Origin of the sequence: Polynucleobacter sp. AP-Nino-20-G2 (assembly GCF_018688235.1) — a bacterium.
Taxonomy (GTDB): domain Bacteria; phylum Pseudomonadota; class Gammaproteobacteria; order Burkholderiales; family Burkholderiaceae; genus Polynucleobacter.
This window is the reverse complement of sequence record NZ_CP061313.1, coordinates 112545-170215: the sequence shown is the minus strand read 5'-3', so window position 1 is coordinate 170215 and position 57671 is coordinate 112545. Positions and strand designations below refer to the sequence as shown.

Here is a 57671-nt window from a genome sequence, read left to right as displayed (position 1 = left end):
GGTTCAACACTAGGCTTCTCATCTGCCAGTCGTTGCCAAGATAGCTCTTGCCCCTCGCAGCCCCGAGGATTTCCAGTCCAGCTTCTAATAATGCTGACATGCAAACGCACATAAGCATGTGGATAGTCATACTCTAGAACTAGCAACTCTTCGCTAGATTCAATGTCGATTCCAAGCTCTTCCTGAAGCTCGCGCTTGAGTGCTGCAAATACAGACTCACCTTTTTCAATCTTTCCGCCTGGGACTTCCCAGTACCCAGCATATGGCTTGCCTACGGGTCGCTGGCCCAAAAGATAGCGACCCTGTGAGTCCAATAAGATTCCAGCCGCCACCTCGGTAACGGCGCGATTTATCTCGGCCATAAAATTTAAGCTGATGCGGGATGAGAGCCAGCCCAATGCTTAGCAAATTGCCAAGCCACTCGACCAGAACGTGATCCACGCTCCAAGGCCCAGATCAATGCCTCCGCACGTGCAGCTTCTATTTGGGGATTACTTAAACCAAAGTGTTGCAGCCAATGGGAAACAATTGCCAAGTATTCATCTTGCTTGGGGGGATAGAAAGAAAGCCACAAACCAAAGCGCTCCGATAGAGAAATTTTTTCCTCCACTACTTCACCGGGATGCAACTCACCATCATCGCCATGAGAATAGCCTTCGTTATCTTTCATGTACTCAGGCAATAGGTGCCGGCGATTTGAGGTTGCATAGATCAGAATGTTATCGACCTGAGCGGATACAGAGCCATCTAAGGCAGACTTCATCGCCTTATAACCAGACTCACCATCCTCAAAAGATAGGTCGTCGCAAAAAATAATAAAGCGCTCTGGTCTATCGGCCAGTAACTCCGTAATGTCCGCCAAATCCGCTAAGTGCTCTTTTTCAACTTCAACCAAACGCAAGCCTTGGCTAGCAAACTCATGCAAGCTTGCCTTAATGAGAGAGGACTTTCCAGTTCCACGCGCACCCGTCAATAGAATATTATTGGCAGGCTTTTTTTGAATAAAGTTTCTTGTATTGTCACGAATTGCATCCCTCTGACGATCAATATTTTGTAGATCTTCAAAAGTAATATCTGCCACATGCTTGACCGGTTGCAAGAATCCAATGCTACCGAAAATACTATCCCGACGACGCCATCTAAATGCAGTGGAGGATGTCCACTGCTCTTCAGTCAACTGTTTAGGTAAAAATGTCTCGAGATGACTTAGGAGTCGATCTAGTTTTTCATTCATCAAAAAATTTCCTAGGAACGGTAATCAGCATTAATAGAGACATAGTCATGTGATAGATCACATGTCCACATAGTTTGCTGCGCCGATCCGCGACCCAAATCAATCTTCACAGTAATTTCGGCAGCCTGCATTACTCTCTGACCATCGGCCTCTTGATAGCTGGGATTACGTCCACCATCCTTAGCAACCCAAACATCACCGAGCCACATTTGCACTTTATTAACATCTAAGTCAGCAATACCAGCATAGCCAATAGCCGCAAGAATGCGGCCTAAGTTAGGATCACTGGCGAAGAATGCTGTTTTAACCAATGGTGAATGTGCGATTGCCTCAGCCACTAAACGACATTCGGCTTCCGTCTTGCCACCCTGCACATCTATTGTGATCAATTTAGTAGCGCCCTCTCCATCCCTCACAATCATCTGCGCAAGCTTGCGAGCCAGCGCAATCAAAGCAGTCTTCACTACGCTATAGCTAGGATCCTCAGTAGACTGAATTTGCACAGAAGATTGACCTGTCGCCATAATGATGAACGAATCATTCGTTGAAGTATCGCCATCAATCGTAATCGCATTAAAAGATTGATCAGCAATTTCCTGGGTCAATTTTCCCAATAGGCCCGGCGCGAATCCAGCATCAGTGGCAATAAATCCCAACATGGTTGCCATATTAGGGTGAATCATTCCAGCACCCTTACAAATCCCGGTAATCGCGATCTGACCAGCGGGAGTATCAACTGAAGTTGACGTAGCCTTTGGTTGCGTATCGGTAGTCATAATCGCTTCAGCAGCGTCAAACCAATGATCCTCACCTAAATTAGCAACAGCCTTTGGGAGTGCGCTAATGATTTTCTCAATTGGAAGCGGCTCGAGAATCACTCCAGTTGAAAAAGGAAGAATTTGCTCCGGATTGAGATTTAATTCTTTAGCAAGAGTGGCGCAAGTTGCCAAAGCATCTTTCATGCCCCGCTCGCCAGTGCCTGCATTCGCATTACCGGTATTCACAACCAAAGCGCGAATCTCGCCTTTAGCGCCATCTTGCGCCAAATGCTCTCGGCACACTTGAACTGGGGCGGCACAGAAACGATTCAGGGTAAAAACACCAGCAACCTGAGATCCAGGCACCAAGGTCATCACCAATAGGTCTTTGCGATCAGCCTTTTTAATTCCGGCTTCGGCAATACCCATCTGAAATCCCTTAATGGGCTTAAGTTGGTCTTTTTGGGGGAGGGGTAAGTTCACTGTCATGATTTGACAATTGTAGATGAGGCTTAAAAAGCAAGCGCACCAATAAAATGGCGCGCTTGCTGTAAAACGAGAGAGGAAACCTTACGCCTTGATTGGCAATTCCCGAATTCTCTTGCCAGTAGCCGCAGCAATTGCGTTCACCAGCGCCGGAGCAACCAAGGGCACGCCCACCTCGCCCAAACCGCCTGGCTTCTCCTGGCTAGGCACTAAGTGCACATCAACAATCGGCACCTGATTTTGACGGAGGCTTGGATAGTTATTGAAGTTGCTTTGCTGCACTCGACCATTTTGAATGGTAATTTCATTGCTCAGAGCAGCCCCTAGACCATAAAGCACGCCACCAGTCAGCTGGGCCCTAGCTTGATCAGGATGAACAGTAATACCGCAATCTGAAACAAAAGTAATCTTCTTTACCTTGGCTCCAGCAGAGGCCCCATCCAATTCCACAACGCAAGCGGAATAAGTGTCATAACACTCCATCTGCGCAACGCCGAACTTTTTGCTACCAGCCTGATAGCCCGATTTTGCAACAGCCAGCTTTAAAACTGCCTGTGCTCTAGGCTGCTTTTTGAGAGCGGCCAACCTGAAAGCAACCGGATCCTTGCCCGCGGCCTTAGCCAACTCATCCATAAAACTCTCAACAGCAAATGCATTCAAAGCATTACTCACTGAACGCCAGTATCCAACCCTGATACCAACATCCTCAATAACATTGGCAACCTCCAAATTAGGAATGTCATATGTCAAATTATTCGAACCTTCTGTCATAAAGGGATCAAAACCATCTTTAACAAACCCTGGGAAAGCTCGAGCGGTGACGGACTGGGAAACCATTTTGGCCTTCATAGCATCAAGCTGCCCACTTCCACTCAGAGTTGCCTCCATCTGATGTACGCTCATTGGGCGATAGAAGTCATGGGTGATATCGTCCTCTTTGGTCCAGAGCATCTTCACCGGCATACCTGCTGCTCGTGAAATCTCTGCTGCCTGACGAATAAAGTCTAATTCCAGCTTCCGCCCAAACCCACCACCTAAAAAGGTGGTTTCAATGGTGACATTTTCTGGACTCACTCCAGCAGCTGCAGCCGAAACCGCCTGCGCTCCCTGCTGAAACTGAATCGGTCCAATAATTCTGCATTTGCCATTAGAAACATCCGCGGAACAATTGACCGGCTCCATCGTGGAATGTGCGAGATACGGTAAAAAGTACTGCGCACTAATTACCTTGCCGCCTGCAATCGCACCAGCAGGATCTCCCACCGTTTTAATGATGGCGCCCTTTTTACTTAAGCCCGCCTCTAATTGCTTACGGACTTCAATGTTATTGATATTAGCGCCAGGTCCTTCATTCCAAGTGATTTTGAGAGCATCTCTACCCTTACGCGCCGCATAAAAGTCTTTTGCCAAAACAGCCACGCCGTCGGATATCTGCACCACCTTAATCACGCCGGCTACTTTCAAAGCGGCAGAGTCATCTACCGATGTTGGCACGCCACCAATAACAGGGCACTGAGCCAAAGAAGCAATTGCCATTCCGGGAATCTTTACGTCAATACCAAAGACAGCTTTACCGGCAATCTTGGCAGGTGTATCTAGGCGACGCATTTTTTCTTTACCAATCACCATGAAGTTTGCCGGCGACTTTAGCGCTGGCTTTTCTGGCAAAGGTAATTTGGCTGCATCCGCAGCAAGTTCACCATAAGTGGCAGACTTTCCACTAGCGTGTGTCACCTTACCATTCATGGCAACACATTGATCCACGGAAACATTCCAACGATTCGCTGCCGCCTGAACCAATACTGCTCGAGTAGCCGCACCCGCAATACGTAACTTATCGAAGCCCTCTCGAACGGAAGTAGAACCGCCCGTAATTTGACCACCTAATAAAGCGTTGATATATACCGGCGCAACTCCCGCCATCTCTACCTTAATCATGGATAAAGGTAGATTTAACTCCTCCGCCAATAGTGCTGGCATCGAAGTATAGGTATCTTGGCCCATCTCTGATCGAGCGCAAATTAAGGTAATTTGATTGTCGGGAGTAATACGAATCCAGGCATTCGCCAATGCTGGCTCGCCCTTTGCAGGAACTGCAGCCTCTCCCATTACTGGAAGATGCATGCCAACCACAAATGCGCCTGCAACCACTGAGCTCTTTTGAATAAACTGACGGCGGCTAATATTTTTTACGGAGTTATTTTTCATATTCATGCTCCTCAAGCCAACTTCTCGGAGGCGCGCTTCACAGCCTTCTCAATTCGTGAATAAGTTCCACAGCGGCAGATATTTCCGCTCATGGCGTTTTTAATCTCTTCAGAATTTGGCTGTTTCTTTCTCGCCAATAAATCCGCTGCTGACATCATTTGACCGGTCTGGCAATAACCACACTGCGGCACGTCAAACTCCAACCAAGCATCGTGTAATGCATGGCCCATTTTTTCAGGCAAGCCTTCTAAGGTGGTGACTTTTTTTCCTGCTGCCGCGGAGACTGGGGTTGAACAAGAACGAATGGCACTCCCCTCAAGATGCACGGTGCACGCACCACAAAGTGCAGCGCCACATCCATACTTTGGGCTGGTCACATCCAAGTGGTCACGCAATACCCACAAAATCGGGGTTTCTGGATCCCCTTCAAAATTAACAGCTTTGCCATTGAGATTAAAAGAAATTGCCATATCACCTCCTTAAATGTGGTTTTAACAAATGATGACAGATCTTCCATCATCACGCATAACTACCCACTAGGGATTTCACCAAGAAATAAAAAAGGCCCGGATCAATCCAGGCCTTCTCAAGTAAATACAGTGAAATTAGCGTTAACTTAATGCGCCACAACAGTTTTTGTATTTCTTACCGCTGCCACAGGTACAAGGATCATTGCGACCAACCTTAGGACCAGAGCGTGCTGGTGCCGGAACAATCTCAATGGCAGCACCACGATCACCGGTGGAACCAGCAACCTCAAGATCAGCATCTGCATGTTGATACTGCACATCGGAGAGCTTGGCCAAATCCTCATTCATAGACTCAGAAGCCTCATCCAATTCACTAGCACTGCGAATCTGCACAGTCATGATGCTCTTAACAACATCATTCTTAATGACATTGAGCAATTCACCATACAGCTCGAATGCTTCGCGACGATATTCTTGCTTTGGATCTTTTTGAGCGTAGCCCCGCAAATGAATACCTTGGCGCAGATGATCTAATGCCGCCAAATGTTCACGCCAATGAGTATCCACGCTATAGAGAAGAACAGAGCGCTCAAAGCCAGCAAAAGACGCGCGTCCAGACAGCTCTACCTTAGCGTCATAAGCTTTATTTGCAGCTTCCAAGACATGCTCAACGATCTGAGCATCATCCATGGATGCGGAGTTCTCCACCCAAGTTCTCAGATCAACAGTCAAACCCCAGTCATTTGCTAAAACATTCTCCAGCCCAGCCAAGTCCCATTGCTCTTCCATGGACTCCAAAGGAACATACAAAGCGCAGATGCTGCGTAAAACGTCTTCACGCAAATTGGCAATCAACTCACCAATATCATCACTTTCTAGAACTTCATTTCTCAAGCGGTATGTTTCTTTGCGCTGATCATTAGCAACGTCGTCATACTCGAGAAGCTGCTTACGAATATCAAAGTTACGACCTTCGACCTTACGCTGAGCAGACTCGATTGAACGAGTCACCATGCCTGCCTCAATAGGCTCACCATCAGGCATCTTGAGTCGATCCATGACTGCACGCAAGCGATCTCCAGCGAAGATACGGAGAAGCGAGTCATCCAAGGAAAGATAAAAACGAGAGGAACCAAAGTCGCCTTGACGACCAGCGCGACCACGCAACTGATTATCAATACGACGACTTTCATGGCGCTCAGTGCCAATAATATGCAAACCGCCTGCTGCTAATACTTGTTCATGCAAGCTATGCCACTCATCTTGCAAGGTCTTAATCTTCTCAGCTTTTTCAGTATCTGATAAGTTTGGATCGGCCTGAATTAATGATGATTGCTTACCTACATTTCCACCCAACACGATATCGGTTCCACGACCAGCCATGTTGGTGGCAATTGTGATCATTTTGGGCCTACCAGCTTGAGCAATGATTTCCGCTTCACGGGCATGCTGCTTAGCATTCAGCACTTGATGCGGCAATTGACGCTGATCTAATAAGTTGGCAATTAACTCTGAGTTTTCAATCGAAGTAGTTCCAACCAATACTGGCTGTCCACGTTTATAGCAATCTTCAATATCTTTAATGACCGCATCGTAACGTTCGCGAGAAGTCTTGTAGATTTGATCTTGGCGATCTTTTCTCTGGCTAATACGATTAGGTGGAATCACCACCGTTTCAAGGTTATAAATTTCCTTGAACTCATAGGCTTCAGTATCCGCAGTACCAGTCATACCAGCCAACTTACCGTACATACGGAAGTAGTTCTGGAAAGTAATCGTGGCTAGTGTCTGATTCTCATTTTGAATCGGCACGCCCTCTTTTGCCTCAACTGCCTGATGCAAACCATCCGACCAGCGACGACCCTGCATTAATCGTCCAGTGAACTCGTCGACAATGATGACTTCTTTGTTCTGAACAACATAATGCTGATCACGGTGATACAAGGAGTGCGCACGCAGAGCAGCGTACACATGGTGCATCAATGTAATATTTTGCGGAGCGTATAAGGAGTCGCCATCATTTAAGGCACCCAATTCCACCAAGACTGACTCAGCCTTATCATGGCCTTGCTCTGTCAAATACACCTGTTGCGATTTTTCATCTACCCAATAATCGCCTGGCTTTTCAACGCCGGTACCATCCGCTTTTTCTTCGCCAATTTGGCGCTCTAAATAAGATGGCAATGCATTGATTTTTAAATAGAGATCGGTATGGTCTTCAGCTTGGCCAGAAATAATTAATGGGGTGCGAGCCTCATCAATCAGAATAGAGTCAACTTCGTCAACGATGGCATAAGCAAGGCCACGCTGAACGCGCTGACCCAAATCTTGAACCATGTTGTCGCGCAAGTAATCAAAACCAAATTCGTTATTCGTACCGTAGGTGATATCTGCGGCATATGCCTCTTGCTTGGTGGTGTGATCCATCTGCGAAAGATTCACACCCACCTTCATGCCAAGGAAGTTATATAGGGTAGACATCCACTCAGCATCTCGCTGAGCCAAGTAATCGTTCACAGTAACAACGTGAACGCCCTTACCATTCAAGGCATTTAAATAAACGGGTAGTGTTGCGGTAAGAGTCTTACCCTCGCCCGTACCCATTTCAGCAATCTTGCCTTGATGCAAGGCCAAACCACCTAAAATTTGCGCATCAAAATGACGCATCTTCATTACACGGGAACTAGCTTCGCGAACTACTGCAAATGCTTCCGGAGCAATATCATCAAGGGGCTCACCTGCAGCCAGACGTGACTTGAACTCAGCAGTTTTTGCCTGAAGTGCGGCATCATCCAAAGCTTGCAGGCCAGGCTCAAAAGCGCTAACTTTGGCAACCACTTTGCGATACTGTTTTAAGAGGCGGTCGTTACGACTGCCGACCAGGGTTTTAAGAAGACCGATTACCATGGGATATTGAAGTAAATTAAGTCCTTGAGTTTATCACCCGCACCCCTAATTCATATGAACTTCGCCCCCAAACCCTCCCGCAAGAATGCAGCCCATGATTGGCTGGACTACCTTCGGGATTCGGAGGGTCTGGGAGGAATTTTGGCGAAAACTGAGGACCTCGCTAAGCTCAAAATAGCCCTTAAAACTGCCTTGGCCGAGCTGAATTTAGGCAATCTAACTCCGAAAATTGAGATTGGTTGGCGCACTGGCGGCCAAAATGAGCTCTTTTTGCTAGTGGGCGGGGCTAGTATTGCTACTCGCTTGCAACAAGTTTTACCCAGCTTAATCAATGAGTTAGCAAAAAATGGGGTGATTTGCTCTGCAATTAAGGTACGCCTAAAACCAGCGCCCCCAGCCTGGGAAATGAAGCCTCGCACCGGCCAACAGGCCCTTGAAAAACCCAAGGGTTTTAATGCCGTAGCACGTGCATCATGGGAAGGGTTATTGGAAAAATTAGCGCCTGATTCAGATTTGAGGAAAGCTGTTGAACGCCTTCTTCAAAATAAATCCAAATAAACGCAGAATTTAGAAAAAGAGGGGCTGACTCTCTTTGGAATACGCCTCAGGCGCCTTATTTTCAGGAAAGCCACTGATCTCGTAAGAGCTTGGGTCTTCCAGTAGCTTGCGCAATAAAGCGTTATTGAGGGCATGGCCTGATTTCTCGGCAATATAGGCCCCAACAATAGGATGCCCTACCAGATAGAGGTCTCCAATGGCATCCAAGATCTTGTGCCGTACAAACTCATCCTCATAACGCAGCTCCTCATTATTGAGGATGCGGTGCTCATCTAGCACGATAGCATTATCTAAACTTCCACCACGCGCCAAACCCATTTCGCGTAAGGCCTCAACTTCATGGGCGAAACCAAAAGTGCGGGCACGACCAATCTCACTTCGGTAAGCGTGCTCGGCAAAATCCACCACAAAACGTTGGCCAGTCTTATCAACCGCCGGATGTTTAAAGTCAATCGTAAAGTCCAGCTTAAATCCAAAGAATGGCTCGAGGCGCGCTAGCTTATCGCCCTCTCTCACTTCAATCGGTTTTTTGATTACGACAAATTGTCTTGGCGCATCTTGTTCGGCAATACCAGCTGACTCCATCAAAAATAAGAACGATGCAGCGCTCCCGTCCATGATGGGAACTTCCTCACCGTCTAACTCAATCAGCAGATTATCTAAGCCAAGCCCTGCGCAAGCGGAGAGCAAATGCTCAACTGTGGATACACGCACGCCATCCTTTTGGATGACAGACGCAAGACGGGTATCGCATACCGCTAGAGCAGTAGCAGGCACAACAGACTGCTCCGGAGTATCGACACGAACAAATAAAATTCCTGAATTCACGGGCGCAGGCTTAATCGACAGCGTTACCTTGCGCCCTGAGTGCAAGCCAATCCCCACGGTCTTGATCGGGGTGGCAATTGTGCGTTGCTTCATCATTTTTATCGGAATTCAGGAATGGTTTCTTAGAGCTTTTTCAATACTGAAGCCGCATCACTTACCTCAAACTTGCCAGGAGCTTCACGGTCTAAAGTCTTCACTACGCCATCTTCAACAATCATGGCATAGCGGTCTGAGCGAACGCCCAATCCACGAGCAGTAAGGTCCAACTCAAGGCCTAACTTTTTTGTGAATTCAGCACTGCCATCACCCATCATGCGAATTTTCTTACCCACTTTTTGATCGCGACCCCATGCACCCATCACAAACGGATCGTTTACAGAAACACACCAAATTTCGTCAACACCTTTTGCTTTAAGCGCGTCATAGTGCTCAACATATCCAGGCACATGCTTTGCGGAGCAAGTTGGCGTAAAAGCACCAGGCAATCCAAAAATAACAATCTTTTTGCCGGCTGTAAGCTTCTCTACTTCAAATGCATTTGGCCCTAAAGAGCAGCCTTCACTCGCTTCATCAAAAAATTCATAAAGCGTAGCGTTTGGTAATTTTTGTCCAACAGTAATCATGACATCTCCAATAAGTAATTGTTAGTAAGCATGCCAACGCAAGCGCGGGATTCGTCGTCCGGAGGGGCGCCGCGCTGGCATTTCGCAATAACCTATTGTATTAAGCAGTCAATTAATCTGCTTGTTTACGTAAAAAGGCTGGAATTTCATAGTAATCAGCCCCTTTGTCCAACATGGACTTAGCTTGAGGAGAGCTATCAGCACCTAAAGTAGGCGCTGGTGTAGCTTCACGCGAACTACGGAATACACGTGGCAAATCGTATTGACTGTAATCAACGCCACTAGCAGCTGGTTGGGCAGCCATTGCAGGCGCATTACCAGAACCAGTTAACGCTAAGCCCGCGCTAGTACTTAAAGCTGAATCCAAGCCAACTTTACTCATTGCAGCTGATGCGCTTGCAGGAGCAAAACTATTTAAATCAGCCATTGTTGGCATTGCATCATGCGTACCAGTTGCCTGTCTCCAAACAACTTCTGGCTGATGGCTTTGACGGGCTTGTGGATTATTCAAACCAGTAGCAACCACAGTAACGCGCAATGCATCACCTAAGCTCTCGTCATACACAGTACCAAAGATCACCGTTGCATCATCCGCAGCATAGCCACGAATAGCAGCCATTACTTCGCGAGTTTCAGACAATTTCAGTGAGCGACTAGCAGTGATATTTACCAATACGCCACGTGCACCGGAAAGGTCAACGCCTTCGAGTAGTGGTGAAGCAACTGCAGCTTCAGCAGCTAAACGTGCGCGATCCATTCCAGAAACAGTTGCAGTTCCCATCATCGCTTTACCTTGCTCGCCCATTACGGTCTTCACGTCCTCAAAGTCGACGTTAATCAAACCTTGTACGTTAATGATTTCAGCGATACCAGAAACAGCGTTGTGCAACACATCATCTGCGCAAGCAAATGCCTTATCGAACTCAGCGTCTTCACCCATCACTTCAAAGAGCTTCTCATTGAGAACAACAATCAATGAGTCCACATAAGATTCAAGCTCTGAAGCGCCATTTTCCGCAACCTTAAGGCGTTTCACACCCTCAAAGTCAAATGGCTTACTAATTACGCCAACCGTCAAGATGCCCATCTCTTTGGCAACTTGCGCCACGATTGGAGCAGCACCAGTACCCGTACCACCGCCCATACCGGCAGTAATAAATACCATGTGTGCGCCTTGCAATGTGTCAGCGATACGAGCGCGCGCTTCTTCAGCGGAGGCCGCACCGATTTCTGGTTTAGCGCCGGCACCAAGTCCGCTAGAGCCTAGTTGCAAATTCACAGATGCCTCAGAACGCTGTAAAGCGCCAGCATCGGTGTTCATGCAAATAAACTCTACGCCACTTACACCGCGACGAATCATGTGCTGAACAGCATTGCCGCCAGCGCCACCGACTCCAACCACTTTAATAATGGTTTTACCGGCTGTTTCTTGATCTAACATTTCAAATTCCATATACCCTCCTAGGTAATAAACGTACTACATTGACGACGACGAAAAACTTAAAAATTTCCTGCGAACCATTCCTTCATGCGCGAGATAACACTCTGTAGCGCGCCTGATTGAGATACTCGACGACCACGCAACAACTGCGCCTGGCCCTCCATTAATAAACCGATGCTGGTAGCGAATCGTGGACTGCGAAGCACTTCATGTAAGTGACCACGATATTCAGGGGTACCAATCCGTGCTGGACGCAAGAACACCTGTTCAGCCAGCTCTACCATCCCTGGCATCAAGGCAGTACCACCGGTCAGCACGATTCCAGAAGAAACCATATCTTCATAACCAGAGTCACGCACAACACCCCTAACCAGCGTAAATAACTCTTCAACACGTGGCTCAATTACCGCAGCCAAGGCTTGCTTAGACATTGGACGTGGCTCACGATCGCCAACGCCTGGCACATCAATCATAGTTGTTGGATCTGCCATATCTTGGCGAGCGATACCATATTGAATCTTGAGATCTTCCGCATCGATAGTTGGCGTACGCAATGCCATGGCGATGTCATTAGTAATTTGATCGCCTGCGATTGGAATTACCGCAGTGTGACGAATTGAGCCTTGGCAATAAATTGCAATATCAGTAGTACCGCCGCCAATATCTACCAGCACTACACCTAACTCTTTTTCATCTTCAGTGAGCACGGCCAAGCTAGACGCGAGTGGCTGCAAAATTAAATCATTGACCTCAAGACCGCAGCGGCGTACACACTTCACAATATTTTGCGCAGCACTCACAGCGCCAGTCACGATATGCACTTTTACCTCAAGGCGCAAACCACTCATACCAATTGGCTCACGCACATCTTCTTGCCCATCAATAATGAATTCTTGAACGAGAATGTGAAGAATCTGTTGGTCTGTTGGAATATTGATTGCTTTGGCCGTCTCTAGCACACGCTCAACATCTCCGGCACTTACCTCTTTATCTCGAATAGCCACCATACCGCTAGAGTTAAAGCTAACAATGTGGTTTCCAGCGATTCCGGTAAACACTTGAACGATTTGGCGATCAGCCATTACCTCGGCCTCTTCCAATGCTTTCTGAATAGACTGAACCGTTGCCTCAATATTGACAACTACCCCCTTCTTCAGACCCTTAGAAGCAGTTTGACCTACGCCAACAACATTAAATTGACCATCGGGCGCTAACTCAGCGACCAAGGCAACCACCTTGGAGGTGCCAATATCCAAGCCCACCAATAAATCGCGGTTGTCTTTACTCATTCTCATTCCTCATTGCTTCTGCTCGCTTTTCTTGCCATCTACATCATTCTTTTTTAAGTTTGCAGCAGCTAGATGCACTGCAAATCCATTGGCGTACCGCAAATCAATCGCGTCCACACGATTAGCCCACTTCTCTTGAACTTGAGGCCAATACTTAAAGAGGCGCGCCACACGATCCTCGGTTAATGTTTTATCTGAGCTCTCTTCATCACGCCCAAATTCAACACGCATGCCATTTGACAGTTTGACGTGCCAGGCATAACGCTCCGATAAGGTCAAACTTTTTACTTCCGAATTCCATGGCTTGAACCATGCATTTGCTTTTTCATATAGACGCATCACTTCTTTGCTCGAATCTTCTGGGCCATAAAACTCAATCAAACTAATGCCATCACCCACATCCGATACGTGACCTGAAAACAACTCTCCGTGCGTATTCATCAATGTGTGGCTATCTACATTGCCCCATGTACCAAAAGGCTTTTGCTCTTCAATGCTCACGACTAAGCCATTGGGCCAAACTCTTCGGACATTTGCATGACGAACCCAAGGCATGGACTCAAATCCACGCTTGACATCTTCCAATCTCACGCTAAAAAAGTTTCCTTGCACGGTTTCCAGCACCTGCTGTTTCACAACAGGCTTGTTAACATGCTTTAGAGTCTGTCCCGCTACCGGCTCTATAACCACTTGGCGCAATGAAAAAACAGGGCGCTGACTTAACCAAACCAAGATACCAATGCACACCATTACCGCAAAACAGCGCATCAAGAAACGGCTGAGCTTTTGCATACGCCCTGGATGATTCCAGATCGGAGATACCAGCGAAGCAAATACTTCACCAAAGCCGTTTAGGAAAGCGCTGATGCGACTCATGCTTGAGCGACTCCTTTGTCGTGAAGCGTTTGACTAATGACCCACAACACCAACTCGGCATATTCAACACCAGCAGCTTTCGCAGCCATTGGTACCAAAGAATGTGAGGTCATTCCGGGAGAGGTATTCATCTCTAATAGATAGGGCTTACCAGTCTTCTGGTCTAGCATCACATCAGCACGACCCCACGTCTTGCATCCGAGCACGCGATAAGCGGCCAGCGCCAATTCTTGAACGGCAAGATTGACCTCAGGAGCTAATCCAGTCGGACAGAGGTACTGCGTCTCATCAGAGAAGTACTTATTATGAAAGTCGTAATTTGCTTGTGGTGGAATAATTTTGATGACTGGCAAAGCTTCAGCATCATTGCCAAAGCCAACCAATGGGCAAGTAAGCTCATCCCCAATAATGCAAGTCTCCGCGATGACTTTCTTGTCCATTGCTGCGGCCAGCTGATATGCGGCCGGCAACTCTTCAACCGACTTCACTTTAGTCAAGCCTAAAGATGAACCCTCATGCGCAGGCTTCACAATCAATGGCAAACCAAGATGCGCAACCACGGCACTCCAGTCACTGTCAGCTTTTAACTCCTCAAACTCTGGAGTGGATAAACCGCTACTTAACCAAATTCGCTTGGTTGCTATTTTGTCGATTGCCAAAGCTGAGGCCAAAACACCACTACCGGTATAAGGTAAGCCCAACAACTCCAATAACCCCTGGATAGTGCCATCCTCACCAAAACGGCCGTGCAAGGAAATGAAGACCCGATCAAATTTTTCTTTAGCTAACTCAGTTGGGCAGCGCAAGCCTGGATCAAATGCGTGAGCATCAACCCCTTTAGAGAGAAGAGCCTCAAGCACACCGCCACCGGACATCAAAGAAATCTCACGCTCACCAGAACGGCCGCCCAGCAATACACCAACCTTACCTAAAGATTGCACATTGAGATTTGCGAGATCGCGCTTCACTCGCTCACCCCAAGAGATTAATTTGTCATTAGGCTTAGACATGCTTTGCCTCCGCCAATACATGGGGCAATCCGGAAATGGAGCCGGCGCCCATCGTGATTAAGACATCGCCATCACGCAATAAACCACTTAATTGCTCTGGCATTTCACCAACTGTTGGGGCAAACACTACGCAAGCGCTATCTAAAGAGCCTTTTAATTGCTTATCAGCCGTAATAGCTGATTTCATCAAGCTTTGACCATCCGCCCCAGGAATTTTCGCTTCGCCAGCTGGGTAAACCTCAGTCAAAACTAGTGCATCAAAGTTCTTAAGCACCTGTACAAACTCCCCAAAACAATCGCGCGTTCTTGTGTAACGATGGGGTTGGAAGGCCAACACTAAACGACGGTCTGGGTAAGCACCGCGGGCAGCCGCCAATGTCGCAGCCATCTCCACCGGGTGGTGCCCATAATCATCAATCAATGTAAAAGTTCCACCACTAGCTAGCGCAATCTCACCATATTTTTGAAAGCGACGACCCACGCCACTAAATTGGGACAAGGCTTTCATAATCGCGTCATCGCCAACGCCCAGTTCAGTGGCAATAGCAATTGCCGCCAAGGCATTGCGCACATTGTGCAAGCCAGGTAAATTCAGTTGTACCTCTAGTTGGCCGGGCTTATTGCCATGCCTACGAACTGTTTTACGATCAACGGTAAAGTGCATACGAGTACCAACGGCGCGGACATTGCTTGCGCGAATATCGGCATCCTCAGATAAACCATAGCGCAGGACTGGCTGGGAAACGAATGGAAGAATATCTCGTACATTCGCATCATCTACGCAAAGCACAGCAACACCATAAAACGGCATACGCTGAATAAACTGTACAAAAGCCTGCTTCAAGCGCGCCATATCATGCTGATAAGTATCCATATGATCAGCATCGATATTGGTAACCACTTCCATTGCCGGGAAAAGTTGCAGGAAAGAGGCATCAGACTCATCTGCCTCCACCACAATGAAGTCACCTTGGCCTAAGCGAGCATTTGCTCCAGCGGAATTTAACTTTCCACCAATCACAAACGTTGGATCTAAGCCGCCTTCGGCCAACACAGAGGCAACCAAACTAGTAGTAGTTGTTTTGCCATGGGTGCCAGCAATCGCAATGCCCTGTTTAAGACGCATGAGCTCACCCAGCATCACGGCACGTTGAATCACCGGAACCTTTGCCGCACGCGCCGCCAAAACTTCTGGATTATTACCAGCAACTGCGGTCGAAATCACTACAGCCTCTGCTGTGCCAATATTTTGAGGATCGTGCCCAATATGAATAACCGCACCCAGCTCTCGAAGGCGTTTAGTTGCAGCACCCTCAGCAAGATCAGACCCGGATACCTGGTATCCCAAGTTCAGTAGCACCTCAGCAATGCCACTCATACCAGCACCACCAATGCCTACAAAATGAATTTGCTGAACAATGTGTTTCATATTCCCACTCCTGCGCAGTCTGCGCATACTTCCGCGACACGCTGAGTCGCATGTGGCTTTGCTAGGGCATGCGCACGCTCAGCCATCGCTTGTAGATCATGGCGATTAAAGTTTTGAATCATAGAAGCAAGATCCTGAGCATTCAGATCTTGCTGTGGCAACAAAATGGCCGCATCCGCATCTGATAAAAATTTTGCATTTGCAGTTTGATGATCATCGATCGCATAAGGAAATGGAATCAAGCAAGATGCAACGCCACATGCGGCAATTTCAGAGATGGTCATTGCACCCGAGCGACAAATCACTAAATCTGCCTGAGCATATGCAGCAGGCATGTCATCTATAAATGGGCGAATATCCGCCTCTACTCCCAGCTCTGTATATCGGTGCTCCAAATCAGCGAGATGTTTATCTCCAGCCTGATGAATCACCTGTGGGCGAACCGCTTTATCCATCAACGCTAAAGCAGCAGGAATGATCTCGTTTAGTGCAGCGGCACCCAAGCTTCCACCCACTACCAAGATCGATAACTTACCTTGACGTTTTTGATAGCGTACTGAAGGCGCTTCTAAGCTATCGAATTCAGCACGAATAGGATTGCCTACCCACTCAGCACGAGTCATAGTATTCGGGAAGCCAGTCAAAGTTCGCATAGCGATTTTTGTCAAAGCAAGATTCGCGCTACCAGCCACAGAATTTGCCTCATGCAACACCAAGGGCCTCTTCAATAACTTCGCCATTAAGCCACCAGGGAAGGTAATGTATCCACCCATACCCAAAACCACGCTTGGCTTTAAGCGACGCATAATTTTCCAACTCTGAAAACTTGCTCTAGCGAGATTGAAAGGCAACATCAATTTAGTTTTGAAGCCCTTTCCGCGGAGACCGCCGAAATCAACTGCTTCAAATGGAAAATCGCAGGCTTTTACCAAGCGATATTCCATGCCATTCTGATTGCCAAGCCATGACACGTTCCAGCCGCAGATGCGCAGATATTCAGCGACAGCTAAGCCCGGGAAAATATGTCCCCCGGTGCCACCAGCCATTACCAAAATGGAGGGTTTAGTCACAGCTTTCCTCCACGCATCAAAATTCGATTTTCATAATCAATGCGCAGTAGCATCGCTACCGCAACAGCGTTCATCAAAATTCCAGAGCCACCATAACTTACCAATGGCAGTGTCAGACCCTTAGTAGGAAGAAGGCCTAAGTTGACACCCATATTGATGAATGCCTGCCAGCCAATCCAAATCGCCACACCTTTAGCGGCAAGACCAGCAAAACTGCGATCCAGTTGTAATGCGGTACGGCCAATTAAGAATGCGCGACGTACGATCCAATAAAACAAGAAGATCATCACCACTACACCCACAAACCCAAGCTCTTCACCAATCACTGCCATGATGAAATCGGTATGGGCTTCGGGTAGATAGTGGAGTTTCTCAACACTTCCACCCAATCCCAATCCAAACCATTCGCCACGGCCAAATGCCATTAAAGAATGGGTTAACTGATATCCCTTATTTGCCGCGTTATCAACCTGCCATGGATCCATAAAAGCCAACATCCTTCCGCGACGGAAAGGAGATAGCGCAATCATGGTTGCGCCACTGAGTAGACCCACTAGAATCAACCCGCCAAATAACTTAGCGTTAATGCCGCCAAGAAATAAAATCCCAAAAGCGATCAGAGCAACTACAACGAAGGCACCCATATCTGGCTCAGCCATCAGTAGACCACCCACCAAAGCTACGGCGATACCCATCGGTAACATGCCCTTCACAAATGAATGCAAATACTCTTGGCGTTGAACCGTATAGCTAGCCGCAAAGATAACGGCAGCAAATTTCATCAACTCAGATGGCTGGAAGTTCATCAACCCCAATGGAATCCAACGTTTCGCTCCATTAACACCCTTACCAACACCAGGAATTAATACAGCGATTAACAGTAGGACTGTGAAACCAAAAATCACTGGTGAGTAGCGATCCCAAACTTTAGTAGGGATCTTGAATGCCCATATACCCACACCGATTGCAATCGCCAAAGAAATAAGATGGCGAATTAAAAAGAAGTTGCTACTGTAATTTGCGTATTTCGGACCATCGGCCAAAGTAATAGAGGCGGAATAGACCATCACTAAACCAATGAGCGCTAATGACAGGACCGCCCACACTAAAAGCTGGTCGTAATCCATCATGCGCGAACGGGTCTGCTCAACACCAGATACGGCATCACGCAATCCGCTGCGGAAATTATCAATACCGCCTCTAGAAAAATTCCAAAAGCGTCCTAAGCCTAGGCGATTTTCAGGAAAGAATTTTTCTTTCAGACTCATGCATGAACTCCTTCGAATTGCATTCCCAATTCTTGAACTTCAGACACAAATGCTTCAGCGCGTGCAATATAGCTACTAAATTGATCGAGACTTGCACAGGCAGGAGACAACAGGACGATGTCGCCAGATTGCGCCTGTTTTGCAGCCTCATGAACTGCATTACTCAAAGTCTCGCTCATCACACAAGGAATGGAGTCGCCCAATGTCTCAGCAATGATTGCAGCATCTTTTCCAATGAGAAAAGCGCCCTTTACAAATCGCAAAGCAGGCTCACGCAAAGGACTAAAGTCCTGACCTTTACCCTCACCGCCAGCAATTAACCAAATACGCTTACCGGATTCATTGGCACTTAAACCATTTAATGCCGCTACTGTTGCGCCCACATTAGTGCCCTTGCTGTCATCCACATACTCCACGTCGGCAACGATAGCGACACTTTGTACACGATGCGGCTCGCCGTGATAATCACGCAAGCCATGCAATAGCAAATTGAGCGGTAAACCAGCAGCTCTTGCCAACGCAAGTGCTGCTAATGCATTTAAGGCATTATGTCTGCCACGAATACGTAAAGCATCAGCCGGAATAAGGCGCTTTAATCGCAGTGGCTCATCTTCAACTACCGCAGCTTTACGACGACGCTTCGGTTGGGGCTCTACATCCTCATCGACCTCGGCCCATACTAGCCAATCAATCCCGCCAGCACGTAAATCATGCTCAATACCAAAAGCACCCTGCTCATCTGGTCGGCCAGCACCAAAAGTTACGATGGATCTATTGGCTTTTTGCTCATCAGACAGCAAGCCCATTACTTCGGGATCATCGCGATTAAGGACACAAAGAGCATCTGCACCAAAAATATTTGCCTTTGCTCTTACATAAGCCTGCATATCACCATGCCAATCTAAATGGTCTTGTGTGATATTTAAAACTGTAGCTGCTGTTGGATTAAAGGTGCTGGTATAGACCAACTGAAAGCTTGAAAGTTCTAGAACCCAAATCTCGGGCATATCTGAGATTTGATCTGCCGCATCCAAGCAGCTCATCAATTTATCCAAAGCAGCAGGGCTGATATTGCCAGCCACGGCAACTCGTTTACCGGCACGCTCACATAACTGACCAGTCAACGCAGTAGTGGTGGTTTTGCCGTTGGTACCGGTCACAGCCAATACTGCCGGTTGATATTGCGAGTTATCCGCTTGTGCCATCCGACCCAAAGCGGCAATCGCTCTAGCAAAAAATTCCATCTCGCCCCAGATATCAATCTCTGATTCTTGCACCTTAGTCAAGAAAGATTGGACGGGCTCTTGCAAAGGCGATAAGCCTGGACTAATGCCAAGGACATCTATGTCCTGAAGATCAAATTCATCGAGCGAGCCAAAGTGCGCATTTTGTAATCCAGCAAACTCCAACTCACCTAACCACGCTTTTTGATGCTCATTCAGCTGTTCGCGATCTCGTGTATCAACCAAACTCACCTTGGCGCCATTACGCAAGCACCACTTTGCCATTGCGAAACCAGACTCACCTAATCCCAAAACTAAGAAACGTTGAGGTGACTGATAAGCCTCATCTCCGATGAGAGCTGGATTGGCGAAAGTGAGATCTAAGTTATGCATATTCTTTGGCTTACCTTAATTTCAGGCTGGAGAGGCCAATGAGAACTAATAAAATGGTGATGATCCAGAAGCGAACAACAACTTGCGTTTCACGCCAGCCGCCCAATTCAAAATGATGATGAAGTGGCGCCATCCTAAAAATGCGACGCCCTTCTCCAAAACGCCTCTTGGTAAATTTGAACCAGAAAACTTGCAACATGACTGAGAAAGTTTCTGCCACGAAAATACCGCCCATCACAAAGAGGACGATTTCTTGGCGGACAATGACTGCAATCGTTCCAAGGGCCCCACCTAATGCGAGCGCGCCAACATCACCCATAAATACTTGAGCGGGATGTGTGTTGTACCAAAGGAATGCCAAGCCGGCACCCCCCATTGCTCCACAGAAAATCATGAGCTCACCAGCGCCAGGAATGTAAGGGAATAGTAGATATTTTGCGTAAATCGCATTACCCATCACATAAGCAAATGCGCCTAATGCTGCCCCAACCAAAATAACGGGCATGATCACTAAACCGTCTAAGCCATCCGTGAGATTCACCGCATTACTGCTACCAACGATCACCAAGTAACTCAAGATAATGAAGCCCATCACTCCAAGCGGATAACTAATTTCCTTCATAAAGGGAATCAGCAAATTTGACTTAGCCGGCAAATCTAAGGCAAAGCCACTCTTGAGCCAGTCAAAGAACAATTGCAATACCTTAAGATTGTTTACTTCTGAGACTGAGAATGCCAAATAGATAGCGGCAAATAATCCAATCAAGGTTTGCCAAAAGAACTTTTCTCTCGAGGCCATTCCCTTCGGATCTTTACGGGCCACCTTGCGATAGTCATCAACCCAGCCCACCAATCCAAAACCAAAGGTCACGATCATGACAATCCAAATAAAGCGATTGCTTAAATCCGCCCACAGCATGCAAGAAATGAAGATCCCCAACAGAATCAACACGCCACCCATCGTTGGAGTACCCGACTTTACTAAATGGGTTTGAGGACCATCTGTACGAACAGCTTGTCCCATTTTTAATGCGGCTAATTTACGAATGACCCAAGGACCAGCGGCTAAGCCAATCAAGAGGGCGGTTACCGTTGCCATCACCGCTCTAAAGGTAATGTAGTTAAAGACTCGAAAGAATCCAAAATCATCCTGCAGCCATTGGGCCAAGATTAAGAGCATGTTTTAGCCTCCTTTAATAAGGCCTGCACCACACGCTCCATGCGCATAAAACGAGAACCCTTAACTAAAATATCCAAATGCGTTGGAGCATGAGATGCTTGATCTCCCAATACGCCACTAAGCTCTGCCAACAAAAGATCTAATTCGAGGAAATGCAAAGCTACTGAAGATTGATCTTGTTGCTTCTTCACCGCATTAAATCCATGTACTGCAAATTCACATTGCTCGCCCAAAGCAAATAGCTTGGCAATACCACGCTCTGCAGCGTAAGCACCAACCTCTTGATGAAACGCCGGGCCTTGATCACCCACTTCACCCATATCTCCAAGAACCAGCCAAGATAAATTTCCTGACTGGTGAAGCGCATCAATCGCAGCCCGAACTGAATCAGGGTTGGCGTTATAGCTATCGTCAATCAAGGTGATATGGGGGCTTACCTGTTTTGCTTGCATGCGGCCGTTCACAGGCGAGAAGGATTGCAAACCTTCTTTAATGTTTTCCAAACTCAATCCCGCACCCAATGCAACGGCCGAGGCCGCCAGCGCATTGCGAATATTGTGATTACCCAACGTATTTAACCGAACCTCTACTTCACCTTGCTCAGCTTGAATGTTTAGCTTTCCATTTTCTAAGAGTCGTCCGCTTACGGCCGCACCCTTGTGATCGACATGAGAAGACAGGCTGAAGTCAATCATTTTTCTTCCTGTCGCAGCCTGGCGCCAAAGCTCAGAAAATTCAGAATCCGCAGGAAATACAGCCACACCATTTAATGGAAGGGCACCGAGTACGGTCGCGTGCTCTTTGGCTACTGCCTCAACAGTCGCCATAAATTCTTGATGCTCACGCTGAGCATTGTTGATCAGCGCAATAGTAGGCTGAGCAATCACCGCTAATTGCGCAGTCTCACCGGGATGGTTCATTCCAAGCTCAATCACCGCTAAGCGGTCGCTGGGGCGTAAACGCAATAATGTGAGAGGCAAGCCAATATCGTTATTGAAATTGCCCTTAGTCACCAAAGTATTTGCCTCGCCTACCGCCGCCTTAAAAATCGACGCGATCATTTCTTTAACAGTAGTCTTGCCATTTGACCCAGTAACTACTGCAACCGGTATTGAGAATGTGGCACGCCAAGCTTGAGCTAATTTACCCAACGCCACCTTGGTATCAGCCACACAAAGAGCGGGGAAATCTTTAGGGCATACATCTTGTTTACTAATTAATATAGCCGCCGCTCCAGATTGAGCAACATCTAACAAGAAGTCATGCGCATCAAAACGCTCACCAATCAAAGCAACAAATAGTTCGCCTTGCTCTATCTGGCGGCTATCAGTGCCCACCTTAGAAAGCGACAATGATTTAGCATCTTCTTCAGAAATATTGAGCAAGACGCTTCCAGGCAACATCGCATGCGCTTGAGCTAGTGTTGTCATCATCGACATCAGATGCACCCTCCAGCAGCAAGACGAATATGTTCTTGATCGGAAAAATCGAATTTTTTACCTTGAATCTCTTGGGTAGATTCATGACCCTTACCGGCGACCAATACAACATCTTTAGTGTCCGCATGACGCACTGCAGCCATAATCGCTGCCGCACGATCTGGAAGTATCTGCACCTCTTTAAAGTCAGATGCTATGCCAGAGCGGATCATGGCAATAATTGACTCGGGATCTTCGGATCTTGGGTTATCGCTTGTCAACACAATGTGATTAGCGAATTCTTCAGCGATACGACCCATCTGCGAGCGCTTACCAGAATCACGATCTCCGCCGCATCCGAATACACACCAAATCTTTCCACCCCTTTGGTTCGCGATTGGGCGCAACGCAACTAATACCTTCATCAACGCATCCGGCGTATGCGCATAATCAACAACAACCATAGGGCCATCGGTGCGCTGGGTTTTATGCAAAGAAATTAATTCCATGCGACCAGAAACTGGGCGCAACTTACCCATCCGCTTAGCAGCGTCATCCACACTGAAGCCCTGGGTCAATAAAACCGCCCATACCGCCAAACTATTGCTTAAATTAAATTGACCCAAAACGGAAAGATGAATGGCGCTTGCACCCATACCTTCACAATGGAATGTAGCGTCATATCCCAAAGAACTCAGAGCACAGTCTTTTATATAAACCCGCTTTAAGCGATCTGCAAACTTCTCAAAGCCAGTAAAAGCTTCTTGGCTGAGTGCATAACCCCATACCCGAATCTGATTGGCTGCAAGCAATTTCACCGCAAGCTCACGCCCAAATGCATCATCTAAATTAATAACTGCATGCTCAAGACCGGCGCACTGGAAAAGTTTGGCCTTCGCTTCTGCATATTCGGCCATAGTGCCGTGATAATCCAAATGATCTTGAGTCAAATTGGTAAATACAGCGCACTGCACATGTAATCCAGCAACACGCTCTTGATCGAGCGCATGCGATGAGACCTCTATCGCTATACGATGGGCGCCACTATCATGCAATTCTTTAATTTGTGTTTGCAAACGAGGTGCATCTGGAGTGGTGTACCCGGTCTGTAGAAGTCCGCCAGGAAACCCTGTACCTAAGGTCCCAAGCACGGCTGCTCGATCCAAAGGTTCATCAAGCGCCTGAGCGAGCCACTGAGTAACAGTCGTTTTACCGTTAGTACCGGTAACGCCAATCACATTTAATTGCGCACTCGGATGCTCATACCATTCCGCGCACAGCTTTCCAGCAAGTAATGCCAAATTCTCAACAGCAATACATTGCGGATGATCTAGATATTCGTTTGCCACGCCATCAATCGGATCAAATACGATAGTAGCCGCGCCATTAGCGAGTGCTGCAGAAATATAGTCACGACCGTCACGATATGCAGTACCCCGACCTACCGGATACGCAAAGAAAATATCCCCGACAACAATCAGACGACTATCAGCAGAAATTTTTGCAGAGGACGAAGTAAGGCCGTGCAAGTGGGAGATCAAAAGATGAGGTTCGATAATCACTGTCGCCATCATCTTTTCAAAACCGCTGGTTGTACTTTTGCAGAAGCAGTATGAATTTCTACAGGAGCCTTATCTTCTAGCGCCATTTGCTTCACATTACTATCAGGCAACACATTCAGCGTGCGTAATGTTTCACTAACAATAGTAGAAAACACGGGTGCCGCAACATCACCGCCGTAGTGACTACCGCCAGTTGGCTCATCAATCATGACGGCAACCACAATCCGTGGGGCGCTAATTGGCGCGATACCGGCAAAGTAAGCGCGGTATTTATTTCCATAACCCTTACCCACTAATTTATGGGCAGTACCAGTTTTTCCGCCAACGCGATAGCCCTCAGCTTGCGCCTTAATCGCTGTGCCGCCTGGCTCCGTTACTGTCTCGAGCATGCTCCGCATTTCTAGCGCTGTCTTTGCAGAGATGACATGAGTGCCAGGCTTAAAGTCTGGACTGCGCTCAATGGTAAGAGGCACCAACTCACCATCACGAGCAAAGATGGTGTACGCACGCGCTACCTGAAAGAGGGATGCGGATATACCGTAGCCAAATGCAATACGCGCCTGATCAGTCGGCATCCATTTTTTATACGGATGTACCGTACCAGCTACTGCACCTGGAAAGCCAATCTTTGGTGACTGACCCAATCCCACGGAAGTGTAAAAATTCCACATCTCTTCGGCGGAAAGATTATTCATCGCAATTTTGGCTGTACCAATATTGCTCGACTTCTGAATGATTTGAGCAACCGTTAAATTGCCATAAGGGTGTGTATCCGTAATCGGCTTAGGGCCTACCAAATATTTGGCGCCAATAACTAAATTAGTATTAGGTGCAACAGCACCCTTCTCCAAAGCAATCGATATTGTCAAAGGCTTGATTGTTGAGCCAGGTTCAAACGTATCGGTCAACACACGATTACGCAATTGCTCGCCAGTTAATTTCTTACGGTCATTTGGGTTGTAGCTTGGATAATTTGCTAAAGCCAAGATTTCACCAGTCTGCGTGTCGAGCACTACAGCCCCACCAGCACTTGCATGATGCTGCTCAACCGCATTCTTCACAGCGTTATAGGCAAGAAACTGAATCTTGCTATCAATAGAGAGCTGAAGATCCTTACCATTTTGCGGTAATTGCAAAATCGCAACATCTTCCACAACCCGACCCAAGCGATCAACCACGACACGGCGCTGCCCTGGATGTCCAGCCAAATCCTTTTCTCTTGAGAGCTCCATGCCCTCTTGGCCACGATCTTCAACATTGGTAAAGCCAACGACGTGAGCCATCGCCTCACCTTCTGGGTAGAAGCGACGGTATTCATTATTCAAGCCAATACCTGGTATTTCTAATTGCTTAATTTGCTGAGCAACCTCTGGATCCACCTGGCGCTTCAAGAAGATCTGTTTTCGCTCTTCTTTTAATTTTTTACGCAACTCAGCTTCGCCAATTTGCAATAAGCCAGCCAATTTACGAATCTTCTCCGCGGACAAATCATCGGGCACTGTGTCGTTATAGGCGATAACAGACTTCGCTTCCAAACTTGTAGCAATAACTTGGCCATTGCGGTCCAAAATTTTTCCACGGGAAGCGGGAAGCTCCAACTCACGCTGTGTCCCGCGCACGCCCTTGGCTTCATAAAAAGCATTTCCCGGACCCTGAATCCAAAAAGCGCGGATCAACAGCAACATAAATACGAAGAACAGCATGAACAGCATCAGGCGTGACCGCCACATCGGCAGACGCAATACTAAATTCGGCGTAGTTGAAAAACCTACTGGCCTCATCTAGCCTCCTTCAGATACAAAGTACGCTCTGGGGAGATGGGGACCATATGTAATTGATTACGAGCTACATCACGAATACGAGCAGATTTAGATAAATTCCGTTGCTCATACTCAAGACGCAACCAATCCTGGTTCAGCTTGCGCTCTTCAATTTGAGCGCGCTCTAGTGAAATAAATAATTTACGCGCGCGTTGTTGAGCAGCCACCAAAGAAAGTGCGCAGACCAGTAACAATACGAGCAAGGTAAGTGTGGCGCGATTCAAGCCAATGCCCCCATTCGCTTTTCAGCAATGCGCATAATGGCTGAGCGAGCACGAGGATTTTCTTGAACTTCCTCATCACTTGGCTTAACGCGCCCAATAATTTCCAAAGCGCTTTGCGGTAAATCTTTTTCGCGCACCGGTAATCCACGTGGCACCTCAACCTTGGAGTGTGCCTGCAAAAATTGCTTAACGATGCGATCCTCTAATGAGTGAAAGCTGATTACCGCCAATCGAGCGCCTGGCTTTAATAATTTCAGCGCCGCCTTCAAACCCAGTTCCAAATCTTCTAGTTCGCGATTGATAAAAATTCGCAATGCTTGAAATGTTCTTGTCGCAGGATCCTGCCCCACTTCTCTAGTACGCACAACACTTGCCACTAAGCTTGCAAGCTGCAAGGTTGTTTTAGGCGACAAGCCCTCTTCACGCTTTGCCACAATGGCTTTAGCAATCTGAGATGCAAAACGCTCCTCACCGTAAGTCTTAATCACGCGTGCGATTTCCTCTTGTGGTGCCTGTTCCAACCATTGCGCTGCCGTCAAACCAAACTCGGTGTTCATGCGCATATCCAGCGGACCGTCTTTGCGAAATGAAAATCCTCGATGCGCTTCGTCTACCTGTGGAGAGCTGATACCCAGATCCAACAAAATGCCATCCACCGACTCTGGTTCCGCATACTGATCCATCTGCGCAAAACTGTCGTGAACTATTCGAAGTCGTTGATCGTTGATTTTTTCGGCGACTGCTATTGCATCCAAATCTTTGTCGAAAGAGATCATTCGCGCATTGGGGTTGAGGTGTGCAAGCAATGCTTGAGTGTGGCCACCACGCCCGAATGTTCCGTCGATCAAGAGTAGATTTTTTGAGGCTTCTGGAGAGGTGATGAGTGGGCCACTGATCAGCGCCGTCACCGCCTCGGCCAGTAACACTGGGCGATGAGTTATGTTCATGGCACCCTGTCATCAAAAATTAAATTGCTTCAATGCTTCAGGCATGCCTTGCGCAATGGCAGCCTGTTCTTTTGCGGCGTAAGTAGCCGCATCCCACAACTCCAAGTGACTGCCCATACCAAGGAGCATCACTTCTTTTTCAATGCCAGCAGCAGCACGTAGCTCTGGACCCACCAGAATTCTTCCGGCGCTATCCAAATCCAGCTCAGCGGCATTACCTAGAAAGATTCGACGCCACCAATGGGCATCCATCGGCAATTGGGCGACGCGTGAGCGAAAAGTTTCCCACTCAGGGCGCGGGAATACCAAAAGGCATCCGTCAGGGTGCTTGGTAAGCGTGATTCGGCCCTCGCCTTGAACCAACAAGGCGTCACGATGCTTTGCCGGCACAGACATGCGGCCTTTTGCATCTAAATTGAGAGCTGACGCACCTTGAAACACCATTTACCCCACTTTTTCACACTTCCTCCCACTTTAGAGGATCGTAATAAGAGGGTCAAGTGTTTTTGGGTAATTTTTTGGGAAATTCCCTAGTGATTACAAACACTTAGCGTCATGTGTTCACAAAATGGTGATCATAAAAATGCTACTTGAAACAACGGCTTGGAAAATATACTTAAGAATAGGTCTTAGCTATTTAGCTGGCTAATGGGTCAATATACTGTATTAATAAACAGTATCTTTAATAAAAATCAATCAAAAAAAGCAATTTAAATCTAAATTTTGTAAGCAGTGCTCGTCATGATTTTTGATACAGCCTGCATTACATTCTTAATGGGTTGGGGCAAAGCTACTCCGCCCGCCAAAATGGCTGCCTGCCCATGCTCAATTTCATCGACACGCATTTGATCAACAATGGCACGTGAGCGCTGATCTTCTTTGGGTAGCTTTTCGAGGTGGCCTTCTAGGTGATTTTCAACCTGCTTTTCTGTTTCAGCAACAAATCCCAGACTCCATCGATCACCCCCTAAGCCAGCAATGATGCCGATTGCGAAGGATCCGGCGTACCAAATTGGGTTGAGATAGCTTGCATGAGAACCCAACTCATGAAGTCGAGTCTCGCACCAGGCCAGGTGATCCATTTCCTCTTGTCCAGAGTGATCGAGCATCTGACGAATCTCTGGATTACGAGCCACTAATTTTTGAGATTGATAAAGCGCCTGAGCACAGACCTCACCGACATGATTAACGCGCATTAATCCAGCTGCGTGCTCACGCTCTTTTGCGTCCATGAATGCAGCGGCATTCGCCTCTGATCCCGGCATCGGACGCTGTGCATTTGCACCCCCCGCCACTGAGCGCAGGGCGGTATCAAACTCAATAATGAAGCGATCGATGAGCGCCATATTTACCCAAAAATCTTAGACCAAAACCTCTGCCTTACAGCTTTGCTTGGTCTTCAATCCGAGTTCAGCCAAAAGCTCACGGTCTTGCTCAGCCTCGGGATTGCCGGTAGTGAGTAGTTGCTCACCATAGAAAATAGAGTTTGCGCCAGCCTGAAAACACATTGCCTGTACAGCCCTGCCCAACTCTTGACGACCGGCGGATAAACGCACCCGTGCACGAGGCATCGTGATCCGAGCAACAGCTATCGTTCTAACAAATTCCAGGGGATCTAAAGGCTTTTGATCCTCCAAGGGAGTGCCCGCAACTGGAACCAAATGATTGATAGGCACTGACTCAGGATAAGGACTTAAATTCGCTAGGCGAGCCAAAAATGCTGCACGTTGCTCGCGCGACTCGCCCATACCAACAATACCACCGCAACAAACTGACATTCCAGCAGCGCGCACGTTAGAAATCGTATCTAAACGGTCCTGATAGCCTCGCGTGGAAATGACCGAGCGATAGAAATCCTCACTCGTATCTAGATTATGGTTATAAAAGTCCAAACCGGCTTCCTGCAGGGCCTGAGCCTGATTAGCCTCCAACATCCCCAAAGTGGCACAAGTCTCAAGGCCGAGGGCTTTTACACCCTTAATCATGGCTGTCACCTTCTCGATATCGCGGTCTTTTGGCTCCCGCCAAGCGGCGCCCATACAAAAACGGTTAGATCCAGCGGCCTTGGCGGCTTTAGCGGCTTCAAGGACCTCATCCAAATCCATTAACTTGTTCGCCTTCACATCCGTGTCGTAGCGGGCTGCTTGAGGGCAGTAGCCGCAGTCTTCTGGGCATCCACCAGTCTTAATGGATAACAAGGTTGCTAATTCCACATCGCCATCAGGGAAGTTTGCCCTGTGCACCTCTTGGGCCTTGAACATCAGATCGCTGAAAGGCAAGGCAAAAAGTGCCTCAATCTGGTCAACTGTCCACGCACTCGCGGCATCCACCCCTGTATTTACCTCATGCGATAAATCCGCCTTGGATTTAAATTGGGTAAGGAGTTTTTCAGTGGTTTGGGCTGCCTGCATGGTCGAATTCCAGAAAATAGATCAAATCAAGCCATAAACATAACAGATACAGGGCTAAATTAGGAAAAACTAGTGGTCAAATACCAAACATGAAGGTTATTTCTGATTCAAATCAAATCCCTCTGGTTGAGCGCAGCCTCAAGACCGTTTGGCACCCCTGCACCCAGATGAAGCATCACGAATCCCTCCCTTTGATCGCGATCACCAAAGGTAAGGGGCCCTGGCTATTTGATGAAAAAGGAAACGCGCTCCTCGATTGCATTAGCTCTTGGTGGACCAATTTGTTTGGCCACTCTAATCCGCGTATTAATCAGGCGATTAACAACCAGTTAGAAAAAATTGAGCACGTCATGCTTGCTGGATTTACCCACCCTCCAGTAGTGGAACTTTCAGAAAGACTGGCAGCTCTCACAAAGGGTCATTTGGGTCATGTGTTCTACGCATCGGATGGCGCATCTGCTGTAGAAATTGCTCTCAAGATGAGTCATCACTTTTGGCGCCTGAATAACAAACCAGAAAAGAAAAAATTTGTTTGTTTAGAAAACGGTTATCACGGAGAAACTCTAGGCGCACTAGCAGTGACCGATGTCGCCATCTTTCGTGAAGCATATGGTTCACTATTACAAGATGTTTTAACTGCACCCTCACCAGATGCCCGAAAAGCACAAGCAGGCGAAAGCCCTGAAGATATTGCCAAGCGCGCTGCCGATGCATTAGAAAAAATATTTGAAGCTGAGCATCAGAATATTGCCGCCATCATTATTGAGCCACTCGTTCAGTGCGCAGGGCAGATGGCAATGTATTCACCGGAGTATTTGCGCTTAGTAAGATCGCTCTGCGATCGCTTTGATATCCACCTGATTGCCGATGAAATCGCCGTAGGTTGCGGTCGCACCGGAAAGTTTTTTTCATGCGAGCACGCCGGTATTTGGCCAGACTTTTTAACCTTATCCAAGGGTATTAGTGGTGGCTACTTACCCCTATCACTGTCAATGACGACCGATAAAATTTATCGCGCCTTCTATGGCGATAAAACGCAACAAGGTTTCTTGCACTCACATTCTTACACTGGCAATCCTCTAGCCTGCGCAGCAGCTCTTGCTTGTTTAGATATTTTTGAAAGTGAAACTGTTCTTGAAAAAAATATTGAACGCAGCAAAAATCTGGCAACCGAATTTGCCTGGGCAAAAGCAGATTCTCGAATTGAACATTGGCGCCAACAAGGCATGATCTTGGCATTCGATATCAAACTTAAGTCACTTGAAAGGCCAAACACTTTCCCGCGCGAGATGTTTTCAGCAAACCTTCGTGAGGGCATGCTCATCAGACCCATTGGCAACACCATTTATGTGATGCCTCCATACATTTTGAGTGCGGATGAAACAGCTCAAATGGGAGCATCGGTAAAGCGCGCTTTAGATCAGGTGCTAGCGTGAATAACCGTTTTAACGCATTAAGCATGGCGGAACATCAGATTGAAAATCTAGATGCGCAATTGCTCAAACGCAAATTACGCGTTACAGAATCTCCTTGCGACGTAACAGCATATGTAGGTCAGCGAGAACTGAAAGCGTTTTGCAGTAATGACTATTTGGGTCTCGCCAATCATCCTGACTTAATCAATGCGCTTACTGAAGGCGCTATGCGCTATGGGGTTGGCAGTGGCGCCTCCCACCTCATCAGCGGCCATAGCATCGCCCATGAATTACTAGAAAAAAAGCTGGCGGAATGTGAAAGGAAACACATACCTAATGCGCGCGCCTTGTTCTTTAGCACGGGCTATCTCGCTAACGTCAATGCTATTACTGGCTTAGCGCGCCTTGCAGAATCTAGCGATGTCAGCATCTATTCAGCAAAACTCAATCACGCATCAATCATCGACGGCGTTCGCCTTGCTAGCGCACAAACGAAGGCCACAGTCACCCTATTCGACCATCAAAATCTTCATTCTTTATTAGAATCCCTTAAGCAAGATACGCACTCGCTTAAATTGATTGTGGTTGATGGTGTCTTCAGTATGGATGGCGATCTCGCCCCGGTAAAACAGCTTCTTGAGCTCGCCGAACAATATGACGCCCTACTCATGGTGGATGATGCGCATGGCTTTGGTGTTTTGGGCGAACAAGGTCATGGCATTCTTGAAAAATGTGATGTGCACTCAGAACGCATTATTTACATGGGGACACTAGGAAAAGCAGCTGGCGTAAGCGGTGCCTTTCTTTGCGCAAGCACACCCTTTATTGAGTGGCTGATTCAAAAGGGCCGCCCCTATATCTACAGTACGGCAACTCCACCCGCTATTGCGCATACCCTACTTCACAGTATTGAATTGATAGAAGGCGATGAGGGCAAACGTCGTCGACAGCAACTCAATCAACTTATTCAAATTTGGCAAACAGAAATGTCATTCTCCAAGTGGCTGAAAGTGGAGTCGCCAACTGCCATTCAGCCCGTCATTCTTGGGAGCAATGCCAATGCATTAGCCGCAGCAAAACTGTTAGATGAAGCGGGCTATTGGATTCCAGCTATTCGACCACCCACAGTTCCTGTTGGTAGCTCACGCCTTCGGATTACCTTCTCCGCAAATCATAGCGAGAATGATGTGCGTGAACTCATCAAAACATTAAAGCGCATTGAACAAACAGTAGAAAGAGAACATCAAGCTTGAATCTATTGACCAGCTATTTTGTGACAGGCACAGATACTGAAGTTGGAAAAACTTTAGTCAGTGGTGCCCTCCTCCTCAAACTCAAAGAGGCGGGGGTCAATGCATCCGGATTTAAACCCGTTGTTGCAGGAACGTATATTGATTCAAGTGGACAAAAACGCAATGAAGATCTCGAAACTTTGCGAATTGCATCTGCATCAGCACTCAACCAAGAAAATCTTTGCCCTTACATTCTGGATGAGGCAATTGCCCCCCACCTGGCGGCTAAAAAAACGGGTGCGCACTTAGATTGCGCCGTTATTCTCAATGCGCTTGAAGGAATTAGCGAGCAATTCGATTCTGTAGTGGTAGAGGGCGCCGGAGGATTTTTAGTTCCCCTCAATGCTCAGGAAGATTTAGGCGATCTAGCTCAAGCAATGGACTTACCCGTGATCCTAGTAGTGGGCATGCGCTTAGGATGCATTAACCACGCCCTTTTGACATGTGAAGCCATTCAGTCACGCCAATTGCCGATTGCTGGATGGATTGCAAATACCCTTTCCGAGGAAATGCCCGCTCTAGAGGAAAACCTAGAAACACTAAAAGAAAGAATTTTTGCGCCTTTCTTAGGGCTCATTCCCACACTTCCAGATCCACTTCAAAAATTCAATAACGCGCCTTACTCCATGGATGCCCTACGTTTTGCTGCGCAGCACATAACGCTTCCAGACTAAATTCAGATAAGATGAAGCCATGCGATTACTTCCAGAAATCATCGACTCCGCATCAGAAATTCAAGAAATTCGACGCAATATTCATGCACACCCTGAATTGCGCTTCGAAGAAAATCGCACTGCCGATCTTGTAGCGGAAGCGCTATCGAGCTGGGGCATTTCGGTGTATCGCGGTCTTGGCAAGACTGGCGTAGTAGGAAAACTCGATGGTGATCTCGGTCCCGGCAAAATGATTGGCTTGCGCGCCGATATGGATGCCTTACCCTTACAAGAACACAATACCTTTGAGCATACTTCCAAGAATCCCGGAAAGATGCATGCTTGTGGCCATGATGGCCACACAGCTATGTTGTTAGGTGCGGCCCAATACCTCTCGAATCATCGTGATTTCAAAGGTTCAGTTATTTTCATTTTTCAGCCAGCAGAAGAAGGTGGTGCTGGCGCACAAGAAATGATTAACGATGGACTGTTCAAACAATTCCCATGCGATGCTGTCTTCGGCTTACACAACTGGCCAGGCCTCGCAGAAGGTCACTTCGGAGTCACTTCTGGTCCCATGATGGCCTCAAGCAATACTTTTGAAATCACCATTCGAGGTAAAGGTGGTCATGCGGCTTTGCCGCACAATAGTGCTGACCCTGTTCTCGCAGGAGCCCAGGTGGTTCAAGCCTTACAAAGCATCATTACCCGCAATAAGCGCCCAGTAGATGCAGCCGTTTTATCGGTGACGCAATTTCATGCTGGGGAAACTAGTAATGTGATTCCTGATAGTGCCTTCATCGGAGGCACAGTGCGAACATTCACGATAGAAGTACTCGATTTAATCGAGCAGCGCTTAAGAGAAGTTTCTCATAATGTTTCGTGCGCATTCGACTGCCAAGCTGAAGTGAGTTTTTCCCGAAACTATCCACCACTGATTAATCACGATAATGAAGTTGAATTCGCTAGCGAAATCATGAGTGAATTAGTGGGCGAACAAAATGTGAATACCTCAATCGACCCGACTATGGGTGCTGAAGACTTTGCGTTCATGTTGCTTGAAAAGCCAGGTTGTTATGTGTTCTTAGGTAACGGTGATGGTGATCACCGTGCCGTAGGTCATGGCATGGGTCCATGCCACTTACACAACCCTTCATACGACTTTAATGACGCCTTGATCCCTGTGGGCGTGAACTACTGGGTCAAGCTAGCTCAGCGCTATTTGGCCTCTTAAGAATTCGTAAACTTGGCCGGGCGTTTTTCCATAAACGCAGCCATACCTTCTTTCTGATCGTTAGTGGCAAAACAAGCGTGGAACAGTCGACGCTCAAAATGCATCCCTTCTGAGAGCGTGGTTTCATATGCAGCATTAATCGCCTCTTTGACCATCATCGCTGTGAGCAAAGGCATATCGGCAATGGTTTTGGCAATTGCCTTTACTTCCTTTAGTAAATCAGCCTGAGGGAAAATTCGAGCAACTAGTCCGGAACGTTCCGCTTCAGCAGCGTCCATCATGCGGCCCGTCAAAGCCAGATCCATGGCCTTAGCTTTAGAAACGGCGCGCGGCAAACGCTGAGTGCCACCAGCACCAGGAATAATGCCCAACTTCACTTCGGGTTGCGCAAACTTTGCGCTGTCAGCCGCCATGATGGTGTCGCACATCATCGCTAATTCACAACCGCCCCCAAGGGCATAACCAGAAACAGCGGCGATCACTGGCTTGCGAACCTTCTTCATTGCTTCCCAATTGCGAGAGATGAAGTCACCACGGTAAACATCATCAAATCCATACTTTGCCATGGTGGCAATATCGGCGCCTGCTGCAAATGCCTTTTCACTGCCAGTAACGATGATGCAACCAATATTGTCATCAGCATCAAAGCTTAATAATGCCGCACCCAATTCGTCCATCAACTCGTCATTTAAAGCGTTTAAGACTTGTGGGCGATTTAAAGTAATCACGGCAACCTTGCCATCTACCTCAGTCAAAATGGTGTTGTAGCTCATCAATACCTTTCAAATATTTTTGGTTTAGCGCGGTAACAATAACCACATCTTGCCATCTTGCTTCATGCGCCCCGCTAGCTCTCCAGCAAAATCCCCTGAACCCCAATAGTAATCCGCTCGCACGCCACCGACAATCGCTTTACCAGTATCTTGCGCCATCACTAGTTTTTGCAAAGCCTGGCTACTTAAAGGTTTGGTAGTACTCAGAAATACTGGCGCGCCTAGAGGCAATGCCTTTAAATCAATTGCAATACTGCGCTCACCAGTCAAAGGTACGCCTAGTGCGCCATTAGGGCCAAGGTCTGCACTAACATTACCCGGCAACTCCTTGAAGAACACAAATCGCGGGTTGGCATTGAGCATTTCCTCCACGCGCCCCGGATTGCGCTTAGCCCATGTAGAAATACCCTGCATAGTTGCCTCACTACGAGTAATTTCCTTGCGATCAAGCAACCATTGGGCAAAAGACTTAAATGGTTGATCGTTGGTGCCGGCATAGCCCAGACGTAAAACGCGCCCATCCTCCAGACGAATTTTTCCAGAGCCTTGGATTTGCATAAAGGCAGCGGCCACCGGATCTTGCACCCAGGCGATTTCTGAACCCCGGAGTATTCCTGAACTCATCAACTCCGCACGAGCGGGGCCTGGATTTGGCTTAGATGCCTTCCAAGCATTGGGGTAGGCGTACAAAGGAACGGAATAGGTTGAGGTGCGAGTTTGCGAACCATTCATCACGGGCTCGTAATAGCCGGTAATGAGGCCGGTCTCACTACCTGTAGCGGTATTTCGAACCTCGTAAACCTGAAAATCCGTCTCAAAATATTGACGAATCGCTTGGTTATCCCGCCCTGAAACACTACTAGCTTGTGCGCATACTTGGCGCCAATTGATCTCACTGCTACGCTTTCGCAAGGCCTCACAACTTTTCAACCAGGCTGGCCACGCCTGAGTAAGGTTGTCGTCTTGCCATCCAGGGAGAGACTCCCAAGAGGCAGATCTAAAGCTAGCAATTGGGGAGCTGTATGAAGATGGTGCACTTCCATTAGACCGATACCCCGATCGAGTAGAGGGCGTAGAGCAGCCGGCGAGTAAGCTTGCCACCCCTAGAGCGAATACACTCAGTAGCAAGATTCGCTTGCTGTGACCATTAATAACTTTGGATGTTGAAATCATGATTGCCAATTTACTCGATGAGTACCCAATGATCTTGTTTGCCCTGGAGGGAGGACTTGCTTTAGCACTACTCCTCTTTATTGTCCTTTGGACGGGTAAGGGCAAAAAATAGGGCTTCTTTTGGCTTAATGCAGGGTTCTGGGCATGACTAAGGCAAATTCAGGGATTTGAGCCTGAAAAAACTGCGCCTCTTCAGTCACACAGAAATACTCCCCACGCATAGTTCCCGCCGGGGTCGGTAAAGTCGCCCAGCTGGTGTACTCAAAGTGCTCCCCCGCCCGCAACAAGGGCTGCTGACCCACCACCCCCAAGCCACGGACCTCCTGCACATCATTGTCCCCGTCGGCAATAAACCAATGACGGGCAATAAGCTGAATACTAGCCACACCTGTATTCCGAATGGTGACGGTATAGGCAAAGGCAAATTGCTGATTATCTGGGTCAGACTGCTCAGGCAAATACTGGGATTTGACCGTAATGCTGATTTCGTGAGGATTCATGCTGGAATTCTGCTCCATCCCGGAGTCAACTGCAAGCTAGAATCTAGGGATGGATAGCCAGAAATCACCCTCAAATAGCCAGTTTGTCATTGCCCCCTCCATTTTGTCGGCCGACTTTGCCTGTCTTGGCAAAGAAGTGCAAGATGTTCTCTTGGCGGGCGCGGACTGGATTCACTTTGATGTGATGGATAACCATTACGTACCCAACCTCACGATTGGTCCATTGGTGTGCGAAGCAATTCGTCCGCACGCTATAAAAAATGGCAAGCCAGCGATGATTGATGTGCATTTAATGGTTGAGCCAGTAGATCGCCTGGTTCCTGATTTTGCTAAAGCAGGCGCCAACCTCATTAGCTTTCACCCTGAGGCTAGCCCGCACGTTAATCGCACAATCCATTTAATTCGTGATCATGGATGCCAGGCGGGACTTGTATTAAATCCCGCAACTCCGCTCAGCCACCTTGACCATACATTGGAGCTACTCGACATGGTCTTGCTGATGTCTGTGAACCCGGGCTTTGGTGGTCAATCATTTATCCCGAGCACGCTCGATAAAATTGCGCAGGTACGCGCACGCTTAGATCGTCACCAACAAGAAACGGGGCGCCATATTCGTCTTGAGGTAGATGGCGGAATCAAAGTGGATAACATTGCGCAGATTGCTAAAGCTGGTGCGGATACTTTTGTTGCCGGCTCTGCCATCTTTGGAAAAGAAAATTATGCTGCTGTCATTGAAGCAATGAGAGCAGAGCTAGCGACCTCAGGAAAAGCGTAATGCAGTACGAAGAATTTCTTACCTTGGCAAAACAGGGTTTCAATCGCATTCCTTTGGTGAAAGAAGTCTTAGCCGACTTAGAGACGCCGTTATCTCTCTATGTAAAGCTCACACAGGCTTTTGGACATAAAAATACTTATCTTCTGGAATCGGTTTTAGGTGGGGAGCGCTTCGGTCGCTTTTCTTTTATTGGCTTGCCTGCTCAAACAGTACTGCGAACAGTAGGCACCCCGGAAGCACCCATTACAGAAGTACTGCTTAACGACAAAGTCATTGAAACCAATCATGACAATCCGCTCGATTTTGTAGACGCTTATTTCAAACGATTCAAAGTAGCAGTCCAACCCGGGCTCCCACGATTCTGTGGCGGTCTTGCAGGCTACTTTGGATATGACACCGTTCGCTACATTGAATCCCGTTTGGCAAAACATCGACTGCCAGATGAGTTAGGCGTTCCTGACATTCAGCTGATGTTGACTGAAGAATTAGCGGTCATCGATAACGTCGCTGGTCGTATCTATTTAATTGTGTATGCCGACCCAAGTGTTCCTGACAGCTTTGAAAAAGGTCAGGCTCGATTAAAAGAGTTACTTGCCTGCTTAAGCAAGCCTGTAAGCATGCCTGCCTCCTTGCCAACTACGAAAACAGAATTGATCCGTAAATTTAAGGCGGAAGATTTTGAAAATGCCGTACGTAAAACCAAAGAATATATTTTGGCTGGCGATTGCATGCAAGTGGTGATTGGTCAACGTATTAGCAAACCATTCACAGATTCGCCACTTGCGCTCTACCGCGCGTTGCGTTCGCTAAATCCTTCGCCATATATGTACTTCTACGACTTTGGGGATCTGCAGGTTGTTGGTTCATCCCCAGAAATATTAGTGCGCCAAGAAAAACGGGGAGCCGAGAAGATTGTGACGATTCGTCCATTGGCTGGTACACGCCCACGCGGTGCAACACCTGAAGATGACGAGCGCTTAGCCAAGGAGTTACTTGCAGATCCAAAAGAAATTGCTGAGCATGTCATGTTGATTGACTTAGCGCGCAACGATGTGGGTCGTATTGCCAAAACCGGATCGGTCAAAGTCACTGATTCGATGTCAATCGAAAAATACTCCCACGTGCAACATATTGTGAGCTCTGTTGAAGGTGAATTGCTGGATAACATGAGTAATATGGACGTCTTACGTGCAACCTTTCCCGCCGGTACCCTATCTGGCGCCCCGAAAATTCGGGCGATGGAAATTATCGATGAGATGGAAATTGTGAAGCGTGGCGTTTATGGCGGCGCGGTCGGCTACCTCTCCTTCTCTGGTGATATGGACGTTGCAATTGCCATCCGCACCGGCGTGATCCGGGACGGTATGCTGCATTCACAAGCAGGCGCTGGCGTCGTTGCAGACTCTGACCCGACTGCCGAATGGAAAGAAACCGAAGCCAAAGCACGGGCGGTATTAATGGCAGCTGATTTAGTACAAGGAGGTCTCGATGCTCCTCATGATTGATAACTATGACTCATTCACTTACAACCTAGTGCAATATTTTGCTGAGCTTGGTGAAGAGGTGAAAGTATTTCGTAATGATGAGATTACAGTAGAAGAGATTGCCAACATCAATCCTGCGCGCATTTGTATCTCACCAGGACCATGCAGTCCAGCGGAAGCGGGCATCTCAGTAGAGACCATCAAGCGTTACGCAGGCCATATTCCCATTTTGGGCGTTTGCCTTGGACACCAGGCCATCGGCGAGGCTTTTGGCGGAAAAATTATTCGCGCCCAAAAAGTGATGCATGGCAAGACCGATGATATTCATCACACTGGCGTTGGCGTCTTTAAAGACCTACCCAACCCATTTAAAGTAACCCGTTATCACTCCTTGGCAATTGAGAAGAGTTCGTTACCAGCAGTGCTGGAGGTGACCGCAACTTCTTCTGACGGTGAAATCATGGGAGTGCGCCATAAAGAACTCGCTGTTGAAGGCGTGCAATTCCACCCGGAATCGATTCTTTCTGAGCATGGTCATGCACTTCTGAAAAATTTCTTACAAGCCAAATAAATTACTGATATCTATAGCGCCATGCCAATTACTCCTCAACAAGCACTTCAACGCTGTATCGAACATCGTGAGCTATTCCACGATGAAATGACGGCGATGATGCGCCTCATCATGAGCGGTGAAATGCCCCCAGCATTAGTGGCTGGTTTATTAGTTGCCCTTCGCACTAAAAAAGAAACTGTTGGCGAAATTGCTGCTGCCGCACAAGTCATGCGTGAATTTGCCACCCCAGTACACATCGAAGATAGAGCCAATCTGGTCGATGTAGTAGGAACTGGCGGAGATGGCGCCCACACCTTTAATATCTCAACAGCGGCCATGTTTGTAGCCGCTGCAGCAGGCGCAAAAATTGCTAAGCATGGCAATCGCAGTGTCAGCAGTAAATCTGGCAGCGCGGACATTCTGGAAGCGCTTGGAGTAAAGCTCACGCTGACACCGGAACAAGTAGCGCAATGCATTTCCAAGGTAGGCGCAGGATTTATGTTTGCCCCCAACCACCACCCCGCCATGAAAAATGTCGTGCCCATTCGCAAAGATTTGGGCGTGCGAACCATTTTTAATATCCTTGGCCCACTCACCAACCCCGCAGACGCCAAGCGCATTCTGATGGGCGTATTTCATCCAGATCTGGTGGGCATTCAAGCTCGTGTTTTGCAAGCAATGGGCATGGATCATGCTTTGGTTGTATACGGTCGAGATGGTCTTGATGAGATTTCTCTTGAAGGCCCCACTCTAGTTGGCGAATTAAAAGATGGCGTAGTTCGTGAGTATGAAATTCACCCTCAAGACTTTGGTCTAAATACTGCGCCAACCATCAGCTTTAAGGTGGCAAATGCGGATGAATCTAAAACCATCGTTTTAGATGTCTTAAATAAAAAGGCTGGTCCAGCTAGCGATATTGTTTGCCTCAATGCGGGCGCAGTACTGTATGTCGCCAATGTAGCACCCGATATTGCTACCGGAATTCAAATGGCGAGAGCCTCCATTAATTCCGGCGCAGCACATCAAAAGTTAAATGAATTTGTTGCAGCAACCCAAGGTAATTAAATCCAGTTATGAGCGATATTCTCGACAAAATTGTTGCAACCAAAAAAATTGAGCTTGCAGCAGATTCAAAAAAGATTTCTCTAGCGAATCAACGTGAGCAAGCTCAAGAAAATAATCTCGATGCGACACTAAAGCCGCGCGGCTTCATTCAAGCTATCCAACAAAAGATAGTCGCCGGCAAAGCCGGTGTGATTACAGAAATCAAAAAAGCAAGCCCAAGCAAGGGTGTGCTGCGGGAAAATTTTCAACCTGCCGAGATTGCTCAGTCGTACGAGAAAAACGGAGCAGCCTGTTTATCAGTGCTGACCGATAGAGATTACTTTCAAGGGGCTAACGCGTATTTGCAAACCGCTCGCTCCGCTTGCGCCTTACCAGTGTTACGCAAAGACTTTACGATCGATCCATATCAGATCTATGAAGCACGAGCTATTGGTGCCGACGCAATCCTCTTGATTGTGGCCTGCCTAGAACTCAATCAAATGAAAGAGCTGGAAGCTTGCGCCCATGAGTTAGGTTTAGATGTTTTGGTGGAGGTACATAACGCTCCCGAGCTAGAGCAAGCTTTGAATCTCAAAACACCCTTACTCGGAATCAATAATCGCAATCTGAAAACGTTTGAAGTTACTCTTCAAACCACTCTATCGTTACTCTCTATGGTTCCGCTAGGAAAAACGCTGGTTACCGAATCGGGCATCATGACTCGCGCTGATGTGCAACTAATGCGCGACCATCAAGTCAATGCGTTCTTAGTGGGTGAGGCATTTATGCGCGCAAGTGATCCAGGAACCGCTCTGAGCGAGTTATTTAATTAAGCCGTTCTTGAAAATTTCAGTAAATCCAAACTGGATTTAAGTAGAGCAATTAGCAACACCGTTCCAAACACGTCCCCCAAGAACATCACCAGGAAGTGATTCATACTTCCCGACTCATCTAAGCCCCGCACGGCAAACCACCACTGGTGTAAGCTGGCACTTAGAAGAGCGTAAATTAAAATACAAGCGACCAATTTAGGCAGACTGAGATCGCTTAAATCTGGAGCTATTTGGATATTGGTGAGAACAAATATTCTCGCTAAATAAGGCGCAAAACCAGAAATTAAACCAACCCCAATACATGTGGTTATTTCGTGCGGAAATTCGCCCAGGTAACTAATTAAAAAAGAGCCGAGAGCGATACCAAGCGCCCCAGGAATGCCGAAGATGAGGGTCAGAAATAATCTCAAGCCAGCAGGTAGGTAGATCCAACTAACGCCAAGACTATAAGTCAGATGGGATGTGAGCCAATCGTTGATGTAAAAGAGACCCGTGTAAGCGATTCCGCTCACCACAATTCCCAATGTCCACTCACGATATGACTTATCCATTACTAGCAGTATGGTTGATTTTGACAATGCATACAAGTTACAAACAAGATAAATAGGGCTACAATCGCGTTAACCCTTAGGCTAATAATTCTTATTTTTAATACCGTAAAAATGTCTTCGATCAAATCTTCTAGTTACATTCGCTTTCTTAATTTAATGGATGTGCTTGACCGCATTAATCCAGGGAAAAAACTCGACTCTGTTGAAGAAAGCCTGTTGGATAAAATCGTTTTGAGTTATCACGCTAAAGAATCTGTTTTGGTTGGTGATCTTATTTCGATGGCGGGGCTCGGCTCGCAAGCCACTCTCCACGGACGCTTAAAAAATCTCAGCGCAATGGGCTATATCAAAATGGCTGCCAACGAAGATGGGCGAAAAAAGCAGGTTGTTCCGAGCAAAATCGCTTTAAAGCGTTACGAAGAAATCTCCAAATGCTTGGAAAAAGCAGTTAAAGCCAGCTAACAATACCTTTGACCCCAAAAATCTGGGGCCCACAAGCAAAAAGCCCTTAGTAATTAATCTAAGGGCTTTTTTGTTTGCTTGAGCGAACTAGACGTTAAACAGAAAGTTTAAGACATCGCCATCCTTGACGACGTACTCCTTACCTTCAGCGCGCATCTTGCCAGCCTCTTTTGCCCCGGATTCGCCCTTAAACTGAATAAAGTCTTCAAAAGCAATGGTTTGGGCACGAATAAATCCACGCTCGAAATCCGTATGAATGACTCCAGCAGCCTGAGGAGCTGTGTCACCTTTGTGGATTGTCCAGGCACGGACTTCTTTCACGCCAGCGGTAAAGTAAGTCTGCAAGCCTAACAAGTCATAGCCAGCACGGATCACGCGGTCCAGACCAGGCTCTTCCATGCCAAGGTCAGCTAAAAACTCAACCTTATCCGCATCGTCCAAGTCAGCAATCTCAGCCTCAATTGCAGCGCAAACCGCAACTACAGGCGCGCCTTCTTTGGCGGCATGTTGCTTAACTGCATCTAAGTGAGGGTTATTCGTAAAGCCGTCTTCCTTCACATTAGCCACATACATCGCTGGTTTAGCAGTAATTAAACACAGTGGCTTCAGAAGAAGGAGCTCTTCTTCACTGAGTGCCATGCTGCGAACCGGTTGCGCAGAATCTAGATGGGCCTGCACTTTAGTGAGGACGGCAACTAAAGCTGCAGCCTCTTTATCGTTACCGGACTTGGCGGCTTTGCTTGAGCGATTGAGTGTTTTCTCAACGGTAGTGAGGTCTGATAGGGCCAGTTCCGTATCAATCACCCCAATATCAGCGATTGGATCAATTTTTCCAGCAACGTGAATCACGTTTGCATCTTCAAAACAGCGCACCACATGAGTAATTGCGTCTGTTTCACGAATATTCGCCAAAAATTGGTTGCCAAGACCTTCGCCCTTAGAGGCGCCAGCCACCAAACCAGCAATATCGACAAACTCGACTGCTGCCGGCAAGATGCGCTCAGGCTTAACGATCTCAGCCAAGGCGGCAAGACGGGGGTCAGGAACCTCGACCACACCCACATTAGGCTCGATCGTGCAGAAAGGATAGTTTTCCGCCGCGATTCCAGCCTTGGTAAGCGCGTTAAAGAGGGTAGATTTGCCGACGTTAGGCAGGCCGACGATGCCACATTTCAAAGACATAGCCGTATTGTAAAGGGGCTGGTTTCGATATCATCGAGATATGTCAGAAGTTCATCAAAATAATCCCCTAAATCCATCCAGCAATGGAGCCCAAATCCGCACTGTGGACATCGCAGTTGTTGGTGGAGGCATTGCTGGTAAGGCTTGCGCGCTTGGCTTAGCCCAACTAGGATTACAAACGATCGAGATTGCCCCGGATTTAGGTCAAGCGGTCCCCGCGCCCCAAGGCGATCAATGGGGTCAACGTATTTATGCTTTTTCCCCAAGCACCCAAAAACTATTGGCCCATTTGCAAATATGGGATGCCATTGACCACTCACGCATGCAGCCCGTGAGGGACATGCGTATTTTCGGGGATCGTGGGGGAGAATCAGATCAACTCCACCTTTCCGCATTTGAGGCGGGCACCCCTCAACTTGCTTGGATCGGCGAATCCAACCTCATCGAACATACTCTTGATCAGGCATCACGCTTTCAAAATAAGCTGGAACGCATAAGTGATGTCGTACAACAACTCGCGCTAGATGAAGACGGGGCAAGGTTACAACTTAAAAACGGGGGCAACATTCGAGCGAAGCTGGTGATTGCGGCCGATGGCGCCAACTCCCCTATCCGCTCAGAACTTGGCATTAGCGCCACTGAAGAAAGTTACTCACAAAATGCTGTAGTTGCTAATTGGGTTTGCACACGCGCCCATTTAGAAACTGCCTATCAGTGGTTTTTGCCTGGGGGAGACATCGTTGCCATGCTCCCATTGCCGAATCAACAAGTCTCCATGGTGTGGTCGACTTCGCTAGAAAATGCGGCGGAGCTGATCAAACTAGATCAAGCTACTTGGACTCAAAGACTGTCCAACATAGCGGATGGCGCCATCATCAAACAACTGGGAGCTCTCACACTGAACTCAGCACCAGCCACATTTCCATTAAGAAGAATTCGGGCCAATCGTTTTATTGGGCCAGAAGAAAATCCAAAAGTGGTTTTGATTGGTGATGCCGCCCATGTCATGCATCCACTGGCTGGGCAAGGCTTAAATTTGGGCTTAAGAGATGTCACAACACTACTCAATATTTTGGGTAAACGAGAATCTTTTAGGCAAGCAAATGACAAAGTTCTATTGCGTCGCTATGAGCGTCAACGCCAAGGTGATACTAGCGCGCTTCTTTGGGTGACGGACAAACTGAAAAAGCTCTTCTCAGCCACCAGCAGCACCGAACGACAATTAAGAAATTGGGGTTTGGGCATCGTCAATCGCAGTCATTTTATGAAGCGGCGCTTAATTGAACGCGCCCTAGGGGATATTGATTTTGAATAAATTATTTTTGGCAATCTCACTTGCTTGTATCAGCTTCTTGGCTAGCGGCATTGCTCATGCGCAATCTGAGCAACAAATCAGGACCGAATTACAAAAGAAGATTGGTGCAAACACTAAAATTAAAAGTGTGACGGCATCTCCTATCTCTGGCATATATGAGGTGCTGGTGGGCAACGATGTTTTTTATACCGATGCGAATAGCAAGTATTTAATTCAGGGTGAGATTGTGGAACTTGCCACCGGTAAAAATATTACCGAACAGAGACATGCTGACCTCAATCGCATTAAATGGTCTGAACTTTCGCCGACCAATGCTTTCAAAACTGTACGTGGCAATGGCAGTAGGCAATTGGCGGTATTTTCAGATCCCAATTGCGGTTACTGCAAGCGACTAGAAAAATCTCTGCAGCAATTAGATAACGTCACTATCTACACCTACCTTATTCCTATTTTGTCTGCAGATTCTGCGATGAAGTCAAAACAGATTTGGTGCTCCGCAGATCCCCAGAAGGCATATATCGATTGGATGGTGAACGGCATTGCTCCTAGTGGAAAAAGTGATTGCACTACGCCACTAGATAAGAACATGGCTTTTGCCAAAACCTATGGAATCACTGGAACGCCCACCCTCTTCTTCACGGATGGCAGTCGCTTCCCAGGCGCAGTTCAAATCAGCGATATTGAAAAGAAGTTTAGTAGCATCAAATAAATTGATATGAACGATATCCAGACATCAGATTTACCCGCGATTCAATACACTGTTTGGCAGGAAGATTTGCGTGGGCATCGCTTTCACGTCAAACTCCGAATTGAGAATCCACTGCCGACAGGGCAAATTGTGCAAATGCCTGCATGGATTCCAGGAAGCTATTTGATTCGCGATTTCAGCAAGCAAATTGAAACCATTGAAGCGTATGCGCTTGAGAATCCCCAGCAAAAACTGGACCTAGAGCGCATTGACAATGATCAGTGGCGACTACCTAAGCTTGCTGGGCCTGTTGAAGTGCTGACTACGATTTATGCCTTTGATTCTTCAGTACGCGCAGCCTATCTCGATACAGAGCGCGCATTTTTTAATCCCAGCAGCTTATGTTTAGCGGTGAAGGGGCAAGAGTATTTACCTTGTGCCCTCATCCTCATTCCGCCAAAGGAGGCATCCACCATTCACTGGACCGTGCAGACTGGCTTGCGGTCCGTAAAGGTTGACTCGGATGGCTATGGGTTTTATTTGGCCAAAAATTATGATGATCTTTTAGATCACCCAGTTGCAATGGGAGATTTTCAGATTGCACACTGGAAATCGCACGGCGTTTCACACAGCATGGCTATTCAGGGGTGTATTCATGAAGTGGATCTACAACGTCTTGCGGTAGACCTTCGCGCTATCTGCGATAGCACCATTCATCTGTTTGAGCCTCAATCCAACCGGGCACCATTTCAAAATTACTTATTTTTAGTCAATGCTGTTCTTGCTGGTTACGGCGGACTAGAGCATCGCGATAGCACCGCCTTACTTTGCCGTCGTGATCAGATTCCACAACTCAATACGCCTTTAGATGAAACTGCGTATCGTGAATTCTTGGGTCTATGTAGTCATGAATATTTTCATGCATGGTTAGTAAAGCGCATTCAACCCAAAGCGTTCCAACCCTATCATCTTGATCGTAGAAACCACACGCGCTTGCTATGGTTGTTTGAAGGCTTCACAAGTTACTACGATGATCTACAACTCTTTCGTAGCGGGCGCATTGATCTCAAAACCTATCTCAAGCTTGTTGCCAATAATTGGAACGGCATTTTGCGTGGCCCTGGCAGACTCAAGCAGAGCCTAGCTGATAGCTCATTTGATGCTTGGACTAAGTATTACCAATCGGATGAAAACACGCCTAATGCTGTCGTGAGTTATTACGGTAAAGGTGCCCTGCTCGCACTGGGTCTTGATCTAAACATTCGAGCCTTTAGCCATGATCGCAAGTCTCTTGATGACCTAATGCGTCTTATCTGGCAGACGCATGGAGTCACCTTGGATGGGATTGCCGAAGATGGCTTAGATATTCTTATATCGCAATTACTCGGCAGTGAATTTGCGAAGACTTGGAGCACCTTTAAAGCCAAATATATTTTTGGTAATGAAGATATCCCTTTGCAAAAATGGTTTAACCACAAATATATTTCGGTTAAACCGAAGCAACAATCTAAGCTTGATCAAATTAAGTTGCAACTTGGTATGCGACACACTGAAGTAAATGGCTGGCTCAAAGTGACTCACGTGCTTGATGGCGGCGCCGCACAAATTGCTGGCCTAGCACCAGGCGACCTACTTGCCAGTATTAATGGTCAACGCATTACTGCTACCCGCTGGAATAAGGTCTTGTCTAGCTTGGTTATTGGTGAGGTTCTCACAATCTCCTTTTACAGGGATGATCTTGAGCATGAATGCATGACCATCCTTGAGGCAAGTCAAATGCCAGCTCAATACAGCCTCATACCAACCGAGTAATGCAAGCCTTCTCAGCACAAGATATCCCAGAGGACTGGCGTGTGCTTTTGGGTGACTATTTCGAGTCCAAGGACTGGCTTGCTTTGCAAAACAATCTGCAGGTGCAATTAAGCCAACATCCAGAATGCATCAGACCAGAGCCGCAGAATTTTTTCAAAGCGTTTTCTCTAACCCCGCTCGACCAAGTGAAAGTTGTGATTTTGGGACAAGATCCATATCACTCTCCTGGCCTCGCACAAGGGTTGGCCTTCTCTATTCCTGGCAATATTCCCACGAACTCCCGAGCATTTCCCAGCTCCTTACGAAACATCACCAAAGCACTTGCTTTGGAGGGTTTTGGCGTCCTTCCTAACGGAGATCTGTATGACTGGGCCAAGCAAGGTGTATTGCTTCTGAACACTGCTCTCAGCGTTAAATTGGGCGAGGCGGGTAGCCACACTAATTTAGGTTGGAAACCTCTGATTGATCGCTTGATTAGCTCCCTTGCACTACAAAAGCCCCATTTAGTTTGGATGCTTTGGGGAGGGCATGCGCAGTCCAAATTACCGCTAATTGAGGTAGGGACCAATCAATTGATCTTGCAGTCTTCCCACCCATCCGGACTGGGCGTTTACAAAACCAATCAACCCTTCTTACAACCCGGCGGAACGGCCAGTTGTGGGCACTTCACCAAGGCAAATGAGTGGCTACTGGAACATCAGAAAACTCCCATTCAATGGGTAAGTCAGTCTCAAGCCCATGAAAAGAACTTGTTCAGCCCAAGGAATTAAATTCTTATTACATGTAATGTATTAATTCAATAAAATGTTACATGTAATAAGAATTTAAGGCTTTCAAAATGTCCTCAAGCAACGCCCTTAGAGTCCAAAAACACCGACTTTCCTTAAGGGATTCCGGGTTACGGCCTATTCAAATATGGGTTCCCAATACAAAAGCTCCTGGGTTTTTTGAAGAATGTCGCCGCCAGTCGGCATTGGTAGCCTTGGCCGATCGAGCCGATACGGAATTAATGTCCTTCTTAGATGACGCGCTAGCTGATTTAGATAAAGCATGAGGCGCGGCAATATAGTAATGGTTGCAATGCAGGGTGATTTCGGAAAGCCTAGGCCAGCATTAGTGCTTCAATCCGATGTTTTTAGCGATATCCATGCAACCGTAACCATTGCATTGGTTTCAAGCGAGCTTGTGCAAGCTCCAATTTTTCGTCTTGATATTGAGCCAAGCGAGACTAATGGCCTAACTAAAGCCTCTCAAGTACAAATCGACAAAATTCAAACCGTGCGAGTTGAGAGAATTGGGCCGGTTATTGGTGAATTAAATGATGTCCTCATGGTTCGAGTAAATAGAGCTCTGGCACTCTGGCTTGGTTTGGCATAAAGGATATCTATTTAAAGCATGCAGCGTAGAGGCAACCAGCCATGCTAGAAGCCACAATGGCAGTAAGCCACTCTAGCATTTGCCCCGACTGAAAGATTCCCGCAAATTGCCCGGCATAGGAGCACATTGAGGCGACCAGAAAGCCAATAAAGCAGGCCAGGAGGAGTTTTTTCAGTTTGGGCTTAGCACTTCGTATGCCGGGATAAAACACCCAGGCTAAAGCACCAGAAATACCGCCAATCACCAGAAAAGCCAAAAACCCCATTGCCACCCCCATTAATGCCGCCATCAAATCTATAATTGCCATTATGAAGTTGTTGACACTCGGCATCAATCATCACACAGCGCCGGTCGCCATTCGGGAAAAGGTCGCCTTTGACCCTGAATTTCTTCAAGAAGCGTTGCACGATCTTCGCCAACATCTCGTTGGCGCGAATCAGGCCGGGTTGCCGGAAGCCACCATCTTGTCCACTTGCAACCGAACGGAAGTATATTGCGCCGCTAATGATGCCGATGCAGCCAGCCTCCTGCATGAAGCCACTTTTGACTGGCTCGCCAAAACTCAGAAGCTAGCTCCAAGCAGCCTAGAGCCTCACATTTATTCCCTTCCGCAATCAGATGCAGTTCGCCATGCTTTTAGAGTGGCCTGCGGATTGGATTCGATGGTGATTGGTGAGACTCAAATTTTGGGCCAGATGAAAGATGCTGTTCGCACCGCAAATGATGCAGGCGTTTTAGGCACCTACTTAAACCAGCTCTTTCAGAAAACATTCTCTGTAGCCAAAGAAGTGCGCGGATCAACGGAGATTGGTGCTCATTCAATCTCTATGGCGGCAGCATCAGTTCGTTTAACTGAGCGCATCTTTGAAAAAATTTCTGATCAACGTGTGCTCTTTATTGGTGCTGGCGAAATGATCACTTTATGCGCAACCCACTTTGTCGCGCGTAAACCAAAAAGTGTTGCGATCGCCAACCGAACGATTGAACGCGGCCAAGAATTAGCAGACTCGATTTCGATTCAAGATGTCGAGGCTGAATCTTTCAAGCTTTCTGAATTGCCTTCTCGTCTTCATGAGTTTGACATCATTGTTTCCAGTACAGCTTCATCACTACCGATCATTGGATTGGGTATGGTGGAAAGCGCTTTGAAGCAACGTCGCCATAAGCCTATGGTGATGATCGACTTGGCAGTTCCACGAGATTTCGAGCCAGAGATTTCTCGCTTAAACGATATTTATTTGTACACCGTTGATGACCTGGGCACCATGATTCAGACGGGGGCATCATTACGTCAGGCCGCTGTCAGCCAAGCTGAAGCCATCATCGAAGATCGCGTTGGCAACTTCATGCATTGGATGCAAGGTCGCAAGACCGTGCCCCTCATTCAAGATATTCAACAACAAGGTGAACATCTTAGACAACTCGAGCTTGATCGTGCCATGAAACGATTGATGCGCGGCGATGATCCCCAAGAGGTTCTCAATGCAATGGCGCAAGGCTTAACCAATAAGTTTTTGCATGGCTCATTACATGCTTTACAACATTCGAATGGCGCTGAGCGTGACGCCCTGATTAAGTTGCTTCCAAAATTATTCGCCTCTCACTCCAAACCAGAAGACCATTAGATGAAGCCCAGCATGCGGGCTAAGCTAGAACATCTAGACACGCGCTTAGCCGAACTCAATTCCCTATTAACCACCGAAGAGTCCACCAAAGACATGGACAACTATCGGAAACTCACGCGTGAGCATTCTGATATCGCAACGGTAGTAGAGCAATTTGGTTTATATAAACAAGCTGAAGCAGATGCACAAGCCGCAGAGGAGATGCGCAAAGATCCCGAGATGAAGGACTTTGCTGATGAAGAGCAAAAACAAGCTCAAGCCACCATGGAAGAGCTTGAAGGGGTCTTACAAAAACTCTTGCTACCAAAAGATGTTAACGATGAGCGCAATGTGTTCTTGGAAATTCGGGCGGGCACTGGTGGTGATGAGAGCGCCTTGTTTGCAGGAGATCTACTCAGAATGTATACCCGCTTTGCCGAGCGCCAAGGCTGGAAAGTGGAAGTAGTCAATGCTGCTGAGTCGGATCTTGGTGGCTATAAAGAAGTTGTTTTACGTCTTGTTGGGCAATCGGTGTACTCTCGCCTCAAGTTTGAATCTGGAGGTCACCGCGTGCAGCGCGTACCCCAAACAGAAACTCAGGGGCGCATTCATACATCGGCCTGCACGGTTGCCGTGATGCCGGAGGCAGATGAACTAGAGGCAGTCAAAATTAATCCCGCCGAATTACGTATTGATACCTTCCGCGCATCTGGTGCCGGCGGACAGCATATTAATAAAACAGATTCTGCTGTGCGAATTACGCATTTGCCAACAGGCACCGTAGTGGAATGCCAAGATGATCGTAGTCAGCACCGCAATCGTGAGCAGGCGATGAAGGTTTTGGTATCACGCATCATGGATGCCCGTGAGCGCGAGAAGCATCAACTGGAAGCGCAAACCAGAAAATCATTAATTGGTTCTGGTGATCGCAGCGATCGCATTCGAACCTATAACTTTCCACAAGGCCGCATTACCGATCACCGCATCAACCTTACGCTCTACAAGATTGATGCCATGATGGACGGTGATTTAGATGATCTATGCAATGCACTAGCATCTGAACATCAAGCAGAATTGCTTGCAGCGCTAGGTGACAATTAATCTCGGTCAGGATGAGCGCTAACCCGTCTTTGCGTTCCCTTTTAAGCAGCTCATCCCTGCCTGCCAATGAGGCACGTATTCTGTTGGCATATGTTCTAGAAAAACATTACCAACTGCCACGCTCAGCTTTGCTGTCCCGCGACGATATGACGCTCAATGACTTAGCTCAGACGGAATGGCAAAGCATTGAGCAACGGAGATTAAACGGTGAGCCAGTTGCTTATATCTTGGGTAAAAAAGGATTTCACAATATTGAGCTATCGGTTGCGCCTGGAGTATTAATCCCCCGCCCTGAAACAGAACTATTGGTGGAGATTGCCCTTGGTGAAATCGCCAAACTCAATAAGCCCGTAAAAATATTGGACCTCGGCACAGGCTCTGGCGCGATTGCTCTTGCTGTAGCGAGCGCATCCCCTGAATCATCCCTGCTAGCAACCGATCAATCCGAGGTAGCCTTAGCAATTGCAATGCAAAACGCTAAATCGCTCAAGCTGACGGATCGAGTGCAATTTGCACATGGAAGTTGGTATCAAGCCATTCCCGAAGACTCCGCTTTTGACATTATCTTAAGCAACCCTCCTTATATTGCCGATCAGGACCCTCATTTGGCGCAAGGCGATCTCCGGTTTGAGCCCGTATCAGCATTAACGGATAAAGCCAGCGGCCTGACCTGTCTCGAGGAGATTATTTTTGGGGCAGATCAATATCTCAAACCAGGAGGCCTGATCGCCGTTGAGCATGGTTTTGATCAAGCCAAGGCAGTGGTAGCACTTATGACTAAAGCGGGTCTTAAGGACCCTAAAATACATCTCGATTTAGCAGGTCACTCCCGAGTGAGCTCGGCTAGAAAAAGTAATTGATTTATAAAATTAGGTATAAGGAGCTTTTTCCGCTTAACCCTTTTTTGTATATAGCCTTAAAATCACCGTATCGCAAAATTGCAAATTAACTAGTTCTTCAGGATAAATTATGGATACCCAAGCAAAAATTCAAGAAATCGTTTCCAGCCACCCAGTGGTGCTGTTCATGAAAGGAAATGCTCAATTTCCTCAATGCGGATTCTCTGGTAACGCGATCAATATTTTGCGCGCCAGTGGCGTAGAAAATCTTCACACCGTGAATGTTTTAGAAGACGAGGCAATTCGCCAAGGCATTAAGCAATTCGCTAACTGGCCAACGATTCCCCAGCTTTACATCAACGGTGAGTTTATTGGCGGCTCAGACATCATGACTGAGATGTTCCAGAGCGGTGAATTGCAAAAGCTGGTGAAGGCATAAGCCACCAAAGATCCTCGTGACTTTTGACTTAAGCTCTCTTCTACTATTTGGCCTGCCATTTGGTTTATGCGCAGGCCTTTTGGTTTATGCGCTTAATCTGCGCTCAGCACTACAGCGCAGCGAACAACAGGCTCAAGCTGAATCTGCCACCACCATTGCCTTACGTGCCGAGAGAGATCAAGCCTTACAAAATGCAATTCGCCTAGAGGCCGAATTAGACTCCGAGCGCAAACAAGGTCTTGGCAGAATTGAATCTCTCAATGAAGCCAAGGAAGCGCTTACCAGTCAGTTCAAGAATTTAGCCAACGAGATTCTGGAAGATAAATCTAAACGATTTACTGAGCAGAACGTTGCCAATCTCGATGCTTTACTCAAGCCCCTACAAACAAAGTTGTCTGAATTTAAAGAGCAAGTAAATACTTCTTATGGTAATGAGGCTCGTGAGCGCTTTGCACTCAAGAGTGAGATTGAGCGCCTTGCTAACCTCAACCTGCGCATGTCTGACGAGACACGCTCCCTCACCCAGGCTTTAAAGGGTGATTCAAAGGTTCAAGGCAATTGGGGTGAATTGGTACTGGAATCCATCCTCGAGTCCTCAGGATTACGTAAAGGCGAAGAGTACCTGGTGCAAGATAGCCATACCCAGACCGATGGATCACGCCTTCAGCCAGACGTAGTCGTCAAACTGCCTGAGGGTAGAAGTCTCGTCGTGGATAGCAAAGTATCAATCACCGCTTATTCACGTCACGCTGAAACATCTGATCCCGTAGTTGCAGAGCAAGAGTTGGCTGCGCATATTCAATCTCTGCGCCAGCATATCCAAGGGCTCTCAGTTAAGAACTACAGCTCTTTGTATAGCATTGGCTCAGTAGACTTCGTATTGATGTTTGTGCCAATTGAGCCCGCTTTCTTGCTAGCCCTCAAAACCGCACCCAATCTATACCAAGAAGCTTTGGCAAAAAACATTGTGTTGGTATGCCCAAGCACTTTGATGGCTACCCTGCGTACTGTTGCCCATCTCTGGCGCCAAGACCACCAAAATCGCAATGCACTAGAAATCGCCAAACAATGCGGCACTCTCTATGACAAATTTGTTGGCTTTGTAGATGATTTAGAAAAACTAGGCCAGCGCCTAGATCAAGCCCAGACAAGCTATCACGATGCCTTTAATAAACTCAAGTCCGGCAAGGGCAATCTCATTCGCACGGCTGAGAAGGTGCGTGAACTGGGAGTAAAGCCCAGCAAAAATCTCTCTGCCCCACTCATTGAATCGTCTGCCGATCCAGAATAAAAATTGAATAGCGTCCCAGTAGAGAAAAAGCTTTCAACGCATTCCTATAGAAAAGTGGCTATTGCAGCATGCTTTGGCACTTTTTTGGAGTGGTACGACTTTCTAACCTTTGCCACCTTAGCGGTAGTTTTTGGCCCGCTCTTTTTTCCCTCTATCGACCCTAGCACAGGGCTTTTGGCAAGCCTAGCAACCTTTGGGGTGGGCATGGTGGTGAGGCCACTTGGTGCGGCCATTTTTGGAAGCGTTGGTGATCGTATAGGGCGTCGCCCCGTATTCATGATCACCATTACCCTCATGGGCATTGCCACAGTCAGTGTTGGCTTTTTACCTACTTATGCCAGTATTGGCATCTGGGCACCCATCTTACTGGTTAGCCTACGACTCTTGCAGGGACTCTCAGCGGGCGGCGAGATTGGTGGCAGTGCCGTCTACCTCACAGAGCATGCAGGCGACTCCAATCGGGGTTTTAAGACTAGCTTTCTGCAATTAATGGGGCCTCTCGGCATCCTTGTTTCAACATTACAAATTGCATTGCTGCAGCAATGGTTAAGCCATGAAGAGTTTTTATCCTGGGGATGGCGTGTACCGTTTTGGATATCCCTGCTGCTTCTATTGCTCGCGTTCAAGGCCAGAATGGCCCTAGAAGAAACGCCCATCTACTTGCAACTCAGTAAGACGGAGATGCAGTCTAAAAATCCGTTACGTGACAATCTCACCGATCCAGAAACTAGAAAGAGAATGTTTTTGCTCTTCTTTTGCATTTCAGCGGGTGGAGCAATATTGTTTTTCTGTGTTCAAGTCTATACATCGATCTTTCTAAAGACTTCGGTAAAACTCCCGTCACCATTAGTAGATCAACTCAGTGTTTATGCAACAGTTGCCTTGCTACCGCTCACTATCTTTGCTGGGTGGCTATCGGACAAAATTGGCAGAAAACCTGTTGTTGTTAGTGGCCTTATATTGGGGGCCACATTGATCTTGCCAGCATTTCATCTAATGCAGATACAAAACCAATCAACGCTATTTATTGCAGCAATATTGATTGGACTATCAGCCATTTTGGCCCTAGTAGTGGGCCCTCAAACAGCACTACTTGCGGAGCTCTTTCCTGCAAAAACGAGAAATAGTGCGGCTACGCTTCCACATAATTTAGCTGCTGGCTGGATTGGAGGACTCTTGCCTCTCATTGTTACTTGGTTGAATCAACAATGGGTAAGTGATATGGCGGGACTTTGGTACCCAACGATCTTCTTGGCATGCGGTGCGATAGTAGCAATTCTGTATTTACCCGAGACCAAAAAGATTGATCTGCGCCAGTGACAATTAATTCACTGCGCACCTAAAAAGGAAAAAAGCCTAAATTCAGAGAATTTAGGCTTTAGTATTTTGGTGCCCCTTGTCCGACTCGAACAGACCACCTACTGATTACAAATCAGTTGCTCTACCAGATGAGCTAAAGGGGCAACGAATGATATTTTATCCTATTTCACAATCGTTAAGGAAGGTCTTGTAGATTTTGGTTTTTCAGCCCCCGTGCCATCACTTTCGCTGGGCTTATTTCCGGGCACCTGGCTAGCGTCAAATGGGAATGACATTCCTTGGCCATTCTCCCTAGCGTAAATAGCCAACACATGACTTACGGGAACCATAATTCTTCTTGGAACCCCGCCAAACCTAGCCTGAAAGCTGATCCAATCATTCTCCAGCTGGAGCTGATGGCAGGCCTCCAAAGAGAGATTTAAGACAATTTCGTCATTCTTCACAAACTCCATGGGCACATCAACATTCGAGTCTACGAAGACGGCTATAAAGGGCGTAAAACCAAAATCCGTGCACCACTGATGTAGGGCACGGATTAGGTAGGGTTTATTGCTTGGAACGTCAGACATGCTGATTTAGCCGCCTGAATAATGAGCCGCTTAGCGGCGCATTACCTTTTCAGAAGGTGTGAGCGCCTCAATATAAGCTGGTCTGCTGAAAATACGCTCAGCGTACTTCAATAAGGGAGCTGCATTGCGGGAGAGATCAATGCCGTAATGCTCCAAACGCCACAACAAAGGAGCGATTGCCACATCCAGCATGGAGAACTCTTCACCCAACATGTACTTGTTCTTCACAAAAATAGGTGCCAACTGAGTCAAACGATCACGAATAGCTAAACGCGCTTTTTCATGTGACTTCTCAGCAGCCTTACCTTTTTCATTTTCCAAAGCAGCGACGTGAACAAACAGCTCTTTCTCAAAATTAAAGAGGAAGAGGCGTGCGCGTGCGCGTGCAACTGGATCAGGCGGCATCAACTGTGGATGTGGAAAACGCTCATCAATGTATTCATTGATGATGTTTGACTCATACAAAATCAAGTCGCGCTCAACCAAGATTGGAACTTGGCCATAAGGGTTCATCACCGAGATGTCTTCTGGCTTATTAAACAAGTCAACATCGCGGATCTCAAAGTCCATGCCTTTTTCAAAAAGCACCAAACGGCAGCGTTGCGAGAATGGGCAGTTAGTGCCCGAGTACAACACCATCATAAATTTATTTCCTTAAATATCTACTTCAATACAACAAACGCACAACTAACTGCGGCTTTAAATCTTTTTACTCATGAGCCCTAACTTCAGGGCTAATGAATTTACTTAGTGAATGTCTTTCCAATAGGCTTTATTTAAGCGCCAAGCTAACAAAGTGAAGATTGCCAAAAAGATCAGCACTACAACACCCAAACGCTTACGCTCAAGCTGAACTGGCTCAGCCATCCATGACATAAATGCGACTAAGTCAGCAATATTGTCGTCATACTCTTGCGGCTTCATGGTGCCTGGAGTCAATTGCTCGAATCCTACGAATACTTTTTCTGTGCGGCTTTCGTCATGAGGATCTTGATGCTCCTCAAACTTCGCAGCACGTTCGCCTTGCAACTGCCAAAGAACATGTGGCATACCAACGTTTGGATACACCATATTGTTCCAACCAGTTTGCGTGGTGTCATCTTTGTAGAAAGTGCGAAAATAGGTGTAGAGCCAATCTGTACCACGTGCACGTGCCTCTACTGACAAATCAGGAGGGGTCTTACCAAAAAATGCCTTACCTTCCTTAGGTGTCATCGAAATTGTCATGAGATCGCCGACTTTGGCATCAGTCAAAATCAAGTTATCTTTGATCTGTTGATCAGTCAAGCCGATATCACGCAAGCGGTTGTAACGCATACTTGAGGCTGCATGGCAGTTCAAGCAATAGTTGACAAACAACTTAGCGCCATTTTGCAATGAAGCATTTTTGCTAACGCGATTAGGTGCTGTGTCCAGCGGAAAGCCACCTTCATTAGCATTAGCACTAACACCAAAGCCTAGGGCGGCAACCAAAACAGTTGCTTGGCAGACGCCCATCAAAGTTTGCAGAATTCGTTTCATACTAGTTCCTAATTTCTCTGGTGTCTGAATTAATGGGACTTAAAAGTAACGCGCGTTGGAACTGGCTTGAAAGTACCAAGCTTGCTCCAGAACGGCATTGCCAAGAAGAAGCCCAGATAATAAATAGTGCAAATCTGAGAAATCTTTTCAAACACTGGTGATGGCGGCTGAATGCCCAAGTAACCCAAAATCACAAAGCTCACGACAAACACGCCATAAATATATTTATGAAACTGTG

58 protein-coding genes and 1 tRNA gene (2 of these 59 cut by a window edge) are annotated in these 57671 nt (G+C 47.3%); 23 read left to right on the top strand and 36 right to left on the bottom strand.

Annotated features, from left to right (window positions below; translation table 11 throughout):
* From FD960_RS00940 to secA, 6 genes are all read right to left on the bottom strand, one after another.
* Positions 1–362, bottom strand: the 5' portion of a protein-coding gene (locus FD960_RS00940; protein ID WP_215299299.1) for an NUDIX domain-containing protein. The gene continues 55 nt to the left of window position 1, outside the view; 362 of the gene's 417 nt are visible here — the first part of the coding sequence; it begins with the start codon at positions 360–362; its stop codon lies off the left edge, out of view.
* Between the two features lie 5 nt (positions 363–367).
* A complete protein-coding gene (locus FD960_RS00935; protein WP_215299298.1) occupies positions 368–1234 on the bottom strand; it encodes an ATP-binding protein in 867 nt (288 codons plus the stop codon).
* 11 nt (positions 1235–1245) lie between these two features.
* The gene (gene argJ / locus FD960_RS00930) at positions 1246–2481 is read right to left on the bottom strand and encodes a bifunctional glutamate N-acetyltransferase/amino-acid acetyltransferase ArgJ (RefSeq protein ID WP_215299297.1); all 1236 of its coding nucleotides are present in this window, start codon (positions 2479–2481) and stop codon (positions 1246–1248) included.
* Positions 2482–2562: 81 nt separating this feature from the next.
* The gene (locus FD960_RS00925; protein ID WP_215299296.1) at positions 2563–4686 is read right to left on the bottom strand and encodes a xanthine dehydrogenase family protein molybdopterin-binding subunit; all 2124 of its coding nucleotides are present in this window, start codon (positions 4684–4686) and stop codon (positions 2563–2565) included.
* Positions 4687–4697: 11 nt separating this feature from the next.
* The gene (locus FD960_RS00920) at positions 4698–5156 is read right to left on the bottom strand and encodes a (2Fe-2S)-binding protein (RefSeq protein WP_215299295.1); all 459 of its coding nucleotides are present in this window, start codon (positions 5154–5156) and stop codon (positions 4698–4700) included.
* A gap of 141 nt (positions 5157–5297) precedes the next feature.
* A complete protein-coding gene (secA, locus tag FD960_RS00915) occupies positions 5298–8063 on the bottom strand; it encodes a preprotein translocase subunit SecA (protein WP_215299294.1) in 2766 nt (921 codons plus the stop codon).
* Positions 8064–8117: 54 nt separating this feature from the next.
* Between secA and FD960_RS00910 the strand changes: the two genes are divergently transcribed.
* Positions 8118–8621: a hypothetical protein gene (locus FD960_RS00910; protein WP_215299293.1), complete on the top strand. Its 504-nt coding sequence runs from the start codon at positions 8118–8120 to the stop codon at positions 8619–8621.
* 9 nt (positions 8622–8630) lie between these two features.
* Here the strand turns inward: FD960_RS00910 and lpxC are convergent, their stop codons facing one another.
* The 19 genes from lpxC to bioB all read right to left on the bottom strand — a co-directional run bounded on the left by lpxC (position 8631) and on the right by bioB (position 29633).
* Positions 8631–9545, bottom strand: coding sequence for a UDP-3-O-acyl-N-acetylglucosamine deacetylase (gene lpxC / locus FD960_RS00905; protein ID WP_215299292.1), 915 nt, complete (start codon positions 9543–9545; stop codon positions 8631–8633).
* A 26-nt stretch (positions 9546–9571) separates the two neighbouring features.
* A complete protein-coding gene (locus FD960_RS00900) occupies positions 9572–10072 on the bottom strand; it encodes a peroxiredoxin (RefSeq protein WP_215299291.1) in 501 nt (166 codons plus the stop codon).
* Between the two features lie 112 nt (positions 10073–10184).
* Positions 10185–11525, bottom strand: coding sequence for a cell division protein FtsZ (ftsZ, locus tag FD960_RS00895; protein WP_215299290.1), 1341 nt, complete (start codon positions 11523–11525; stop codon positions 10185–10187).
* 47 nt (positions 11526–11572) lie between these two features.
* Positions 11573–12802 carry a cell division protein FtsA gene (gene ftsA, locus FD960_RS00890; protein WP_215299289.1) on the bottom strand — a complete coding sequence of 410 codons (1230 nt, stop codon included), beginning with the start codon at positions 12800–12802 and terminating at the stop codon, positions 11573–11575.
* A gap of 9 nt (positions 12803–12811) precedes the next feature.
* Positions 12812–13678 (bottom strand): cell division protein FtsQ/DivIB, encoded by an 867-nt coding sequence (locus tag FD960_RS00885; RefSeq protein ID WP_251369804.1) that lies wholly within the window; start codon positions 13676–13678, stop codon positions 12812–12814.
* Positions 13675–14688 (bottom strand): D-alanine--D-alanine ligase, encoded by a 1014-nt coding sequence (locus FD960_RS00880; protein ID WP_215299288.1) that lies wholly within the window; start codon positions 14686–14688, stop codon positions 13675–13677. The genes FD960_RS00885 and FD960_RS00880 overlap by 4 nt, the downstream gene beginning before the upstream one ends.
* The gene (gene murC, locus FD960_RS00875) at positions 14681–16117 is read right to left on the bottom strand and encodes a UDP-N-acetylmuramate--L-alanine ligase (protein ID WP_215299287.1); all 1437 of its coding nucleotides are present in this window, start codon (positions 16115–16117) and stop codon (positions 14681–14683) included. The genes FD960_RS00880 and murC overlap by 8 nt, the downstream gene beginning before the upstream one ends.
* Positions 16114–17187 (bottom strand): undecaprenyldiphospho-muramoylpentapeptide beta-N-acetylglucosaminyltransferase, encoded by a 1074-nt coding sequence (gene murG / locus FD960_RS00870; RefSeq protein ID WP_256441751.1) that lies wholly within the window; start codon positions 17185–17187, stop codon positions 16114–16116. The genes murC and murG overlap by 4 nt, the downstream gene beginning before the upstream one ends.
* Entirely contained in the window at positions 17184–18455 is a 1272-nt protein-coding gene (gene ftsW, locus FD960_RS00865) for a putative lipid II flippase FtsW (protein WP_215299286.1), read from the bottom strand. Before ftsW ends, murG begins: the two co-directional genes overlap by 4 nt.
* Positions 18452–20071, bottom strand: a complete 1620-nt coding sequence (gene murD, locus FD960_RS00860) for a UDP-N-acetylmuramoyl-L-alanine--D-glutamate ligase (RefSeq protein WP_215299285.1) — start codon at positions 20069–20071, stop codon at positions 18452–18454. Before murD ends, ftsW begins: the two co-directional genes overlap by 4 nt.
* A 10-nt stretch (positions 20072–20081) precedes the next feature.
* Positions 20082–21251 carry a phospho-N-acetylmuramoyl-pentapeptide-transferase gene (mraY, locus tag FD960_RS00855; RefSeq protein WP_215299284.1) on the bottom strand — a complete coding sequence of 390 codons (1170 nt, stop codon included), beginning with the start codon at positions 21249–21251 and terminating at the stop codon, positions 20082–20084.
* On the bottom strand, positions 21242–22690 hold the full coding sequence (gene murF / locus FD960_RS00850; RefSeq protein ID WP_215299283.1) for a UDP-N-acetylmuramoyl-tripeptide--D-alanyl-D-alanine ligase: 1449 nt from the start codon (positions 22688–22690) through the stop codon (positions 21242–21244). Before murF ends, mraY begins: the two co-directional genes overlap by 10 nt.
* Positions 22690–24243: a UDP-N-acetylmuramoyl-L-alanyl-D-glutamate--2,6-diaminopimelate ligase gene (locus FD960_RS00845; RefSeq protein ID WP_215299282.1), complete on the bottom strand. Its 1554-nt coding sequence runs from the start codon at positions 24241–24243 to the stop codon at positions 22690–22692. Before FD960_RS00845 ends, murF begins: the two co-directional genes overlap by 1 nt.
* Positions 24240–26012 (bottom strand): penicillin-binding protein 2, encoded by a 1773-nt coding sequence (locus FD960_RS00840; RefSeq protein ID WP_215299281.1) that lies wholly within the window; start codon positions 26010–26012, stop codon positions 24240–24242. The genes FD960_RS00845 and FD960_RS00840 overlap by 4 nt, the downstream gene beginning before the upstream one ends.
* Positions 26009–26275: a cell division protein FtsL gene (gene ftsL / locus FD960_RS00835; protein WP_088527827.1), complete on the bottom strand. Its 267-nt coding sequence runs from the start codon at positions 26273–26275 to the stop codon at positions 26009–26011. The genes FD960_RS00840 and ftsL overlap by 4 nt, the downstream gene beginning before the upstream one ends.
* Positions 26272–27222 carry a 16S rRNA (cytosine(1402)-N(4))-methyltransferase RsmH gene (rsmH, locus tag FD960_RS00830; RefSeq protein WP_215299280.1) on the bottom strand — a complete coding sequence of 317 codons (951 nt, stop codon included), beginning with the start codon at positions 27220–27222 and terminating at the stop codon, positions 26272–26274. The genes ftsL and rsmH overlap by 4 nt, the downstream gene beginning before the upstream one ends.
* A 12-nt stretch (positions 27223–27234) precedes the next feature.
* Positions 27235–27663, bottom strand: a complete 429-nt coding sequence (gene mraZ / locus FD960_RS00825; protein ID WP_215300512.1) for a division/cell wall cluster transcriptional repressor MraZ — start codon at positions 27661–27663, stop codon at positions 27235–27237.
* A 275-nt stretch (positions 27664–27938) separates the two neighbouring features.
* Positions 27939–28568, bottom strand: a complete 630-nt coding sequence (gene coq7 / locus FD960_RS00820) for a 2-polyprenyl-3-methyl-6-methoxy-1,4-benzoquinone monooxygenase (RefSeq protein ID WP_215299279.1) — start codon at positions 28566–28568, stop codon at positions 27939–27941.
* Between the two features lie 15 nt (positions 28569–28583).
* Positions 28584–29633 carry a biotin synthase BioB gene (bioB, locus tag FD960_RS00815; RefSeq protein ID WP_215299278.1) on the bottom strand — a complete coding sequence of 350 codons (1050 nt, stop codon included), beginning with the start codon at positions 29631–29633 and terminating at the stop codon, positions 28584–28586.
* A gap of 89 nt (positions 29634–29722) precedes the next feature.
* Here bioB and bioA point away from each other — a divergent pair, with 89 nt between their 5' ends.
* From bioA to FD960_RS00795, 4 genes are read left to right on the top strand one after another with little or no spacing between them, the layout of a single operon-like run.
* On the top strand, positions 29723–31069 hold the full coding sequence (gene bioA / locus FD960_RS00810) for an adenosylmethionine--8-amino-7-oxononanoate transaminase (protein WP_215299277.1): 1347 nt from the start codon (positions 29723–29725) through the stop codon (positions 31067–31069).
* A 23-nt stretch (positions 31070–31092) separates the two neighbouring features.
* Positions 31093–32301, top strand: coding sequence for an 8-amino-7-oxononanoate synthase (locus tag FD960_RS00805; protein ID WP_215300510.1), 1209 nt, complete (start codon positions 31093–31095; stop codon positions 32299–32301).
* Entirely contained in the window at positions 32298–33014 is a 717-nt protein-coding gene (gene bioD / locus FD960_RS00800; protein WP_215299276.1) for a dethiobiotin synthase, read from the top strand. The genes FD960_RS00805 and bioD overlap by 4 nt, the downstream gene beginning before the upstream one ends.
* A gap of 19 nt (positions 33015–33033) precedes the next feature.
* On the top strand, positions 33034–34227 hold the full coding sequence (locus FD960_RS00795) for a M20 aminoacylase family protein (RefSeq protein WP_215299275.1): 1194 nt from the start codon (positions 33034–33036) through the stop codon (positions 34225–34227).
* On the opposite strand, the gene FD960_RS00790 is transcribed toward FD960_RS00795, so the two are convergent.
* The 3 genes from FD960_RS00790 to apaG all read right to left on the bottom strand — a co-directional run bounded on the left by FD960_RS00790 (position 34224) and on the right by apaG (position 36673).
* A complete protein-coding gene (locus FD960_RS00790; RefSeq protein ID WP_215299274.1) occupies positions 34224–35000 on the bottom strand; it encodes an enoyl-CoA hydratase in 777 nt (258 codons plus the stop codon). The genes FD960_RS00795 and FD960_RS00790 overlap by 4 nt on opposite strands.
* Positions 35001–35024: 24 nt before the next feature.
* Complete coding sequence (locus FD960_RS00785; RefSeq protein WP_215299273.1) at positions 35025–36173, bottom strand: murein transglycosylase A; 1149 nt, start codon at positions 36171–36173, stop codon at positions 35025–35027.
* A gap of 125 nt (positions 36174–36298) precedes the next feature.
* Positions 36299–36673 (bottom strand): Co2+/Mg2+ efflux protein ApaG, encoded by a 375-nt coding sequence (apaG, locus tag FD960_RS00780; protein WP_215299272.1) that lies wholly within the window; start codon positions 36671–36673, stop codon positions 36299–36301.
* Between the two features lie 49 nt (positions 36674–36722).
* On the opposite strand from apaG, the gene rpe reads away from it, so the two are divergent.
* Genes rpe through trpC form a run of 5 tightly spaced genes read left to right on the top strand, consistent with a single transcriptional unit; the run spans position 36723 to position 41362 of the window.
* Complete coding sequence (gene rpe, locus FD960_RS00775) at positions 36723–37448, top strand: ribulose-phosphate 3-epimerase (protein ID WP_215299271.1); 726 nt, start codon at positions 36723–36725, stop codon at positions 37446–37448.
* Positions 37448–38953, top strand: a complete 1506-nt coding sequence (gene trpE / locus FD960_RS00770) for an anthranilate synthase component I (RefSeq protein WP_215299270.1) — start codon at positions 37448–37450, stop codon at positions 38951–38953. Before rpe ends, trpE begins: the two co-directional genes overlap by 1 nt.
* Positions 38937–39503, top strand: coding sequence for an aminodeoxychorismate/anthranilate synthase component II (locus FD960_RS00765; protein ID WP_215299269.1), 567 nt, complete (start codon positions 38937–38939; stop codon positions 39501–39503). The genes trpE and FD960_RS00765 overlap by 17 nt, the downstream gene beginning before the upstream one ends.
* A gap of 21 nt (positions 39504–39524) precedes the next feature.
* A complete protein-coding gene (trpD, locus tag FD960_RS00760) occupies positions 39525–40550 on the top strand; it encodes an anthranilate phosphoribosyltransferase (protein WP_215299268.1) in 1026 nt (341 codons plus the stop codon).
* Between the two features lie 8 nt (positions 40551–40558).
* Positions 40559–41362, top strand: a complete 804-nt coding sequence (gene trpC, locus FD960_RS00755) for an indole-3-glycerol phosphate synthase TrpC (RefSeq protein WP_215299267.1) — start codon at positions 40559–40561, stop codon at positions 41360–41362.
* Here the strand turns inward: trpC and FD960_RS00750 are convergent.
* Positions 41359–41913 (bottom strand): hypothetical protein, encoded by a 555-nt coding sequence (locus FD960_RS00750; RefSeq protein WP_215299266.1) that lies wholly within the window; start codon positions 41911–41913, stop codon positions 41359–41361. The genes trpC and FD960_RS00750 overlap by 4 nt on opposite strands.
* Before the next feature lie 111 nt (positions 41914–42024).
* Between FD960_RS00750 and FD960_RS00745 the strand changes: the two genes are divergently transcribed.
* Positions 42025–42375, top strand: a complete 351-nt coding sequence (locus FD960_RS00745) for a hypothetical protein (protein WP_215299265.1) — start codon at positions 42025–42027, stop codon at positions 42373–42375.
* Between the two features lie 87 nt (positions 42376–42462).
* Here the strand turns inward: FD960_RS00745 and ychF are convergent, their stop codons facing one another.
* Entirely contained in the window at positions 42463–43557 is a 1095-nt protein-coding gene (ychF, locus tag FD960_RS00740) for a redox-regulated ATPase YchF (RefSeq protein WP_215299264.1), read from the bottom strand.
* A 40-nt stretch (positions 43558–43597) separates the two neighbouring features.
* Between ychF and FD960_RS00735 the strand changes: the two genes are divergently transcribed.
* From FD960_RS00735 to FD960_RS00710, 6 genes are all read left to right on the top strand, one after another.
* Entirely contained in the window at positions 43598–44872 is a 1275-nt protein-coding gene (locus FD960_RS00735) for an FAD-dependent monooxygenase (protein ID WP_215299263.1), read from the top strand.
* The gene (locus tag FD960_RS00730; protein ID WP_251369802.1) at positions 44865–45581 is read left to right on the top strand and encodes a DsbC family protein; all 717 of its coding nucleotides are present in this window, start codon (positions 44865–44867) and stop codon (positions 45579–45581) included. Before FD960_RS00735 ends, FD960_RS00730 begins: the two co-directional genes overlap by 8 nt.
* 6 nt (positions 45582–45587) lie before the next feature.
* Positions 45588–47372: a M61 family metallopeptidase gene (locus tag FD960_RS00725; protein WP_215299262.1), complete on the top strand. Its 1785-nt coding sequence runs from the start codon at positions 45588–45590 to the stop codon at positions 47370–47372.
* Positions 47372–48142: a uracil-DNA glycosylase gene (locus tag FD960_RS00720; RefSeq protein ID WP_215299261.1), complete on the top strand. Its 771-nt coding sequence runs from the start codon at positions 47372–47374 to the stop codon at positions 48140–48142. The genes FD960_RS00725 and FD960_RS00720 overlap by 1 nt, the downstream gene beginning before the upstream one ends.
* A 68-nt stretch (positions 48143–48210) precedes the next feature.
* On the top strand, positions 48211–48426 hold the full coding sequence (locus FD960_RS00715; protein ID WP_215299260.1) for an antitoxin MazE family protein: 216 nt from the start codon (positions 48211–48213) through the stop codon (positions 48424–48426).
* Positions 48423–48749 (top strand): type II toxin-antitoxin system PemK/MazF family toxin, encoded by a 327-nt coding sequence (locus tag FD960_RS00710; RefSeq protein WP_215299259.1) that lies wholly within the window; start codon positions 48423–48425, stop codon positions 48747–48749. The genes FD960_RS00715 and FD960_RS00710 overlap by 4 nt, the downstream gene beginning before the upstream one ends.
* A 7-nt stretch (positions 48750–48756) precedes the next feature.
* On the opposite strand, the gene FD960_RS00705 is transcribed toward FD960_RS00710, so the two are convergent.
* On the bottom strand, positions 48757–49056 hold the full coding sequence (locus FD960_RS00705; protein ID WP_251369800.1) for a hypothetical protein: 300 nt from the start codon (positions 49054–49056) through the stop codon (positions 48757–48759).
* Position 49057: 1 nt separating this feature from the next.
* On the opposite strand from FD960_RS00705, the gene hemA reads away from it, so the two are divergent.
* The 6 genes from hemA (at position 49058) to FD960_RS00675 (ending at position 55343) form a co-directional block, all read left to right on the top strand.
* The gene (gene hemA / locus FD960_RS00700) at positions 49058–50374 is read left to right on the top strand and encodes a glutamyl-tRNA reductase (RefSeq protein WP_215299258.1); all 1317 of its coding nucleotides are present in this window, start codon (positions 49058–49060) and stop codon (positions 50372–50374) included.
* Positions 50375–51454, top strand: a complete 1080-nt coding sequence (prfA, locus tag FD960_RS00695; RefSeq protein ID WP_215299257.1) for a peptide chain release factor 1 — start codon at positions 50375–50377, stop codon at positions 51452–51454.
* Positions 51455–51465: 11 nt separating this feature from the next.
* Positions 51466–52314 carry a peptide chain release factor N(5)-glutamine methyltransferase gene (gene prmC / locus FD960_RS00690; protein ID WP_215299256.1) on the top strand — a complete coding sequence of 283 codons (849 nt, stop codon included), beginning with the start codon at positions 51466–51468 and terminating at the stop codon, positions 52312–52314.
* A 109-nt stretch (positions 52315–52423) separates the two neighbouring features.
* Positions 52424–52732: a Grx4 family monothiol glutaredoxin gene (gene grxD, locus FD960_RS00685; protein ID WP_215299255.1), complete on the top strand. Its 309-nt coding sequence runs from the start codon at positions 52424–52426 to the stop codon at positions 52730–52732.
* A gap of 16 nt (positions 52733–52748) precedes the next feature.
* The gene (gene rmuC, locus FD960_RS00680) at positions 52749–54023 is read left to right on the top strand and encodes a DNA recombination protein RmuC (RefSeq protein ID WP_215299254.1); all 1275 of its coding nucleotides are present in this window, start codon (positions 52749–52751) and stop codon (positions 54021–54023) included.
* A gap of 3 nt (positions 54024–54026) precedes the next feature.
* A complete protein-coding gene (locus FD960_RS00675; protein WP_215299253.1) occupies positions 54027–55343 on the top strand; it encodes an MFS transporter in 1317 nt (438 codons plus the stop codon).
* A gap of 67 nt (positions 55344–55410) precedes the next feature.
* Here the strand turns inward: FD960_RS00675 and FD960_RS00670 are convergent.
* The 5 genes from FD960_RS00670 to FD960_RS00650 form a co-directional block, all read right to left on the bottom strand.
* Positions 55411–55486, bottom strand: a tRNA-Thr gene (locus tag FD960_RS00670).
* A gap of 18 nt (positions 55487–55504) precedes the next feature.
* Positions 55505–55912: a ClpXP protease specificity-enhancing factor gene (locus FD960_RS00665; protein WP_215299252.1), complete on the bottom strand. Its 408-nt coding sequence runs from the start codon at positions 55910–55912 to the stop codon at positions 55505–55507.
* Positions 55913–55942: 30 nt separating this feature from the next.
* The gene (locus tag FD960_RS00660) at positions 55943–56554 is read right to left on the bottom strand and encodes a glutathione S-transferase N-terminal domain-containing protein (RefSeq protein WP_015420301.1); all 612 of its coding nucleotides are present in this window, start codon (positions 56552–56554) and stop codon (positions 55943–55945) included.
* Between the two features lie 105 nt (positions 56555–56659).
* Positions 56660–57433 carry a cytochrome c1 gene (locus FD960_RS00655; protein WP_371817434.1) on the bottom strand — a complete coding sequence of 258 codons (774 nt, stop codon included), beginning with the start codon at positions 57431–57433 and terminating at the stop codon, positions 56660–56662.
* 29 nt (positions 57434–57462) lie between these two features.
* On the bottom strand, positions 57463–57671 hold the 3' end of the coding sequence (locus FD960_RS00650; RefSeq protein WP_215299251.1) for a cytochrome bc complex cytochrome b subunit. The gene runs 1192 nt beyond the window's last position; 209 of the gene's 1401 nt are visible here — the last part of the coding sequence; the start codon falls outside the window, past its right edge; it ends in the stop codon at positions 57463–57465.

Bases quoted from the DNA above. Each gene is read 5' to 3' on its own strand.
- murD (WP_215299285.1), bottom strand. From the start codon at position 20,071: ATGCATAACTTAGATCTCACTTTCGCCAATCCAGCTCTCATCGGAGAT.
- FD960_RS00725 (WP_215299262.1), top strand. From the start codon at position 45,588: ATGAACGATATCCAGACATCAGATTTACCCGCGATTCAATACACTGTT.
- FD960_RS00710 (WP_215299259.1), top strand. From the start codon at position 48,423: ATGAGGCGCGGCAATATAGTAATGGTTGCAATGCAGGGTGATTTCGGA.
- FD960_RS00665 (WP_215299252.1), bottom strand. From the start codon at position 55,912: ATGTCTGACGTTCCAAGCAATAAACCCTACCTAATCCGTGCCCTACAT.
- FD960_RS00655 (WP_371817434.1), bottom strand. From the start codon at position 57,433: ATGAAACGAATTCTGCAAACTTTGATGGGCGTCTGCCAAGCAACTGTT.
- FD960_RS00885 (WP_251369804.1), bottom strand. From the start codon at position 13,678: ATGAGTCGCATCAGCGCTTTCCTAAACGGCTTTGGTGAAGTATTTGCT.
- hemA (WP_215299258.1), top strand. From the start codon at position 49,058: ATGAAGTTGTTGACACTCGGCATCAATCATCACACAGCGCCGGTCGCC.
- ftsW (WP_215299286.1), bottom strand. From the start codon at position 18,455: ATGAGTCTGAAAGAAAAATTCTTTCCTGAAAATCGCCTAGGCTTAGGA.
- FD960_RS00735 (WP_215299263.1), top strand. From the start codon at position 43,598: ATGTCAGAAGTTCATCAAAATAATCCCCTAAATCCATCCAGCAATGGA.
- rsmH (WP_215299280.1), bottom strand. From the start codon at position 27,222: ATGAACATAACTCATCGCCCAGTGTTACTGGCCGAGGCGGTGACGGCG.
- ftsZ (WP_215299290.1), bottom strand. From the start codon at position 11,525: ATGGAATTTGAAATGTTAGATCAAGAAACAGCCGGTAAAACCATTATT.
- ftsA (WP_215299289.1), bottom strand. From the start codon at position 12,802: ATGAGTAAAGACAACCGCGATTTATTGGTGGGCTTGGATATTGGCACC.
- trpE (WP_215299270.1), top strand. From the start codon at position 37,448: ATGCAGTACGAAGAATTTCTTACCTTGGCAAAACAGGGTTTCAATCGC.
- ychF (WP_215299264.1), bottom strand. From the start codon at position 43,557: ATGTCTTTGAAATGTGGCATCGTCGGCCTGCCTAACGTCGGCAAATCT.
- argJ (WP_215299297.1), bottom strand. From the start codon at position 2,481: ATGACAGTGAACTTACCCCTCCCCCAAAAAGACCAACTTAAGCCCATT.
- murF (WP_215299283.1), bottom strand. From the start codon at position 22,690: ATGTCGATGATGACAACACTAGCTCAAGCGCATGCGATGTTGCCTGGA.
- apaG (WP_215299272.1), bottom strand. From the start codon at position 36,673: ATGAATCCTCACGAAATCAGCATTACGGTCAAATCCCAGTATTTGCCT.
- mraY (WP_215299284.1), bottom strand. From the start codon at position 21,251: ATGCTCTTAATCTTGGCCCAATGGCTGCAGGATGATTTTGGATTCTTT.
- FD960_RS00795 (WP_215299275.1), top strand. From the start codon at position 33,034: ATGCGATTACTTCCAGAAATCATCGACTCCGCATCAGAAATTCAAGAA.
- prmC (WP_215299256.1), top strand. From the start codon at position 51,466: ATGAGCGCTAACCCGTCTTTGCGTTCCCTTTTAAGCAGCTCATCCCTG.
- bioB (WP_215299278.1), bottom strand. From the start codon at position 29,633: ATGCAGGCAGCCCAAACCACTGAAAAACTCCTTACCCAATTTAAATCC.
- FD960_RS00920 (WP_215299295.1), bottom strand. From the start codon at position 5,156: ATGGCAATTTCTTTTAATCTCAATGGCAAAGCTGTTAATTTTGAAGGG.
- rpe (WP_215299271.1), top strand. From the start codon at position 36,723: ATGGATAGCCAGAAATCACCCTCAAATAGCCAGTTTGTCATTGCCCCC.
- FD960_RS00925 (WP_215299296.1), bottom strand. From the start codon at position 4,686: ATGAAAAATAACTCCGTAAAAAATATTAGCCGCCGTCAGTTTATTCAA.
- prfA (WP_215299257.1), top strand. From the start codon at position 50,375: ATGAAGCCCAGCATGCGGGCTAAGCTAGAACATCTAGACACGCGCTTA.
- murC (WP_215299287.1), bottom strand. From the start codon at position 16,117: ATGAAACACATTGTTCAGCAAATTCATTTTGTAGGCATTGGTGGTGCT.
- grxD (WP_215299255.1), top strand. From the start codon at position 52,424: ATGGATACCCAAGCAAAAATTCAAGAAATCGTTTCCAGCCACCCAGTG.
- FD960_RS00880 (WP_215299288.1), bottom strand. From the start codon at position 14,688: ATGTCTAAGCCTAATGACAAATTAATCTCTTGGGGTGAGCGAGTGAAG.
- trpD (WP_215299268.1), top strand. From the start codon at position 39,525: ATGCCAATTACTCCTCAACAAGCACTTCAACGCTGTATCGAACATCGT.
- FD960_RS00745 (WP_215299265.1), top strand. From the start codon at position 42,025: ATGTCTTCGATCAAATCTTCTAGTTACATTCGCTTTCTTAATTTAATG.
- FD960_RS00660 (WP_015420301.1), bottom strand. From the start codon at position 56,554: ATGATGGTGTTGTACTCGGGCACTAACTGCCCATTCTCGCAACGCTGC.
- FD960_RS00715 (WP_215299260.1), top strand. From the start codon at position 48,211: ATGTCCTCAAGCAACGCCCTTAGAGTCCAAAAACACCGACTTTCCTTA.
- FD960_RS00790 (WP_215299274.1), bottom strand. From the start codon at position 35,000: ATGAGCTACAACACCATTTTGACTGAGGTAGATGGCAAGGTTGCCGTG.
- FD960_RS00840 (WP_215299281.1), bottom strand. From the start codon at position 26,012: ATGAGGCCAGTAGGTTTTTCAACTACGCCGAATTTAGTATTGCGTCTG.
- trpC (WP_215299267.1), top strand. From the start codon at position 40,559: ATGAGCGATATTCTCGACAAAATTGTTGCAACCAAAAAAATTGAGCTT.
- lpxC (WP_215299292.1), bottom strand. From the start codon at position 9,545: ATGATGAAGCAACGCACAATTGCCACCCCGATCAAGACCGTGGGGATT.
- FD960_RS00935 (WP_215299298.1), bottom strand. From the start codon at position 1,234: ATGAATGAAAAACTAGATCGACTCCTAAGTCATCTCGAGACATTTTTA.
- FD960_RS00750 (WP_215299266.1), bottom strand. From the start codon at position 41,913: ATGGATAAGTCATATCGTGAGTGGACATTGGGAATTGTGGTGAGCGGA.
- FD960_RS00705 (WP_251369800.1), bottom strand. From the start codon at position 49,056: ATGGCAATTATAGATTTGATGGCGGCATTAATGGGGGTGGCAATGGGG.
- FD960_RS00785 (WP_215299273.1), bottom strand. From the start codon at position 36,173: ATGATTTCAACATCCAAAGTTATTAATGGTCACAGCAAGCGAATCTTG.
- secA (WP_215299294.1), bottom strand. From the start codon at position 8,063: ATGGTAATCGGTCTTCTTAAAACCCTGGTCGGCAGTCGTAACGACCGC.
- coq7 (WP_215299279.1), bottom strand. From the start codon at position 28,568: ATGGCGCTCATCGATCGCTTCATTATTGAGTTTGATACCGCCCTGCGC.
- FD960_RS00900 (WP_215299291.1), bottom strand. From the start codon at position 10,072: ATGATTACTGTTGGACAAAAATTACCAAACGCTACGCTTTATGAATTT.
- FD960_RS00845 (WP_215299282.1), bottom strand. From the start codon at position 24,243: ATGATGGCGACAGTGATTATCGAACCTCATCTTTTGATCTCCCACTTG.
- bioA (WP_215299277.1), top strand. From the start codon at position 29,723: ATGAAGGTTATTTCTGATTCAAATCAAATCCCTCTGGTTGAGCGCAGC.
- FD960_RS00805 (WP_215300510.1), top strand. From the start codon at position 31,093: ATGGCGGAACATCAGATTGAAAATCTAGATGCGCAATTGCTCAAACGC.
- FD960_RS00765 (WP_215299269.1), top strand. From the start codon at position 38,937: ATGCTCCTCATGATTGATAACTATGACTCATTCACTTACAACCTAGTG.
- FD960_RS00720 (WP_215299261.1), top strand. From the start codon at position 47,372: ATGCAAGCCTTCTCAGCACAAGATATCCCAGAGGACTGGCGTGTGCTT.
- FD960_RS00910 (WP_215299293.1), top strand. From the start codon at position 8,118: ATGAACTTCGCCCCCAAACCCTCCCGCAAGAATGCAGCCCATGATTGG.